Below are 57671 nucleotides of genomic sequence, written 5' to 3'. Positions count from 1 at the left end.
GGCTGTCGCAGGCAATGCTGGATACCCACGCGCGTTACCCGGCGGAAGAGCGCATCGTGTTCCTTCACTCCTGGAATGAGTGGTGTGAAGGGACTTATATGGAACCGGATGGAAAGTCTGGACGGCGCTACCTCGAGGAAACACGGGACGCTATCAGCGACGTAAAGAACGTGCTGGCGCTCGGTGGGAACACGGAGCAGGGTCGAGCACTTGCCTTACTGCAGAGGATACAGCGCGAGAAGGATGAGGGCGCGTACCGAATCTTGCAGGCAGCGCGGATGCAATCGGCTGCGTTGTGGCGTGATCGGGATGAGTTGCGTGAGAAATTCGGAGGGAGTGCGCGCGAGTCGGACGGGAGCGCACGGGCTGAGAATGTTTCGCCGGACTCAATGACAAGACTTCGACAAAAGATTCGGAGACTTGCGCGACCAGGACGCTAAACGGTCAGATCAGCGACACGGACGTTGGAGACGGCAAGACGAGTCGGCGCTAGGAAGGCGGCTGGCTCGTGAAGGCGCGTAAGGCAAGCGATCGGATATGTCCTTCGGTGCCGGTTCCAGATGATGGCGGCGGTACCAATCCTTTTGAGTCAGAGCGACTTGCTTTTGATTCCGCAGTGATTCGCAAGGAGAGCACCGACCTGACCGGTAGCAAGGGCTCCCTCCAATCAATGGAAAACGTTCGCATTTAGTCAGCCATGAAATTAGGTTTTTTGTACGCTTTCTTCGCATGCATATCTGCAGCCGCGAATTTCGGTGCTCAGGCCATAGCGGTGCGTATTTTTTCGGGCCACTATGCGATATTTATCGCCTTGGTTGTCGGTACCCTCACCGGCCTGGTTGTAAAATATCTGCTCGATAAGCAATGGATTTTCCGATGGCAGAGCGCTGAGGCGATGCACAATGCACGCACCTTCGTTCTGTATGCGCTCACCGGTGTAGCAACGACACTCATTTTTTGGGGAATCGAGTCGATATTTCAATGGAGATTCGATTCTGAGCCGATGCGATATCTCGGTGGCTCCGTCGGCCTGGCTATTGGATACGTTACGAAGTTCCGGCTTGACCGAATGTTCGTATTCGTGGGCCGTCCGGTGAGGGGAGCCACGTAAATTCGCGGCGCGGGTCTCGCCCTTTGTGTTCAAATTGGGCGAGATGTCCGAGACCACAGTGGGCTTTGTGCTGATCGCCTGTTAGCCAAATTTCGACTTCGTTTGACCGCCCGTATTTCCGCGACTTAGCTTCGTCGCCGCCACTTATACGATCCAGGATGTGCTGGTGCGCCATGGGTGGACAGTGCCTCGCCATCGGCAAGGTGCTGTCGCCCACGGCGCGTAGCCGTGTCCTGCTAGAGCAGCACGTCCTTTGGGGACGTAGGGGCCACTACCTTGAACCAGGTGAGCTCCGCCAAAAACAGTATGGCTCCAGCGAATTCGACTCCTACGCCATAGCACCATAGAAATGTGTGCTTGGGGAGCTCTGTAGACCCGTCGCCAAATACAGAGGAAGCGATCGAGTAAAGCGCTAAAAATCCCCCAGTGGCGAAGAGAAGGCTGGCGCCGTGTGCGCTTTGTCTGCAGTAAAGCGGACCGATAACACACCAGATCACCATAGGAATACACACGATCACCGAGGTTATGATAATCAGCCGGAAGAGGAGTTCAGGTAAGTGATTCAGGTACGTGCCAAGTGACGTGAATTTGGTCGCCAAAAAGCGAATCGAATCGGCTGAGGACAGGTCTTCGAAGAAATGGTAGCGGAGCCCCGGGAACGGTCTTAGTTGAGCGATAGCATCCGACAGCGGGCCGAACAGAGTTTGTGGCTGCTTGAAGAACAACGGTATCAATCTCATACGGCTTACATTGATTACTTCTGGGCAGGGATGATGCTGGTCGACACCTGGCGAGTAGAAAGACTTTCCGATCATCACACTGCATTTTTCCGGAAGACGGAGATCGCGAAGCGCGGCTTGAGGATCGGGCGCGTGACGAAGCACTTCGGTAAATACCGTGTCAGTGATGTTCACGAGCTTCAATCTCTGACCAAACCCGGATCCTGATGGATTGCCTGCCGCGAGTAATATCATTGCGACAAACCCGGCCAGGCCCATTGCGATACACGAGAGCTTTGGCGCTGCTTTTTGGAGCATGACAAGCGCGCCGATTATGCCAACGACCGCGGCCAGTGGTGCGAACTGCGGCTTAGCCAACCCTAGGCAAATAATAGAGCCATAGAGCAACCACCGTAAACCGCGCGAGGGGGCGTCTTTCGACGTAAACGCGAGCCATAGTGCGGCGGTTGCCACGAAAACGCCAAAAATTACCGTGAATTCGTTATAAAGCGTGTTCATGTACGCGATGTACCCGAACTCACCAAAAGCCAGCGCGAAGAGGCCTGCGACTACCAAACGTCTCCCGGGAGTGCGTGCGACCCAGAGAAGGCCGCAAAGTCCCAGCATAACTACGCATACTCGCAGGCCACCGATGTAGCGGAAGTCAACAAGGTCGCCCGTCTTAAAGAAACGCGTCACGATGTACGGAAAGAGGGTGTCGACAGATACGGCACACATATCCATATCGATTTTCCGATTCAGAACCAGCCGGTTTACCGGACCTGAAAGATGCGCGTCGATCGATGGATTACCATAATCCTGCCAAAGCCCCATGCAGCTCTCCACCCTTGCAAAGTCCCAGTTATCTGGGTAGGCGATGAGTGGCGAAGCGGACGTGATAGCAATCATCTTCCATGACGTGAAGACGACGAGGAATATCGTTACCCAGAGGGTAAGCGAACGTGGAAAAGCTAACTTGACGCTTGGCATCGGTGCGATGTGGACCTGTAATGAGAGTTGAGCGCCGGACGATCAGGCGATTGAATCGGCGGTAGGCCGAAGCCAACGAGGGTGAAAGTATATTACAGCGGAGTTCTCGGCAGTCCTTAGGTAGGTTCACGTGCCGGTGCTTGCCTGAGCCGAGTTGCGCGATCGACTCGAGCGAAACATAGACCACGCTGCCGTCAGCAACGCAACCGGTTACGCGCCAAGTTGGCCAGACCCCCTAGCCAACGTACGTTTCAACTTGCAAGTTAACCTAACGCCCGGTTGACGATTTATCTAGACGTTAACTGCAGGCGATGATGACTGCAACAATAAGCGGAGCGATATAAACCTCGAAAAATCACTTGCGAGCGACTAGTCCATAAAGCAGCTCCTGCAGGAGATAGGACGCGACTGGCGTACACGTCACGCGGAACTTTCGGTGGACGGAGACGCGGAACGGAGCAAGATGTATGCGATCATGGCGGCTTAAAATTTTCGCTCACATTTCTATGAATCTGGGCTTCCTCCAGCGCATATCAACGCTGCTGCCGTTCGTCGCAGCAGCTGGGCTACTTGCTATTTGGTTAGCCCATTATGGGCCGCACTGGCCGCTTCGAGATAGCTACGGATATTTCTACTATCTCGACAGGCTACATGATGGCAAGCTCAGCTTCCTCGATTTCCTGAATATGCGCGATAACGAGCACCTCGTGGCGTTTCATGTTTCTGTCGCGATGCTGTTCTTGACGGTTTTTACAGGAGCTACGTTCCCTATGGTAGTCGCGAATGCTGCGCTCCTTCTTGCGTTCGGGGCAATGATATACGCTACCTCCAGAGAATCAGTAGCAAATCTGAAAGTTCGAACGGCGCTCGCGTTTCTTATCTGTGTTGCGATACTTAACCCTTCGCAAACGAGTTATCTGCTGTGGGAATTTCAGATCTGGCTATACATCGACATGTTTTTTTTGGCGGCCAATGTATTGCTGATCGAAAGATACGGTTTTAAAGCATACCCAATAGTTGTTTTGACTTGTCTGCTCGCCTCTTTCTGTGCGGCGCCAGGTTCATTTTTGTGGCTGGCGGCTGGTGTTCACATGCTTTATGTGTCCGTGGTCGGAATCAATCGGGGACATACGAAACGTGGCGCGATTATTTTTATTTCCCATATTTGCGTGTTTCTGCTCGTGACTTGGCTATTGCTGTTGGGGAAATATGGCGTTCCACCTCATCACGCCAACAATGGTTTCTTGAGTGGAATGCTCGGGCACGTGACATACGGAGTTACGATTATTGGAGGCGGCTTCGGAATCCGGAATCCATCAATCGCCCTGGCCCTCGGCGCCTTCGCACTCGTGGCATGGCTAGTCGGTATGGCCGCATCGGCGCGCGGCGGTTTCGCGACGGCGCTGGATCGCACCGCCTTCATCACCGGTGGCGTGAGCCTTTTGTGGGCGGCTGCGTTCGTAGTAGGGCGGGAGTCTTTCGGTATCGCGTGGGCGTTCGGCGGATTTCACGCATCGGCAATGCTCATCCCTTTTTACGTCAGTATCGGCCTCTATGCGGTATCACTATGGCAGCATTCTGCGCTGTCTTTAAGAATTGCAGCGCCGGCGCTTGCTGTGATATGTGCTGCTTCGTCATTCGCAGCTGTTCCGTTCGGGCACGAACGATCTGTCGAAATAAAATTGAATTCGTTGCTAGCTGCATCCGAAGAATGTGGCAATCTGGACCTGCCCTTTGATGTAAAGCTCCGCCTCAACGGCCTTGAAGGGCCTCTGCGAAACGCTTATGGTGACCTTGCGCGCCAAAGAGTGAAGCTGTGCGCTCACCAACCGGATCTCACTGGTGCGATTGCGCTTGTTCGGTTGCCCCTGTTCTTCAACGAGCTGAGTGGCGATGACGTCAGAACGGCACACGCTTTGCGCACGCTATGGTATGTCTATCTGACGCATGGTGATCTGCAGGCCGCTTTCCCATTTGCGGATCCGGCAAATCCCCAGAAACTGTTGCGATGGGCGGCAGGCGATGCGCAGACGGGGAGCACCTATGATCAAACGGTGCTTGGCCCGTATGCAGAGGTATACAAATCCTTTGCGAAACAGGTCGAAAATGCTTATTGAAACCTATACGTCGTCGAGCTAATGCTAACCTCTCGTCACTGCAAGACTCTGCTGGATGGTGATGGGCTGTTGCAATGTTGGTGCGGACGCGGTCAGCGTCATGCGGCATCGTCAGTCGAAAAACAATGGACGACGCCGCTTCCGTCTTGGCGCAAAAGCTACCCCGAGGGGGGCTAGCAAACGCGGCACATAATCGATTTTGACCAACGTGGCAGGCACCGGACTATACTCCGCATTTGTCTGTGACCATCCAGTATGGAGTGGTATATACATGCAAACTGCGGGCGCACGAAATCGAAGTCTACGAGCCGGGCACTTCGTCGTCAATGTATTGCTCGCAATTGGCACCGTACTTGCGGCGAGCGTGGAGTCGCATACTCTAGTTTGGGAGACTAACAATCTCTTTGCGATACCATGGTACGACGACATGTTTGACCATGTTCGGATGCATAACGCGATGGGCAGTTTCAGCCGGTTTATGTCGTACGCAGTATCGCCACATAACGAGCATCGAATCTTCACGGGCCGTTTAGTGTCCTTTTTGGACGAGCGATTCTTCACTGGTAGGGAATACGGGCAGGTCATCGCAACAAACGTCTTGCAGGCGCTAGCGACCTTCATTTCTTGGGTTGCTTTCGTTAGAAGCGGTTATTTCTCGAATCGATATACGCGCCTGTCAATTTTCTTCATTATCGCGATTTTCTTCTTCAATCCGAATTTCCTTTACACCCTGATAATTCCTTTCCAGCTGCCGTTCGGGATAATTGCCTGCATATGCGCGTCCGCAGCGTTGATTATGAGCGAAGCCTCGGCACAGGAAAGCCTAAGCCATCTTGACCATATCCGCCTCATCGGCAAATTGCTGCTACTGGCGGCAGTGGCGACCCTAACGTTGGGTAACGCTCCGATTGTGCTCATCGCAGCCGCCGCGGCCGCTGTCGTTCTTCGCTGGAAGCCGTCTATCAGTGCAGCAATGATCACACTTGCGCTTATCCACGTAGCGGCCATGCTGGCGATCACGCCGGCGGCCTCGGCCAGGTCGCATGACGTTGTCGCAATCTTCAAGTTCGCGTTAATGTATTTGGGAAGCCCCTTCATTCGACTTGATCCTTGGCCGGCAAGCTTGATGACGTGGCGCGACTCACCATTTATTGCTGCGCTATGCGGGGGCGTGGTATTTGTGACAGCCGTGGTCTTTGCTGTCGCGCGCCGCATGCATCCCGGACTCGGAGGTCGACTCGCCATCTTCGGATTCGTGCTATTGACCGTCGTAATCGGTACGAGCCTCGCCGCGGGTCTCTCTCGTGCCCAGTTTGGCATACTGGAAGGAGCCAACAAGAAATATGCTTCATTCGCCGCCTTGGGATGGCTCGGTGTTTATGCGGTGTTTTCTGGCGTCCTCTTTCAGTTGCGCGAGTCTCACCGTCGTGTCGTGCCGGCATCAATGGTAATGGCTCTGGTGATCCTCCTCGCCTTCACGCTGTCTGGTTCGAGAAGGGAAGAAAGACTATGGGAAAAAGCCCGGAACAAGACTTGGGAGGCGGCGTTGGCCAGCTTCGTACAGATCAACGACAGCGACGAGTTAAAACTGTTAGATACGAGCGAACCTGAAGTCGCGGAATACATACAATATGCTGGTGCGCGGGGCATCGGAGTTTTCGCCTATTTCCCATTCCGAATGGGTGACGATGCAGCGGCCTTCCTCTCGAGCAGAAAAGAAACCACTTGCAAGGGCGAAGTTGAAAGCATCTCACCAATTGAAAGCAAGCAATCAGCCAGATATTTCGACGTAGTTGGAGCCCCCGCAACCATCTCCGGCTGGGCTTGGATGGCCGAAGAGCATAAACCGGCGACCACGGTTATCGCTGTTGACGCAACGAATCACATTGTTGGTGCAGCACGCAGCATCCGCAGGAGTGCGCGCGCTGAAGAGAGCCTTGCTCAGACCTTCGACCAGAATCTGGGATGGTTCGGATTCGGAAGAACAACCCAATGGCAACAGGTCAAGTTTTACGCGCTCTCCAATTCGGGAAAGCTCTTTTGTCCATTAGGTCCGTTGGGTAGTGTCAGGTAATATTCCGCCTAGGGCCTTCGTTTCGGAGATTCCAATGGTCGTAAACTGGTCTGTTGCTGAAATTCGAGATCCGACCTTCCGCGCCGAATTTCTTGATATTCCTCGGGTTCTTGCGGACTGGACCGCTGAATACGGCGGCCTGAGAAATCGGGACATATTGGACTTCGGCTGCGGGGAAGGCGCGAGTTCATTAGGCATCGCCCTATGCCATCAGCCGCGTCACATTGTTGCGATCGACATTAATCCAAAGATCTGGAATACGCTGCCCAATGCAAAGAAGAATATTGGGCTCGACGACGCGCCGGGCAATCTGCTTCTAAAGCAGGTCGATGCAGATACACCATTGGACGACCTTGGGATGTTCGATGTCATCTACAGTTGGTCGGTCTTTGAACATGTTCAGCACGACCTGATCGTGGACTGTCTGGCGAAGATGAAGCGAGTTCTTCGCCCTGATGGTGTAATGTTCCTCCAAACAACACCCCTCTTTTATTCGGCGTTTGGATCGCACTTCCAGCATTGGATGCCAGATCCTTGGTCGCATCTTTCTATTCAGCACGACGTGTTTTGCAATGAAATCAAAAAGCGCGTTGGGGACAGGAGCGCTGCTAATGATTTGTTGTGCATGTATGAAAACCTAAACCGGGCGACCGCTAACCAGATATTGCGAGCGGCTCGGCGAGTCGGCTTTGATGTCGTGAAAGAACACAGGACCTACGATGACTATCCGATTCCAGATGATCTTCGTGAGATTTATTCCGAAGACGTACTGAGAACCAACCAGCTCGTATTCATTGCAAAGCATGCCCACTAGAGGCCATTAGTGTCTGCTAGGTGCGTAAGCGAATCTATTTGCAGGTGACGGCAGTACCGAATAGAACAAGAAGTAGTACGTAATCGGCCCACATGCATTGGAGTTTGACCAATGGGCGCGTCCATGAACGGCGATACAGATCAGGTGCTACCCTTAAACGACCACTTCTTGTGTCCGATGTAGCTCGTGAACACGGGAATGGCCACTCCGAACAGATGAGCTAGCTCGCGTACGTGCGAAACGATGCCAAGACGAGGGAACACATAGTAGGCGAGGCCCACACTAACGAGCCAAGTTTGCGCAATCGCAACGACATTCACCATCGTAAAGAAGAAAGCGGACTTCGCTGTCGAATGCGTACTTTCGGTGAATACGAACAGCTTCGCCAGCGCGAATGCAGTGATCATCCCGGTGAAAAAAGCCAGTATGATCGCCGCGGAATACGGCACCCATAGGTTGTAGACGATTCGGCTTCCCCAGTTGACGGCAGCCGCAAATCCCCCAGTCACCAGGAAGAGCGCGAAGCGTCTCGACACCGGGATACGCTTCGCTAACATGTGCATCCGCGTCATACTAGTCCCGCCATCTTGCGACCCAAGGCGATGCTCTCCGATATACCGCGGTCCTCGGGATAGTAGTAAGACGTATCCGCAACCAGCAGTCCCTTGATTGGCAGTTCGAGCGGCGGCAGCCGGTCGAGATAGCCAGGATCGCAAACGGGCTGAGCATAGCGATACCTACTGGCGCGTACATCGATGAAGTCGTCCGGTGTCAGGGACGGATTGATCTTCATGAGATAACGCTTCACCTTATCGATGAACACTTCGTTCGGTTCCTGATACTTCGGATGCTCGCCTGGTACGTAGAACGGTACGTATACGATATGCTGGTCGAGTGGACGCAGATTCGTATACTCGACAATCCCCGGAATATCCATGTCCGGGTCGTTCGTATTGAGCCAGAAGTTAACGCTTACGGCGCGCTTTAACTTCACGATCACACAGACCACCGCAACGTAGTTCACCCGTTTGTATGCCTCGAGGATCTCCGGAGGGAGATCCGGCATCAACCGTGGCACGTACGGCAACGGAATCGTGCTGATCACCTTGTCGAAAGCAATGACCTCGCCGTTCGACTCGATGCCTTTGACGACACCACCTTCCATCACAACCTTCTGCACCGGCGTGCTCAGACGCAGATCTCCGCCGCCAGCAACTATTGCGTCGCGCATGGCATGCAGCAATGTGTCGGAGCCACCTTCGAGGTAACCTAGCTTTTCGCGAAAAATATTGTAGCGCGAGCGGCCTATACGGCGGATGCGGCTCCAGATCCAAGCGGCAGAAAGGTTGTTCGAGTAATCATAGAACTTGTAGTCGAAGAGCCGGCGCCAAAGCACTTCCCACGCTTCTTCCCCAACCCAGCGCCGAATCCATCCGCTTGCCTCCACCTTGTCAAGGGACTCATGGTTGTCACGCTTTGTCGACAAAAACGCATGCAGGCCATAGCGGAATTTTGCGCTCCAGCTGAGGCCGCGGAATTTGAGCAGAGCGATGGGATTGCCCCAAGGTTGTATTTCACCTTGGTAGTAATAACCCATTTTCGTCTCGACCCATTTCATCTCCTGCTCGATTCCCAGTTCATCCAACATCTGGAAGAACGCGTGGTCGGAAATCGCGTGAAAGTGGTAATAGCGCTCAATTGACAGACCACCGAAATCGAAGCAGGCGGCCATGCCACCAACCCGGTCGTCGGCCTCGAAGATAACCGGTTTGCGGCCATCCTTTACCAATTGATAGGCAGCGGCGAGTCCCATCGGACCCGCGCCAAGCACAGCAATTCGTTCGTCGTTCATAGCTTTAGAACGCTAGCGCGATGCGGCTATAGGTCGGATCGTTGAAGGTCTCGTCCATAGCTTTTGCGAACGGCGTCGCGCGGATATTGAAGATGCCTTCCCAGTCGATCACTTCAAATTCATCGCCGGCGGTCAGCGCTTTGAGCTGATCGGCCGTGAAGGGCGGGTTTTTGCTGAAGAGCGCGTAAACTTTCAACAGCACGTAGAAGAGTCCGTAAGGAATGCGGACGATCGCGCAGCGGGCGTTCGTTGCGCGTTTGATTTGCCGAATAATGTCGATATAGTCAACGCGCTCGAGTCCGGTAATGTTGAACGCCTGACCTTTCACGCGCGACTTGATGCAGCTAATGATCACATTGCAGAAATCGCCAACGTACAGCGGCTGGCGCATGTAGCGTCCGCTGCCTGGAACGGGGAACACAGGAACGCGATGCATGAAGCGCGACAGCCAGCCCAGATGCTTGCGGTCGAACCAGCCAAACATAAGTGTTGGCCGCAACACCACGCAATCGATGCCGGACGCGACCACAATCTCTTCCTGCTCGCGTTTGGTATCGGTATAAAAATCCTTGGCCACGGAGTTGACCACGGATGAACTGATATGAACGGTGTATGGCACGTTGTACTGCTTGATTGCTGCAAGAACGTGTCGGGTCGAATCAATATTATTGCGAATGAATGGCTCGATCGTCGGAGCACCGATTTGCGCCTGAAGCATCACCACCACCTCCGTTTCCTCGAAGTGGCTCATCCATTCACCAGGTTCTGCTAGATCCGCATACAGCGCCGTCAGCTCAGGGTGCACGCTTTTTAGCACCTCGAGGTTTGCACGATGCTTATCGAGGACAACGAGGTTTGTAAAGCCTTGAGCCTTGAGTCTGGCGACCAGGTTCTGGCCAACCAGTCCGGCGCCGCCGGGGATCAGAATGCGGGTTTTGATCATAGGGTCAACTATGGGAGTGATCCCAAGCCTGCACAAAGGTTGAATGATACCTTGCCACCACTGGCCTTTTTCATGAGACGGCTACGCCGCACGATTCGAGCGGGCAACTTGGGCTTGGGGCATTGAGCCGGTCCCGCTGCATTGGAAGCCACATCATAGGCAATCAGTCCAGAGGAGTTCGAGTAAAAACGGCTCGTGCATCGGTTAATGCGCAATAGCGGCCGTTGGAAAGCACACCGAGGGCCACCACCTGTCTGTCGGGTGGGCTTTGGAAAAATCCCACCCATCCGCCATATTCGTTGTGAATGCCGGTATGCTGCCGCAAGTCGTTGCGACTTTGACCCGTAAGGGCCTCGCCCAGCACACGTCCGTCCGCTGTTGCCAAAAGCACCGACTGAACATACTTATGTGTGTCAGGGTCGACCGCCCACCCGCGCGCTGCAAATACCCCAGCTGTCTTCGTTGGCATGACTTCGTCGATTTGGCCGTCACACTTAGCGCTAGAGTCGACATGATCGGGCAGCGGCGGGTAGTCGACGCTATCCGGTGCAAAAATTGATAACCCCGCTGCTTGCGCGCGCGGAACGATGGAACGCAAAGCCTGGGCTTCAAAGAGCCCGGACGTGTAGGTAGAGTCGTATACGTGCGAGCGAAGCGCGAGGCCACCGATTTGCTTGCGATACACCTCAACGTGTGCTGAGCGCAGAGCTAGCGGTTGGCCGATGAAGATCAGCACGGCGAGAAGCGCGATGCAGTTCTCGATGGGGGTGCGCACACTCCCTTTGGACGCGTTTAGCCATAGGAACAACACTGTGCAGGCGATCGCGAGCAAGCCTGCGGTTGTATAGCGCGACACCATCGCGGAGTCAAGTCCGAGCGAATACCGCCCGCTCGCAGTAATGAGCGCGTTGCCGACAAGAAACAGAGCCGTCGCGAGTAATGCAATTGCGCGAGGCCGCTCGTCGGTACCCACCGCCCGCCACACCCCAATTGCAACGCCGGTGATCGTCACTGCACCAAATATCCACGCTATAGAGGGCCAGCTTGGAAACGAGTAGAAGAGCGGCGCGCCGAGGTACAGCATAACGTACTCGAATACGCCGAGTGGGTGTTGGGTGATGGCTGCAGTCACCGAGACACCAGTTGGGGACGTCCAGTGATGAAAATAGGTCACCCATGTTGCCGCACAGGTCACCGCGAGAGCCGCGATGTTCGAGATCGGCAGACGCAGATAGAGTGCCATCACGATTAGCACGGGGAGCACGAGCAATCCGCTCGCCATCGACATCGCGGCCATTACGCCGCAAATGATGGCAGTTGCACACCACCATGCTGCCGCGCTCGTCTTGCTTTCCGCCGCGCGCTCAAGGGAATGGAAGGAGCACAGCGCGAAGAGGTAGATTGCGAACCATTGGCACTGAAACCCCCATGTGAAGTTCTCCCGCTGCGCCCACGAGAAAACGAGGGTTAGTGCAAGACCAGCCGTAATCGCGCGGTCTACGCGAGTGTTCGGGAGGTGCCGCGCAACGACACGGTACAGCATGACTGCCAGCAGCAATGCAAGCACGAGATTAGCCGTAAGCGAGAATACATTTCGACCTCCGAAATACCGCATGTCGGCAAAAAATATCAACTGTGGCAGGACCAGCCGATGCTCGTTGTGTTGCGCGAAGAATGCCGACAGGGGATCGGTCATTGCACGCATATAAAATTCGATAGTCCCGTCCCATTGATCCCAATAGGGAACCGGCGAGAAGTTTCGCACGACGCCGACTATCGTCGAGCATAGTGTCAACAGGCCTAGGCCGAGTAGGGCCCAAGCGCAGGCGCGGCGAGCCTGACTATTCATCATAAAAGGTACGTTATCTCGAGGAAAAGGGCTGTAGTTATAGCGACAGGCGCTTGAATACCCGACGAGGGATGGAACGGATGATCAGCATGATCCCTGCCCAGAACCATCGCGTGTACAGCACGTCCTTGCGTTTCTCGATAGCGCTCACGATATCGTTTGCCACTTGCTCGGGAGTCGCCACAAGTGGTCCCGGTAACGGCAGGCCCGCGGTCATCGGCGTGGCGACAAAGCCCGGCTTTATCGTTAGCACATGTACACCGGACTTGAACAGTCGTGCATTCAACCCTTCGCAGAAAGCGGAAAGCGCGGCCTTGGCGCTGCCATAGAGATAGTTCGACGGACGCCCGCGATCGCCCGCAACCGACGAGATCACGGCCAGGGCGCCGCGCTTTTGAGCTTCGAGCACGTTAGCAATCGGCGTTAGCAGGGCGATTACGGAAACGGCATTGGTATTGAATTCGCGCACAGCGACAGAGGGATCTGCCTGGCACGCCGCCTGGTCCGGTAAAGTGCCGGGCGCCACCAGCACGATATCGAGCGCGCCGAGTTCACTCGCACAACGCTCGAGCATGCCGGAGTGCCGGTCCAGACTGTCGATATCGAGTTGATGGCAGGCGGTGAATTGCGCTCCACGCGCGGTCAGATCGTCCGCTACTTGCTTAAGGCGTTCGCCGTTACGGGCAACGAGGAAAAAGCGTGCGCCTTCTTTGGCCCATTGGCGAGCACAGGCAATGGCGATCGCCGACGTGGCGCCGACGATAAGAATGTTTTTCATGTTCGAGTGGTCCGTTCCCAGAAGCGCGACAGCAGGGCAGGGTCGCGTAGCGCTTCGAGTTGCTGCCATTGAGGGTAGGCGGCGCGAAAGTCGGCGCCCGGCATATGGGCGTCCTTGGCCGGATAGATGCGGCCGCCCGCTTCGCGCACAATCGCATCGAGCTTGGCAAACAGCCGCGTGTTCAACGTGTCACGCTGCGGAAAATCGAGTGCCAGCGACGTGCCTTCCAGCGGAAACGACAGAAGACCCGGCGAGAGTACGTCACCGCAGCGCTTGAGTACGGCCAGAAATGAGCCGGTGCCGCTATGTGCGATAGCGTCGAGAATTGCGCGCGTTGCGTCACGCGCGGCATCCGGAGGTACGACGCACTGGTACTGTTGAAATCCCGAGCGGCCGTAGATGCGGTTCCATTCGAGCAGACTATCGAGCGGATAGAAGTATGAGTCGTAGGTGACCGTCGCGCGTACTTCGTCGCGTTGCTGCTTCTGGTAATACAGCTCGTTGAAGGCGCGCAAGGTTACGCGGTTGAACACGGGAATCGGGAGCGTAAACGGCACGGTGCGCTTCTTGCGGGTCGCGACTTCAAGCGGTCCGTCGACGGCATGATCACCGACCATGAAGATGCCGCGTCCGAGGCCAGCGCCGCGGCTCTGGCAGTCCACCCAGGCCACACTATATTCGTGCAATGGATCGAGCCGTTCCGACAGCGCGAAGAATCCGTCGAGATTGGCGAAGCGGATACTCGTTACGTCGATCAGGCTCGAGCGGATCGGCATCAACTGGATCTCAGCCCACAGGATGAGCCCGGTGAGCCCAAGTCCGCCGATTGTGGCGGAGTAAAACTCAGGATGTTCGTCCGGCGCGCATTCGAACTGGCTACCGTCGCTGCGCGCGAGCGCAAAGCGGCGTACGTGCCGGCCGAAGGTCCCGCGTACATGGTGATTCTTGCCATGGACGTCGTTGGCGATCGCGCCGCCCAAGGTTGCGTACTTAGTGCCTGGTGTTACCGGCAGCATCCAGCCGCGCGGGATGGCGACGTCAAGGATCTGTTCGAGGGTGACACCCGGCTCGGCACGCAGTACGCCGGTTTGCCAGTCTGCCGCGATCAGGCGGTCTAGCGGCAGGGTCTGCACCACATGGCCCGAGGCGGCGAGACAACTGTCGCCATAGCTGCGGCCATTGCCGAACGCGAGAGCCGTGCCGTGTTCACGGCTCGCATCCAGCCACGCGTCGCGAGCAGCGTCACGCCATGGGACAGCGTGTACCTCCTGCGGCGAGTTCGGATAACGGCCCCATGACAGCACGGTACTCATCCCTAGATCGCCGCCCAGAACACGAGCCCGACCAGGGCGACCACGGCGAGGCTGACACGATCGCGCGCAGCGAAGACGATAGGATCGTCGTGCATCAGGCCCCGGTGTGCAATGATCCAGGTGCGGCTCACCCAGTAAAGCAGCAGGGGGCAGGCCAGCCAGATGACCTGCGGATGACGGTACAAGCTGGCTGTCTTTGCATCCTGGATGTAGAGCGCGAGAACGAGAACCGCCAGATAGCCCGACGATGTACCAAGCGACGAGATGAGTGACAGGTCGCTCGCTACATAACCGCGGCCGCGTGTCTTGACCAGGCCACGGGCTTTCATTGAGTGCAATTCGGCGTAGCGCTTCACGAGCGCAAGGCTGAGGAAGATGAACATTGAGAAAGCGAGCAGCCAGAAGGTCAGGCGGCCATTGATCGCCGCGGTGCCCGCAATGATTCGGATCGTGTAGAGCATTGCCAGCACGACCACGTCAACCATTACTTGCCGTTTTAGGAACATCGAGTAGGCAAGTGTCAAGGCATAGTAACCGACCAGCACGACACAAAAGCGCCAAGGCAGGGTGAGCCACGCTGCGGCGAACGCGCCGACAAGGAGGATCGGGAACAGACCCAGTCCCCACGTCAGGGGCAATGCACCTGACGCTAACGGACGTTTGCGTTTGACGGGGTGGTGACGGTCGTCTTCGAGATCCAGCAGATCGTTCAGCAGATAGACACTTGACGCACAAAGTCCGAAGGTCAAGAACGCGAGTATGGCCGCGATGACGAGATCCGCCGACGACAGTTCGTGTGCAGCTAGCAAAGGCACGAAGATCAGCAGGTTCTTTAGCCATTGATGCAGGCGCAACGATTTGGCCCACGTTCTGGCAGTGGGCGGGCGCGACTCGATTACGCGCTCCACATTGCCGATCCTGCGGGCGGCGCGCTCCACACCGTTGGAGGGGTTGACCACGTAAGCCCGTTCGGCGGACTCCCATACGGCGATATCGTCGTGCGAGTTGCCGGCGTAGTCGAAGCCCTTTTCGCCGTATTCGGCGACGAGCTTGTCGCGCTTCTTGCGGGAAGACAGATTGACGCTGCTGTTGCTGGCAAACGTCGTGTCGAACAGGCCGAGGTGGGCGGAGATCGCCTGCGCGTAACGTTCGTGGCTGGCGGTGGCCAACACCAGGGTGCGACCGGCTTCGCGTTCTGCCGTCAGCCATTCGACGACGGAGGCGTCGTAGGGCAGGACGGTGACGTCTACATTCGTCGTGTCAGCGAGACCGGCTTTCAACCCAGCCTTGCCACCGCGCGCGAGCCATAGCAGCGGCTCATAGAAGCGGTGCGGGGCGGATTTCAAATAGGCAAACCCAGATTCGATCAGGACATCCGAGCGAATCAAGGTGCCATCCAGATCGACGACGAGAGGTCTGCTGCGCATTCGGTCTGCCCTACGGGCGGTTTGTAATAGTGACGAGCGACGGGGCGCTGCGGCTAATCTAATTGCCGCACGCATCCGGTCGAATCCGTGTGTAGGAGTTTTGCGGCGCTACTTTACTATTTCACGATATTGCACACAACCTTACACCTGAAAGTGGGTTGATTTTGCGGCACATCCTTCCAATTCGGGCAAAATATATGGGGCTTAATTAAGCGTGACGAGCAGTAACAAAAGGAAAGGCCGGTTGCCGAATCGCAGAAAATTAAGCAAACTGCGTGCTTGTTGCGGCCACACAACGAAGTGTCGTCCATAAGACACGCAGTTCTAACTCACATGAATGCTACAAGCGCGCCGCGTTCCGATATTGAAGGGTTGTCCGTTTCCGTCGTGGTCTACCGGCCGGATCTCGCGGCACTGGCGAGTACGCTGGCCAGCCTCGGCGCAGCCTGTGAAGCACTGCACATCAGGCGGCCTGGCTTGCCGGTTGCCCTTTATCTCGTCGATAACGGTGGGTTGCCGGACGTTCGTGCCTCGCTCGACGCACTGCACGCTCTTGGCGTTGCCTGCATCATCCTCTCCGGGCACGGCAACATTGGCTATGGCCGGGGCCACAATCTGGCGATCGAGCGGGCAGCGAGCCGCTACCATCTCGTGCTGAACCCGGACATTGACCTCGATCGCGACGCTCTGATTCGCGCGTTCGAATTTTTTGAAGCCCATTCCGACACTGGCCTGTTGACGCCTTGGATCGGCGACGAGCAGGGTCATCAGCAGTTCCTGTGCCGCCGCTATCCGGCCTTGCTTGACCTTTTTGTCCGCGGTTTTTTGCCAGGCGGCGTCCGCCGACTATTTGCGCGCCGCCTTGCCCGCTACGAGATGCGCGATCTGATCAATGACCGGGATATCGTTTGGGATCCGCCCATCGTCAGCGGTTGTTTCATGCTATTTCGCACGAGCGTGCTTAAAAAATTGGCGGGTTTCGACGCGCGCTATTTTCTGTACTTTGAAGACTACGATCTGAGTCTGCGGGCGCACGATGTGGCCCGCGTCGTGTATGCGCCGGCTGTGCGGGTATTGCACCACGGCGGCGGCGCCGCGCGCAAAGGTTCGGCGCATATCCGGATGTTTGCCGCGTCGGCGTATAAGTTCTTTAGCCGCTTTGGTTGGAAGTGGCTATGACTCGAATTCTCGTTACCGGCGCGAATGGCTTTGTTGGGCGGGCGTTGTGCCGTGCCTTGGTGGCTGGCGGGCACGTCGTCACGGGCCTCGTGCGGCAGACCGGAGGCTGTGAGTCAGGTGTGCAGGAATGGGCGGACGGCGGCAAGGATTTCTCCTGTCTAGCAAGTTCGTGGCCTCAAGAGTTGAGGCCCGAGTGCGTGGTGCATCTGGCGGCCCGGGTGCATGTGCTGAATGACGACACGGCTGATCCGGATGCGGCCTTCCGCGCGACTAACGTGGAGGGGGCGCTCCGGGTTGCCGAGGCTGCATTTCAAAGCGGCGCCCGCAGGTTTGTGTTCGTCAGCAGCATCAAGGCGGTAGCAGAAGGCGACTTCGGGCGCCCGTTGCGCGAGGAGGACATGCCCGCTCCCCAGGACGCCTATGGCCGCTCGAAGTATGCCGCGGAACAGGCGCTGATCCGTTACGGTCAAGACACAGGTCTGGAAGTTGTAATTGTCAGGCCCCCGCTGGTGTATGGCCCGGAGGTTCGCGCTAACTTTCTGCGTTTGATGGATGCCGTCTGGAAGGGAGTACCGTTACCACTCGGTGCGGTCAGCTCCAGGCGTAGCCTTGTGTATGTGGACAATCTGGCCGATGCGCTGATGCGTTGCGCTACCGACCCGCGTGCCGCGCACCAATGCTTCCACATTGCAGATGGCGACGACCCGACTGTGGCCGGACTGGCGCGTTCCTTGGGCAAGCATTTGCAGAAGCCAGCGCGGCTGCTGCCGTTACCGGTGAGCTGGTTGCGTGCGGCCGGCCGGCTGACGCACCGTTCGTCGCAGGTTGAGCGTCTTATAGGCAGCCTGCAGGTCGATACGAGCCGGATTCGCACCGTGCTCGGCTGGCAGCCGCCTCATTCCCTCGATGACGGTCTGGCTGCGACCGCCCGCTGGTACCGTTCGACGCACTGAGGGTATCCATGGTCATGCAAGTTTTTACGAATTCGCCTTGGGCGGCCATCGCGTTCGCTGCTGTGGGAGCCGCTTGCGTGTGCGCGGTGATCTTGCTGGTCCTGCTGAAAACCGGCTTGGCGTGGCGTCTGGCCACTGATGTCCCGAATGACCGCTCGCTCCATGTCCGTCCCACGCCGCGAGTCGGGGGCTGGGGCATTGTGCCAGTGTCGGTAGCCGCCATCTGGTTGCTCGGGCCGAACTTATGGTGCGTGGCGGCTGCAGTGGCCTTCCTGGCGGCGGTTTCGCAGATTGACGATCGCCGCGGCCTGCCGGCGCGAGTCAGGTTCGCCGCCCACTTCATCGCAGTCGTGGGCTTCGTCGTCCTGTATCCCGCTCCTGTGCAGTGGTGGATTCTCGCAGTCTTGTCATTTTTGATGCTTTGGCTGGTCAATCTTTACAATTTTATGGACGGGGCGGACGGCCTGGCGGGCGGCATGGCGCTATTTGGCTTCGGAGGATATGCTGTGGCCGCGTTGATCGCTAACCAGCCGTTGCCGGACGTGGCGTTGGCATGCGCATCGGTGGCTGGGGCGGCGTTGGGCTTCCTGTTGTTTAATTTCCACCCCGCGCGGATTTTTCTCGGGGACGCTGGCTCTATTTCGTTAGGCTTTCTTGCCGGCGCTTTCGGCTATTGGGGCTGGCTCCGCGGGGCGTGGCCCATTTGGTTTACCGTACTCGTGTTCGCACCTTTCATCACTGACGCGTCAGTTACGCTAGTGCGGCGCCTGTTGCGTGGCGAAAAATTTTGGCGCCCACACCGGGAGCACTACTATCAGCGTATGGTGCGTTCAGGTATGGGCCATGCTCGAACCGCCGCTGCATGGTATGCAGTCATGGTGGCAGGCATAACGATTGCTTTATTCATGCTTGGCCGATCTCCGGCTGTTCAATGGTGCGTAGTCGCCGTGTGGATTGTCGTGCTATGCCTGATGGGTGTGGCGGTGGATCTACGTTGGCGTCGTTTTCAATCAACACTGTCTGAACAATCATCTGGGGTATAAAGCCGATGCTAAGACATAAGGCCTCGTGGCTATCTCTCAGCGCATTCCTGTTCGACCTGTTTGCGGTCGGATCGGCTTGGATCACCGCTTACGTCATTCGCTTCAACGGTGCCGTCCCGGTTGATTTCTGGAACGGCGCGTTGCATTCGTTGATCTGGGTACTTCCCGTTTACGGCGTGATGTTTCGCATTTTCGGTCTCTACCGAGGCATGTGGGTATTCGCGAGCCTCCCGGACCTGATGCGTATTTCAAAGGCCGTGGTCGCCGGCGCGCTGGTCACGATGGTGGTCTCGGTGATGGTGCAACCCGTACCGATCGTGCCGCGTTCCGTACTGGTGGTCTCGCCGCTGCTTTTGTTCCTCGTCATGGGCGGCACCCGGGCCCTCTACCGCGCGACCAAAGAGTTCTATCTCTATGGCGGCCTCGTCGGCCAGGGCAAGCCTGTCGTTGTGCTCGGCGCGGGTTCCGCAGGCGCGAGCCTCGCCCGCGAACTGTCGCGTTCGAGCGAGTGGCGTCTGGTTGGCCTGCTGGATGACGATGTGGCCAAACACGGCCGCGAAATCTACGGCTACAAGGTGCTTGGCTCGATCAGCGAGCTGCCGCAACTGGCGGAGTCGCTCAAGACCGAATACGCGATCATCGCGATTCCCTCAGCTTCCGTGGAAGCGCAGCGCCGTGTGGCGACGCTGTGCGTGCGCGCGGGGGTTCGCGCCATGGTGTTGCCAGCCTTGACCGCGCTGACGCAAGGGCAGGCGTTCCTCTCGCAGGTCCGGCATATCGACCTCGAAGACCTGTTGGGGCGCGATCCAGTCAAGATCGATACGCCGCACGTCGAAGCCCTGCTGCGCAATCGCGTGGTGATGGTGACGGGAGCGGGCGGTTCGATCGGTTCGGAACTGTGCCGTCAGATCCTGCGCTTTGAGCCCGCCCAGCTGGTCGCGTTCGATCTGTCCGAGTATGCGATGTACAAGCTCACGGAAGAGCTGCACGACCGCTTCCCGGGCTTGCCGGTGGTCCCGGTGATCGGTGACGCCAAGGATTCGCTGCTGCTCGACGAGGTGTTGTCGCGCTATGCGCCGCACATCGTGTTTCACGCAGCGGCCTACAAGCATGTGCCGCTAATGGAAGAGCAGAACGCATGGCAGGCGGTCCGCAACAACGTGCTGGGGACCTACCGCGTCGCACGAGCAGCGATCCGCCACGAGGTGAGGCACTTCGTCCTGATTTCGACGGACAAGGCCGTCAACCCGACCAATGTGATGGGTGCGAGCAAGCGCCTCGCGGAAATGGCGTGCCAGGCCTTGCAGCAAACCAGCACGCGCACCCAGTTCGAAACGGTGCGCTTTGGCAATGTGCTGGGCAGCGCGGGCAGCGTGATTCCGAAGTTCCAGCAGCAGATCGCCAAGGGCGGCCCGGTCACGGTCACGCATCCGGAGATTACGCGCTTCTTCATGACGATTCCCGAGGCCTCGCAACTGGTTTTGCAGGCGTCTAGCATGGGACGTGGCGGCGAGATCTTCATTCTCGATATGGGCGAGCCGGTGAAGATTGTCGATCTGGCGCGCGATCTGATCCGTTTGTATGGGTTCAGCGAGGAGCACATCAGGATCGTGTTCACCGGGCTGCGGCCAGGTGAGAAGCTGTACGAGGAGTTGCTCGCCGACGACGAAACCACGTCGCGTACGCCGCATCCGAAACTGCGGATCGCTCAGGCGCGTGGTGTGCCGGATAACCTGCTGGACGAGTTGCTGCCTTGGCTGATGCAGCACCGCGTGTTGCCCGATCAGGACGTGCGGCGCGACCTGCGTCGCTGGGTGCCTGAATATCAGCCGACGCTCGCGCCGCCGCTGCAGAGCGTGCCTTCGGTGACCAACGTTCGCGTGTCGTAGTGATACTTCGGGGCGCTGCGGTGCTCAGGCCAGGCAGGTAGCAAACCCTTCGCTGCAACACGGCAGGACAAGAAAAAAGGCGCTTATGCGCCTTTTTCTATGTCCGCCGCTTCTTCCTCACCACCAGCCACCTCGGCGACTTAAACCGCACGATACTCACATACAGCCACACATAGGTCGCGGCAAACACCATCACGAAGCAGAACAGATGCAGCGTGTGCCTCCAGAACAATGTCGCAGGGACCACGGCCACCAGACACAGCAGCCACAGATACGGTGAGGTCAGCGAATTGCGCCGCGTCAGTTCGCGCGCCGTGCGCGCGCCCACGGCCCAGCGCATCAAGCGCTTGTAGACCAGCATATGCAGGTGCACGCCGTCCGGAATTCCCGGCGACATCCCGCGAATAAACTTCTTCCGGTAGATCGAGAAACACGTCTCGAAGATCGGGTACATGAACAGCAGCACCGGATACCACGCCGACACGTCGCGGTTGCGCATCACCAGCATGATGGACAGTTCCGCGAGCATGAAACCGATGAAGTACGCGCCGCCGTCGCCGAGAAAGATCAGGCCGGCCGGGAAATTCCAGATGAAAAAGCCCATCACAGCGCCCATCATGATGAGCGACGCGGACAGCACGATCGGATCCGACACCTCGAAGGCCACATACGCCAGCGACGCGAACATCATGAACGCGACCATCGACGCAAGCCCGTTGAAGCCGTCGATGATGTTGACGGCGTTCGCTAGCGCCGCAACGGCTAGCACCGTGACCGCGCAGGAAATGACCGCATAGGAAAGCAGAAAATCGAGCGGCGGCACGCTAATGCGCGTGACGGCAATATTCAACAGGAAATAGGCGAGGGCGGCGGCCGCCATCGTGCAGATGAGCCGCGCGAGCGGTGAGACCCGCTTGGTCAGGTCTTCGACCAGTCCCGAACCGAAGGCCGGCAGGCCGCACGCCACGAGGCCCAGAATCCCTCCGGACACGGCAGGATAGGTGTGATGCAACTGCAGGGCCGACACCACCAGTCCGATTAGAATGCCCGTTCCGCCAATCCGCGGCACCGGTTGCGCGTGGAATTTCTGCACGCCGACCAGATCGGTATCGGTGGAGAATTTTTCATGCAGATGCGCGTAGCGCACGATCAACAATGTGATCAGCAGTGAGACGAGAAACCCGAGCGCGAAACTAAGCATGAAGGTGAGCCTGAGCGAAGACGCCGAATTATACAAACGAAACGCACGGGCCTCGTAAAGCCGGCCGGGACGGACTACAGTTCAATTAGCGGTCAGCTTGTTCGCGCATCACCGGTAGACTCAGCAAGGCACCCGCCGCGCCACTGAAAAGAATTCGCCATTCCGTCATACTTCCAGTTCGTCGTTTCACCGAGCGTCCCCCATGTTTGGCAAGTTCACCATTGCTTTCATTCTGTTTTCTATTGCCGGCAGTGCCATGGCCGATGGCTATTCGCATCCCGTCGTGATGACCGGCGTCACGCAAATGGCCGACACGGCTGAACTACATTTCGATCCCGCTCCTAAGGCTACCGGCACGTTAGTCATTCTGGGCGATCACACGAAAACTCCTAAGCAAAGCTATCCTTTCGTCTACAGTGTGCCGGCGCGGCAGCGCGGCCAGATTGACCCGCCCGTCAACCTCGATTTCAGCGGCAAGCAAAAGTTGACCCTCTTGTGCGATCCGAGATCGGATAACTGTATGTCAACTGGTTATGTGACCCTCGGGGCAGCGACCTTTTCCATGCTGTGGAAAGTGACGCAACATTAGCCGTCCCCGCTCCCAAATAGTGACTCTGTAACACCCCCAAACCCTTGCCTGTCATGGATTCCCCCTATCTAGCGCGGGTTCCAAACGACCGTTAACCCGGATGCGGCGAGGTGCGAACGGGGAGATTTTGGTCGTGCGCCGCTCGACCAGGACGTAACGGAGAACTAATGCTAAAAAACATCACCATTCGGGGCGGGTTGACGCTGGTTATCTGCTTGTTTGTCGCGTTCTTGCTGACTGTGATCGGGGTCGGATATGGCGCACTCAAGCTTGCCAGCAATGGTCTGCAGGATGTGCAGCGCAATTCGGTCGCGTTGACGCGCCTGAACGCGAGTTCCGCGAAGCTGCTGCAGGCGCGCCTGGCGCTGGGCAGCTACGAAACCTTATTCAGCGTCGGCAAGCAAACCGACGATCTGCTGCCGGCGGCGCACAAGGTGCTGGTCGAATCGAACGACGATTTCCACGCCTACGCGGCGGGGCCTTTCAGCAACGACGACGAGCAGCGGCTCGCCCACGCTGTGGAGAATGCACGCTCGGCGTTGGTCGATCAGGCGATCGAACCGGAATTCAAGGCGCTCGGCGATAACGACTTCAATACTTTCCGCAACATCCAGGGCGAGACCGCCAACAGTTTCTACGCCAGTTATGCAAAAGCGATCGACGCGCTCGAGCAACTGGAAACCGATAACCAAAAGGTTCAGGCCGAAACGGCCGCGTCGCGTTTTCGCATCGCCACACTGCTGTTTGCGGCGATCGGCGCGATCTCGATCGTGATTGGCGTGATGGCGCGCGTTGGCCTCTCGGCGGCCGTGATCCGGCCAGTAAACCAGACCATTCGTCATTTCCAGCGTATTGCGGCGGGTGATTTAACGATCGCTGTCAAAGTGCGCTCGCGCAATGAGATGGGCCAGCTGCTCGGCGCGCTGACGCAGATGCGCGATGGGTTGATCGACACGGTATCGAAGGTGCGCGGCAGCACCGGCGCGATTACGCAGGGCGCGAATGAGATCGCCTCGGGCAACGCCGATCTGTCGCGACGTACGGAGCAACAAGCGGCGGCGCTCGAGGAGACCGCGGCCAGCATGGAAGAACTGTCGGCGACGGTGAAGCAGAACGCCGACAACGCGGAGCAGGCCAACCGGCTCGCTCATGGTGCGCTGGAGACCGTGACGCGCGGTGGCAGCGTCGTGGGCCGGGTGACCGAAACGATGGAGGGCATCACGACTTCGTCGCGCAAGGTCGCGGAGATCATCGGCATGATCGAAGGGATCGCGTTCCAGACCAACATCCTCGCTTTGAACGCCGCGGTCGAAGCGGCCCGCGCGGGCGAGCAGGGGCGTGGCTTCGCTGTGGTGGCCTCGGAAGTGCGCAGTCTTGCGCAGCGCTCCGGCACGGCGGCGAAGGAAATCAAGGAACTGATCGGCGAATCGGCGGCCAAGGTCGAGCAGGGCGCGTCGCTCGTGGCCGAAGCGGGCAAGACGATGCGCGAAGCGATGCAGTCGGTCGAGCGTGTGACCGGCATCATGGGCGAAATCGAAGCGGCGGCGCGCGAGCAGAGCGAGGGCATTGCCCAGGTCAACAAGGCGATTACCCAGATCGACGAGGTCACGCAGCACAACGCGGCGCTGGTGGAAGAGGCCGCCGCGGCGGCGAAGTCGCTTGAAGAACAGGCCTCGGTATTGAGGGAGGCGGTGTCGGTGTTTCGGCTCGAAGAGGAGCCCCACTTGAGGGAGGGTCTGGAGACGCTGCCGATCAACTCTCATGGGCATGGGAAGCAATCGGGTCCGCTTCCTCACAGAGCCTTGCCCCTCCGCGCAGTCTAGATCCCGCGTCGAAGAAGCGATCGGAACCGCGTCCCTAGCGCTTTCATGATTCCGTGCCGGGAGCCAAGCGCACTCTCGGCACGACCCAGTTGGGCGCGCAAGGCTTCTATCTCACCGTAGCGCTCTATCGCGAGTGCTTGCGCTTGGGCAAGCGCGGTGTCGGTCGCTCCAAATTGGGCGCGCAAGGCTTCTATCTCAGCGTAGCGTTCTATCGCAAGCGCTTGCGCTGTGGCAAGCGCGGTGTCAGTCGCTCCAAATCGTTCTGCTAGCGGACGCAAAATGGCGACGAAGTCTGGGGAAAACAGGTGGTCCAGTGTCGCGCGGGGCACGGTGCCGTGATCCGGCGGCGGTTCGCCGCGTAGCCCTCGCCATTCGCCAAAGGTACGCTCGGGCAGTGGCTCTTCCAGCAGCGCCGAAAGATCGAAGCGCGTCGCTACCTCGCGGTTGGATCGCGCATAGTGCTGGACAATGATGCGTCGCGTCGCGCTATCCATGCGAGTGCGTGACGGCAAGCCGGAAGCGATTAGTTCGATCACTCGCTCTTCCGATTCGCTTAGCGTCCGTTGCTGCTGAGCGCGACAGAAATTCTTCAGCGATTCGACCAGGGCGAGCGCCGTATTGACACGCTCTTCCGCGAGAGGGACGCTGGCGGGCCAACCGATTACCTTGAGAAAATCATCCACTACGCTGGATTCACGGACCGCGTCGTACGCACGTACCACTAAGTCGATTCCGTGAATGCCATCGAGCCTGCTGATCAGCTGCGCGTAATCCAGAGGGAATTCGGCAAGGTCATGTCGCAGGCGCGTGTGTGCATAAGTCAAGAAGTCAAGGCAGAAGCGGCTTTTTAACCGTTCCAGATAATTGCTCTCGAGATAGTCGGTTTGGCGGCGCAGATAGAGCACCACGACCACTTTTTGCCCGATGTCGGTCAGGCGGTCGACTAGATGCTGAAAGCCGAGCGGATTGTTCCACAGCATGTGTGAAAACTCCTCGCTCGACAGGATGACCTGCTGCCGCGACGCCGTGATCTCGTCAATCAACGAGTCGATCAGTGCGGCATGGCCGGGTGAATTCGTCTGAGCGGCCAGGCCGTGCTGGCCGGAGTCAGGTTCTAGCTGACCGGTGCGAGGGAAGAAGAAGCCTGCTTCGGCTAGTCGTTGCGGCTGAACCGCCAGCACGCGCTGGATTGTCGAGGTACCCGTCTTGTGGGTTCCAATGTGCAAATAACAACGACGCATAAGATCGGTTTGGGCCTCGGGTCATCAACAAAGAAGTTGCTCATAATGGGCGGTGAATACCGAGAACAGCGTTGAAGAGCGTTCAGCATCGTATTCACGAGCGACCCTACATTCACATTACGCGCAGTCTAACCTTTCTGTAGTATTTTCCAAGCGCGGTTTTAGGGCCCGTTCCTTTACTAACTGTTACAAAACGCATGCGCCACAGACCTGGTTGCGTCGTTCGGCCAGTCTTTAGTAGGCTACCGATGTGGAGGTGGCAGTTCTCAACCTTCATGAGGCGAAGAGGCGTCCGAATGTCGAAGTGGCAAACGCCCGCCGATTCCGACCGATACATTCGCCTTGCCGCAATATCTGCAATATTTGTCAGGGCGTTATGCGTAGTTTCCACTCGCTATTTCGCGGACCACGCATTCACAATGCCGTACGCGAAAGCGGTGAAAAGGGGTGCTACTCTTGCTCGCGTAAGTTTTCCTGATGCGTGCAAGCCAGCCCCGACTGTCAGTTTGCAACAGCATGGTGACCCAGTCCTGAGGAGTCAGGCCGGCTTCTCGGCGACCAGGAGGAACTGTCGTCCTAGAATTCTCCATGCGAGCGGAAATTTCAAATATGCGCTCACGAGTAACGGATGTTGCGGTAGAGCAGATCGAGTCGTGTACGGAAGGAATTTGTCGATATTGCGAATGACTCGAAATCCGTTTATGGAAAGCCCTTCCTCCAGCGACAAGTGTGAAAGCGGCAGATGGTGGTCGTAAAAGTCCCAGTACTCCCCAGCCAGGTAACGTATGTTTGGCCCCATGACGATGAACTTGCCTCCGGGACGAAGGACGCGCAGCACTTCAGTCAGCACGCTGTCACAGGAGTCCTTCGATTCCAGGTGCTCGAGGAAATTCGACGTGAAGGCCATGTCGATACTTTCGTCCGCAATGCCGCGCATTTCGTCGGCTCTCGTTTGATGAAACGAGACCTCTTTCCCGAGGAACTGCTCGGTATCAGGATTCAGGTCTATCGCGTGTTTTTGCCTCGCCTGGATGTTGTTTATAAACTCGCCGTAACCGCAAGCCACATCAAGGACCGTCGAATCGGGATCGACAAACTGTTGAAAGAAGTCTTTGCACAACACCTGCCAGACGCGCATCTTGCCGGGGAGGTCGGCCTCTTTAAAACGAAAACGGTATAGCGATGCAAGATTCCCCATGTTTTCACCGAAATGTTAGCTTTGTATGGGCGTAGAAGGCCAACAGGACTGCAGAAGCAACACCTGCCATATGCCCAACGGCTTCTGTGAACGTTGTCCCCTGTAGAAACAGCGATGCAAGTTTTGACACGTCGGTACTCACTGCGACATCAATGCCAGCAATATTTACCAGGGGGAAGTTAGATGTCTGCTGCGTCGGCACAGGCGTGCCTCCCAAGTCATTGAATGCGCATTGTAGCGGTAACGTCCCTGCTGAGGGTGAACGATCGGCACCCCGACGAACCGGGCTTGCTCCGTCGCTCTTGTGTGCTTGAGGACCCCGAGTTCTGATTTAGTCACGAACATGCCGTAAAGGCGTTGCCTTCGCAGCATCATTGATCTCGGGCACCAGCATCTCCTATCCGCGCGCATAATTTAGTAAGCGCTGAGCGTCCGCTTGCCACTCGATGATTGATCAGCCGGGCGCGGCGGAATCCTCAGGTGGCCGTTCTCTTCATGCATTGCTGCACCACCGACGCAAAGCAAAATGGGAACTGTGCAACTAGGCCCTCGAGGTGGGCGAAAGCGTAGCGGGGACCGCACCGTGGGAGTACATTGCCGAGTTAATTAGTTATCCTTATATGTTGCGTCTTCGGACACTCGTCGGCCAACAAGTTGACAATGTGCAGTAGCACTGGCCCTGGCACGTATATCTTCTATGTGGTTAGCTCGACGGCTGAAGCTGATGCCGCCTTTCAAAGCCAACCGCGCTATTTGGACTTGCGGATGGCGACGGAACCACAAAGATCCGGCAGAGGAATGATGCTCTCAGGCTTATCGGAAAAGAAACTGTCGATAGCCTGCTCCGCGCCGTCCCAATACAGACTGTTGTAGTCATGCATAACGATGAAACCCCCGGGTTTGGTGCGGGGATAGAAATACCGTAAGCCGGCCATCATCGGTTCACCCAGATCGCAGTCGATGTGGACGAGTGCAAACGAGGCATCCTCCGGAATGTGAGACGAAGTTTCCGGAAAGCGTCCCTTGATGAAGACTGTTTGTTCATCGCCAACCTTGGCACGAACCGCTTCCAGACTCGTATCAGCAAATGCCCCTTGCAGCCGGGATTCGTTATCGGAGAGATCCCTCCCATCGAAGCCCTCAAAGGTATCGAGCAGGTAGGTTGTTCGACCAAGTCGACGAGCAACCGACGCAAGAAACTCAGCGGAGTTGCCCTTGAATACTCCCAACTCTGCGAAATCGCCCTGCACACTGTCTTTGGCGATCTGGTCCACAATCAAGCAAAACGCAAAAAAACGCGTCTGATCATTATGCGCAAACTTTTGTATGTCGCTTTCGGGATCAAGAATCCCCCCGCGCGCCAGATACTTCGCGATGTTTTCGGTGTACTTTTGTGGTGCCCTATTAATTAACTTATCGACCCACAAATCTTTCGCCGCCACAATCTCTGCCACTGTGATACCCCCTTCCGTTCGATATTACAAAATGGAGGAAAACATCGTGTAAGCACGCGTAGGACATACTAGCAGTTCTACGGTTCACCGTACGAACGCCGCGGCACGTAGCGCTTGCAGGACGTCATATCGGCGAACCAGGCACGTGCCTGGAAGTGTCACTTCGCGTGAAGGCCGAACCGCAAGTCCTGTTCCACAGTAGTGGACAGGTGCAGGGCAGGTCATTTCTGAGCGTGGGATGTAGGTACAGGAACGCGCGACGACAACCGGATGCCGGATTTCAATGAGCGTCCTTTATACTATCGCCTCACGTTTAGCGGAGCGACAAATGTCTATTGCGGAGACGATGAAGCGGCTTCTTCATCGCGAAGAACAGCAGTCTGAGACGGCACCAACTTGGCGCGAGTTGCGTGGCTTCTCTCACCCCGAGCGATACGATAAGAACTATTCCAAGTATCGGACGCTCGGTGGTGCCGTAAGCCCCGAGGAAGATGCCGAGAAATTTGCCCGGGGCCTTGTTTCGCACAACAACGATATGGCGCGATTCTATTCGTTCTGCCTGATCGCTGACCAGATATCAAAAGACGGGATTGAGGGCGACTTTGCGGAACTCGGAGTGTGGCAGGGCAATACAGCCGAGTTACTTGCTGCCTTCGCGCGTCGCTTCGACCGCACTCTGTATCTGCTAGACACTTTTGAAGGACTGCCCGAAGTCGATTTGGGCCGAGACGAAAAGCACCTCGCAGGAGTCTTCACGGATACCAGCGTCGAAGCAGTCCGGGCACGCATCGGAGACGACCGTGTCGTATTCGTGAAAGGGTATTTCCCAGACACCGCTTCGCAGCTCCCGAGCGATGCACGCTTTGCCCTCGTGCATATCGACTGTGATCTTTATGCACCTATGCTCAGTGCCCTGGAGTATTTCTATCCGCGCATGTCACCGGGCGGGTTTATTCTCATGCATGACTACTCGAGCCTCTGTTGGGACGGGGCGGAGAAAGCCGTGGACGAATTTTTTGCCGATAAGCCTGAAGCAATAATGCCGCTACCTGACCTGGCCGGAACAGCGGTCATGCGGAAAAATCGCCGCTGACTGGCTAAGCGCGCTACGGTGCCACCCAAGGCGTGAATACGTGGCACGCCGTAGATGCCGCCACGCGTAATAAGCGCTGGTCGAAACCCCAAGCACCCTCCCGACGGTGGCCACCGGTCACCATTGGGAGAATCAGCGTTGTTTAAAAACCCACATCTTAGCCGTGGCAAAGTTGACGACCATACCTGCCAACGACCCGACGGCGACCGCGACGATGGGCAGGAACGGGAGCCCTTTCAGCGTAAGAACCGTCGCGCTGTACGCGCAATAGTTGACGACTCCTCCCACCGACATTGCTACAAGATATCGCCACCACTCAACCCAGGCCGATCCACTGGGGTTTGAGCTAAAGGTGTAACGGCGGTTGATTTGCCAGGTGGCCCAGACAGCGCAGAGGAACGAAACCGCGCGACCGGCGAAGTAGCCGAGGCCTACTGCGAGCCCCAGGTAGAGGATGCCGGCGTCCACCACAAAACCTACGACGCCGGCGATTACGAATCGAATCAGTTGCTGGCGCACGCTATTGAACACCCCAGTCGAATCCGTTCAGCTTGACCGACAGACGGGTGCACCGCCCGGCTTCAGGGCGCTCGCTGCGACCTGCTTCGAACTGCGATATTGCCAGTAGTGCCAGGGCGTTGCTCTTGGATAGCTTCACGATAGTCGGCGATATCACAGCAGGAGGGGCAACGGGCTCAATGTAAAGTCAACGTCATCTGGGCGGGATTCTAACCTCTGGCGCCACTATGCATGGGAAAATGCCCGTGCTCGGAATGTTCAGGTGACACAATGCCCAGCCTATTCTGCCGATATAATCGCCTTGCCGTAACACCCCCAGTGACCGACAGCGCACATGCCTAGTCTTTTGATCAATCTCCGGTTGCCAGGACTCGCGTTCGTGACGCTTCGCGCCTCACTATGGCGTGCAGCAACGAGACGAAGTGCGTGCCTGGCGGGCATAGGCGTCCTTTCCGCCTGTACCGCCGTGTCGAACGTCGACTCGCGGCAGGATGGCCATCTGGCTCTGACGAGCCGGGCACGCTGGAGCCTGACCTCCTGGAACCATGTGCGAACCGTTGGGATAAAGCATGCCGCCGCCTACTGCAAAGCCCAGAACATGGAGATGCATGTGGTCGCCCTGCATACGGGCAGTGTATGGGGGGTAACGGATGAGGAAATTGAAGTGGTGTTCGACTGTTATTGATCTGCAGCGGGGCAGTTAGGCGGGGGCCTGTGGTTCTTCTTCTATTGCGGCACCGAGGCTGCTGATCTCCGTGTGACTCGCCGGAAACGCGTCGCATGAGCCTCGAACAACTCAACGACGCTGCGTCCAACATTGGATAGACGTCTGCATTGATATGCAGCAAACATGCTGCACTTTCGATACCGCTTATCGAAAGTCTTCAGAATGTTACAATTATTTCCGATTGTTATCTAATTATTTCTTCTTTCGTGCCGTTAACGAAGACTGGCATTAGCGCAAAACGAGGGCTTTGCGCAGTATCGAAGATGCCAGACAAGATTCAATAACACTCAAATAGAACATTGCACATTTTTCAACGGCGTTGTCGATATCCGCCGCATTCCGCTACATGACGAATACATCTATAAGTAAGTCGAATCCAGTCATTCATCTCGTGAACGGATTCCAGAATCCGTATGGCGGAAGCGAGCAGGAAACACTCAATCTTGCCCGACTGCTGAAGACAAAGGGCGAGGTAAAACTATGGTCCTCGTCATCCCGGAGTTCACCGGAACTCATCGACCAGTTCGGAATAAAACCACTCGGCCTCGCCCCGCAGAATCGCCCGAACGGAGGCACCTACGTCTTCGTCGGCTCGCACTGGCGCAACAGAATATGGCCTTATCTCGGGCCGGTTCCGCAACGGCTGATCTATGTGTTCAACACGTTTCACCCGAAGATACTGACGTTGACTTCAACGCATCCGCGCCTGCTGCGTTGGCCAGAGACCGAGTACGTTTTCATCTCCGATTTCCAGCAACGTCAGGTTGGTGTGGATGGCGTGGTGCATCCGTCGCCTATCGATACGGCGCTGTTTAAACCGGGCGCGCCCGTGACGCGCAGCCGACCCATCGTCGGCCGCTTGAGCCGCGATACTGACGACAAACATGATGACGATGACCTGGCGCTGTATCGGGAATGGTCAGCGCAGGGAGCAGATGTTAGGCTTCAGGGCGCCACCTGCCTTGCCGGCAAGCTGGGAAACAAGTCAAACATCGAACTCCTTGCGGAAGGCGCGACGCCGCCGGCCGATTTTATGCGCTCGCTCGATGTGTTCTATTACCGGACCGGGTCGCACGTCGAAACGTTTGGCCGGGTAGTGTTCGAAGCGATGGCCTGCGCGTTGCCGGTGGTGTGCCACCGGCGCGGCGGCTATGCCGATTGGATCCGTCATGGCGAGAACGGCTTTATCTTCGACACCACTGAGCAGGCGCGCCAGATTGTGGGCAGGTTGCTGGCCGATCCTGCGCTGCGTGCGTCGGTGGGACAGCGTGCCCGGGAAACCGTCGAGTCAATGTATTCGAGAGCAGCGCTGGACCTGCGTGCCAACTTCTTCACCGGGCAGGAAAGTAGCGCAAGCCGGCCTTACCGGAATCAGAGCAAAGGGGCGTTGGTGATGGAACGTCTGGAAGCGAAGACTTCCGAATCCTGAAGTTCAAATAGTGAAAAGGTTTCATGATGGTCGCACCGCATATCACCAGTGAAGTTTCGCAACTGAGCGCCAGCGCTGCGCCGGCGGTCAATGGTGACGCGCTAAAGCATAGGTACTCCACGAATCTGGGCCAAGGCTGGCGGTCCACATCCGAGTCATATGCGCTGTTCCTCGCGAGAGCGTTCGCGCTTGTCACCTTATGCGCGGTCCCAATCTCCACGGCAGGGGTGAATCTCGGATCCGGGCTGGTGTTGCTGTTCGCGTTGCTGTCCCCCGAGGCGTGGAGGGCATGCAAAAAGATCGCCGCTTCGCCGGTGAATGTGGCCGCGCTCGTTCTGTTTGTCGTGCTCGCCCTGAGCATGACCTACAGTTCGGCGAGCCATGACGAGGCCCTCGGCTTCCTGTTGAAGTACCGAAAGCTGCTGATGTTGCCGGTGCTTTTCGTGGTGTTCTACGGCAGCGACCGGGCGAAGTGGCAGTCCGCGGCGATATGGGGGTTGTTCTCCACGCTGACGTTGGCCATGGTGCTCACGTATACGAACTTCCTTGGCTGGACGTCGGTTGGGCCCATGCACGGCAGCGACCCGATGACCAAACCGTGGGTCTTCAAGGATCACATTTCCGCCGGTCTGATGATGGCGTTTCTGGGCTATCTGGCAATGGCGCTCGCCACGGCGGTGCGCAAAGGCATCGGGCGGTGGCTGCTTTATCTGGTCGCTGTGCTCGCGATGGTGAACGTCCTGTTCGTGCTTCAGGGACGCACTGGGCAGGTCGTGGCGATCGCCTACATGGCGGTCCTCGTCGCAGTTCAGCTCATGAAGTCACGGGACAAAGACACGCGCACGCGCTGGATCACGACAGTTGCGAGCGTTGTGGTGTGCCTGTGCGTCGTGGGTTGGTCTTTCACAGCGAAGCACTCACGGCTTGCCGAGACCGGACAAGAGGTTAAGGAGTTTGAGGTCTATAACCAGAATACGTCGATGGGGGTTCGGCTCGAATTCTATCAACGCAGTCTGGAGTTGATCCGGCAACGACCGATTTTCGGCTATGGCGTGGGCAGCGTTCGAACCGAATTCGAAAAGCTTGCGAAGAACAGCACGGGTGGGCGCGCGGCAATGGCCGGCAATCCACACAACGAGTTCTTTCTGATGGGCGTGCAGCTCGGGCTGCTTGGAATCGCGCTGTTTGTCTGGTTTCTGGTCGAGATTGCACGGGCATGCAGGCGGCTCGACAAACTGGCGGGGATGGTTGTCGGCGGCTATCTGCTCGCCTTCGTGCTAGGGTGTTTTGCGAACTCGTTGCTGCTCAATTTCACGGAAGGGAATCTGTTTATTCTCCTCACGGGTATCCTGATCTTTGGCGGAAGTGAGAGCGGGAAGCCGGATGCGGGTGCGCCAGGCTGAACAGAACGCCGATGGCGGTGGCCTTGGGAGAACTGGATGGGCCAAACTTATACCGCAGCTCACGATTTCCTCATCCGGACCATGACGCCCAGCGAGGTCGAACTGTCGCTCGAATGGGCTGCATCGGAGGGGTGGAATCCCGGCAAGCACGATGCGCGTTGTTTTCGCGCGGCAGATCCCAATGGCTTTTTTATCGGCGCGCTGCAAGGCGAGCCCATAGGATGCATCTCGGCTGTCGCCTATGACGATCGATTCGGCTTCATCGGCCTCTACCTCGTCAAACCCCAGTTCCGCGGCATGGGCTTTGGCATGCGCATCTGGCAACACGGCATGGCCTACTTGGGAAATCGCAACGTGGGCCTCGACGGTGTCGTCGCCCAACAGGCGAACTACAGGAAGTCGGGTTTTCAGCTTGCCTATCGCAACATCCGTTTTCAGGGCGTCGTGGAAGGGGTGGTCAGCGCACGCGTTTCAAGCGTCTCGGAGCTGCCATTCGATCAACTGGTCGATTACGACCAGCGCTTCTTCCCCGCCCGTCGTCCACGATTCCTGGGGGAGTGGCTTAGCCAGGCGGACTCCGTCGCACTGGCGGTGGTCCAGGTTGCGCGCATCACCGGCTACGGTGTGCTGCGAGCATGCTTGGCTGGCTACAAGATCGGTCCTCTTTTCGCGGACAACGATCAGATCGCCGAGGAGTTGCTCGGAGCGTTAGCCGCCCATGTCCCGGGCCAGTTGCTCACGCTCGACGTCCCGGAGTCCAATCCGGCCGCGGTTGCTCTGGTTGAGCGGCGCGATATGACAAGCGTCTTCGAAACCGCCAGGATGTACACCAAGGAATCTCCCGCGCTCACGGCCAAGCATGTGTTTGGCGTCACCTCCTTCGAGCTAGGCTGAGTTCTTACGCCCGCCCCGGCGGTGCCTGGCGTCTCCGCCCGACCAGTTCACCTGGCTGTAACCCCACACACGTCCTCGGAAGCGTCGAGGCAAGGCACGCGACTTTTTCGCTTACGGATTCTTCCATTTCGTATAGCGAAACGCAGGACGAATCCTGTTGCCACGCCGATACGCCTCGGGCGCCGGCCCTCCAGGTTCCATCGCATGCCTTTTGTCGATCGCCACCGCGAATAGTCCCCAGATTGAAGACGGGCATAAACATAACATGCACCCGCCTCGCAGTCAGACGTCCCACCGGTCACACGCTTACTGCCTGAGGTCGATGCCAGCCGAGCAGTTTCGCTGCATCCGCTGGTTCGGCATAACGCGACGCCACATCGCACGGCCGCCGAGCCACGATCTCATACGGTTCGGGCCGGAATGAGGTTTTTTCGAGCGTGCACTTCACGTCGACCGTGATCGTCACGTTGCCGGGGGCAGTTGCATTCGTCGGGATCTGCGGCAGACTGGTCTTGCGATAATTCGCCGGACGTCTCCGGACGAGGCAATTACCGCAACTACCACTACTCCAATCCAATTTTTCATGAACTGTCTATGCAGACCTGCTGGGGTATATCCGTGCGCCCGAAAAGTGAAACCATGAGTTCGCAGCGCTGGTTGTTGCGACGTTACACGCGAGCGGTGACGTTGTGGAGCTCGTTCTACCTAGCGCGTATCCCGGTAAGCGGCTCGGCTGGGCCGTGTCCTCACGCGCGCGCGAGTGAGGCATGATGGTGATGGCGTGTCGGAGTCCGTGTAGATAAAGGTAGATCGTGTCCACGATCGGCGATCGTGGGCACGATCCATCCAAATCTATCCAGATCTACCCGGTTGAGAATGTGTGCGGGGTGAGGGGTTTCAGTTTGTCAGCCACATTCCAAGGCAGCAATTCGTCGATGCGAGAGATCTTGTGATCAGCGATGTGGATCAGGATGTATTCCAGGTAGGCACGCGGGTTGATTCCGTTGAGCTTGCACGACCCGATCAAGCTATACATCGCGGCGGCCCGCTCGCCCCCGCTGTCGGAGCCGACGAACAGATAATTTTTTCGTCCGAGCGCGACACAGCGCAAGGCGTTTTCGGCAAGCACATTGCTTATCTCGGCCCGACCGTCTTCACAGTAGAACGTGAGGGCTGCCCAGTGGTTCAGCGAGTAGTTGATCGCCTTGGCGAGCGCCGACTTCGTCGATAGCGTCGTGAGTTTTGCGCTGATCGTCGTTTCGAACTTCACGAGCAACGGCTTGCTTTTCTCCCGCCTCACGCGCAGACGCTCGTCTGGTGCCTTGCCGCGGATGTCGGCTTCTATGCTGTAGAGCTCGCCGATCATCTCTAGCAACTGCTGGGTATCCGCAGTCGGCGTGCGCGCGTGAACATCGTAGATGTACCTCCTCGCATGATCCCAGCATGCCGCTTCGTGGATCTCGCCGCTTGCGTACAGTTGATCGAACCCCGAGTAAGCATCGGCCTGCACGATGCCGTGGAATGCGGCGAGCCGGTTTTGAGGGTGGACGCCTTTGCGATCCGAGGAGAAGTCGAACCACACCGCAGCAGGCTCAGCCGAACCCGAGCGACGATCGTCGCGCACGTAGACCCAGAAGCGGCCGGTCACCGTCTTACCGTTGCCTGGCGCGAGCACCGCGACCGGCGTGTCGTCAACGTGTACCTTTCCGGGAACCAGTGCGTAGCGCTGGATCGCTTCAACGAGCGGCACACAGAGCTGGGCAATCTGCCCGAGCCAGCGGCCCATGCTGCCGCGATCCAGCGTCACTCCGTCGCGTGCAGCAATCTCCGATTGGCGATACAGCGGCTGATGATCCGCGAACTTCGACACCGCAATATCGGCCAGCAAGCTCGGATGCGCGATGCTGTGCCCGATCGGCAGGCTAGGCATCGCGGGCTGTTCGATGTGGCCGCAATCAGGGCAACACAACTTGTGGCGGATCGTGCGGGTCACTTTGAACGCGGCCGCCACGCGAGCGAGTTGTTCAGAGACATCCTCGCCGAGCCACTGCATTGCAGTCGCGCATATGGGGCAAGCCGAATCAGGTGTGAGTTCGATCTCGTCGCGCGGCAAGTGCGGCGGCAGTGGTTCTCGCGTGGGCCCTCGATTGGATGGTCCCTTCGATGCCTTGTCTCGTTGTCCTCGCGCCTCTGCCGCCCCTTGGCCGGCCGTCAGGTCTTCCAGCTGCGTTTCGAGCTTATCGATCTGCCGGGCCAGTTTCTCGGACTTGCTCCCGAAGTACATTCGCCTGAGCTTGTCGATCTGTGCCTTCAGTCGTTCGATCTCGTCGTCGCGGGCGGCGATCTCCCGCACCATGTTCGCGAGCGATGCTTGCTGCTCGAGCACCAGAGCCTGGAGCTCAGCGACGGTGGCGGGAAGCGGCGCATGTTGGGACATGCGTCGCAGTTTACGAGTCTTCTTCGCGGTTTACAACATCGACAGCGCGGCGGTGCGTCGCGGCTGCCGCCAGTCGATGCCCTCGAGCAGCATCGACAGCTGTGCGCTCGTCAGATGGATCTTTCCGCCATCGGCCTGGGGCCAGATAAAACGGCCTCGCTCCAATCGTTTTGCGAGCAACCAGAGTCCGTCATCAGTTGCCCAAAGCAGCTTCACGAGATCACCGCGACGCCCGCGGAAGATGAACAGGTGGCCGCCCAGCGGATTCTCTTCGAGTGCTGTCTGCACCTTCGCGGCCAGCCCCTGGAACCCGCATCGCATGTCGGTCACGCCGGCCGCTAGCCAGATACGCGTACCTGCGGGCAGCGCAATCACTTCAGACATTCCTGCAGGAATGCTTCAGTGCGCTCGGCAGACAGGCCGCGAATCTTCACGCGCCGCTTGCCGATCTCCACCTCGATCTCGCACACGGGCGCCGGCATCGGTACGCTGCTCATCGCTTCTGACATCACTGTCGGCTCCGGCGCCCGAAGTACCAATGCCGAGTCGATCACGTCGACGCTCAGCAGTTCCGTGCATGGCATGCTCGGCGCAACGTCGAGTGCAGGGACGACCAGCTTGCCTTCACGATATTGCTTGCGCCATCCGAACACCACATTCGCGTTGATGTCGTGCCGGCGCGCAACAATCGACACCGACATGCCGGGCTCCAACGTCTCTCTGATCACCTGCTGCTTGAATTCTCGCGCGTACGTGCGACGGGGATGGGCTCCGCCCCCTGCGTTCGACATGGCTGACTGGCTCCGTTAATCTAAACGCGCTCATCATGCTTTGGAAAAGTCAGCATCGGGAAACGGTCGGGCCGAGCCGCTTACGTATCCCGCGTCCATTGCCGTCCTGCGCGCACCAGGCGCGTCGGACTCGTCTCGGTTGATAGGAGGGACAGGTGCGCAGTTAGCGCTTTGTTGCGTGGCCGCCTCGTCAATACAAACGGGAAACTGGATGATGATGGTCCCCTCTTGGGCCGCCTTGTGCCCCACGTGTGGCGCAAAATCGTGATGAACACCACGAATCTCATACAACGCAGGGAAGACGCGAAGATCATGAAATCTCTGGTTTTACGGACTGCCAGCTTCGACGCGGCATACAAGATTATTGACTACGTTGATGACCGGCAACATCCCAGTCGAACGTTCATCTACGCCGAAAATCCACATGGGGCGACCAAGGCTGAATCAGCGGAGAGGACTGAGATTCTCCAGCTGCTGTGTATTAAAGAGCGACCGCAGAAGGGCGAGAGGGCATCGCGTCGCTCGAGTAACGGGAGGTTGGCCGGATGGTATCCGCAAGCGCAACCTTGGTCGGAAATCGCTGACCCAGAGCGCGATGCCCAAGAACTGATCTTCTTCTCCAAGATCCAAAGCAATCGCCAATACCCTGGCTCAGAGAATATCGCGGAGCAGTCTTGAGCACAGACCTATCCGAAGTTATCTTTGATTTACCCGGCTCAGGTACCGTGCGGATCACCCGTCTTGAGTATCAGTCGGTTCAGGACGACGGCCGGCTGCCATCGGGCGGTTTTGTCGAAGTTGATGGTTGCTTCCGGGTTAGCGCGCCCAATGGCGGTAACGGAATCGACGGGATCATGCGTGGCGATGACCACTGGGCAGTCTGTCTATTTCCACGCGATGCACACGGCAACGTCGCTGGGTGGTTCATGTCCTTTGATACCCGCGAAGCGCTTGTTGATTCGCTGGGAGACGGCATCTGGGGCATGGTTGCCATCTTGTTGCAATGAGGTATTCGTTCCCGCTATACGTAGTACGGACGCGCGCTTCGTGGCCCGCCTCGTCCATCGGCTCGGTGCCGGCTACCGTAGCCTGCTATACATGGGTGTCACTGCATTTCAGCTGAGTGTCGCGTGAATCCGGCGACCTCTGTTCGCTAGTTGCTCCGCGCCCGGTGACGATCGCTTTCACCTGGCCGAGTGGGCGCGGCATATAGCGCCCGCAATTCCGGTGCGGTGGCAATTGTATGCGTCGGCCACGCATCTCGATACGCGCACGTACTTCATCGAAAACGCGGAAATTAAACTGCTGCGTGCTCTGACGCTCGCGAAGCGGTCCTTCTCGATGCCCGCACGGTTCGAGCGCGTCAAACTCCTACTCGAGCAAGCAGGTATTCGCAGCGGCAAACCAATGTGTCGGCGAATGCGACGAGGTCACAGTATCCGTCAAGACATTTCCGCTCACTCGACATTTACCGTTATCGAATTTGCCTACGTGATGGCATAAACGCGCAGGCAATGTCATCGGGCTTCAGGATAGAGCCAGCTGAAGGATTAGCCATTTTTACACGGCAGCTACTACCTGGTATCGGGGTGTTTCGCGTTGAGTCGGAGCATTGCGGTGGTCCGCAGTCGTCTCCGCATTTTTCTCGCCTGCCCGGAAGCACGCGCACGCTCTTGCGTTTAGCGCGATGGGAGGGACACTGGTTTGCGACCAATACGGAAAAGAAGTCACCGTAACGGCCGTATCTGAAATGTAAATAAATTGGAGTCCTTATGAAAAAACTGGGTAAATTCACTGGATATTTCTTTCCACAAGGTAACAGCGCTGTTCCGATTGCGTTGCTCGGCCTTGCGGCCGCTGCGTCCAGTTGCAGTGTCGTGGCGGTTTGCCTATGGGCTGCGCATTCGCCGCCGGCACATTCGCCAGTGGACGCGACGCGACGTGACTGTCTCGAACACTGCGACACGGTGTGTGGTGGAACAGCCACTTGGCAGAAGCCACAACCATCTATCAGATAACTTTTGCGAGGATATTTACCATGGGAAACTTTCGAACTTACTGGTGCGTTTTCTGGACGGAATGCGTAGCGTTGCTACTTGATTACCTCCGGCCGCTAGCCGTTCTTGCACGCTGGTTGCTCGGCAAGAAGTAGCGAGTAGTCGGTCGAATCCGCTCGCCCGCACTGTAACCGGTGCGGGCGAAACGTCTTTCAGCCCCCCTCTGCCTTTCTTCCTCGCAGTTCCCCCGCTTTGCATCATTTGCCGCGTCTCTTCCGATTGTCGCACTACCTAGCCAACTCCCATTTCGGCGCATCTCTTCCTTAGAGTCCCTCTGGACTGCTTCGGCGTGTCTCATTGCGTCGACTTGCATTGGCGCTTTCGTGGGTGACGATGGGTCTGTGTTCGTTACATCTGAACGAACCACTCTGCCCACTCATCAAGGAGAGACGTTATGTCGAGCGATCGCAATCAACCACGCTGGATTTTCATTGACCCCGCCTACGTAGCAAGCCCGCAGATTATTCACTGGGTGGTGAACACCTTGGGTGTGGTCAGCCTGGCGGGACCGTACCTTACGATATTGATTCCATGGTTTGCTGCTGTTTGGGGAACTAACCAGTTACAGGTATTTTTTGGACTGGCCGCTTACGGCACGATCTCGACCCTTATGTCGATGATCAAGATCGGTGCAACGATTCTCTCCATCGAGATGCTGTTCACGACGTATCACATGCGGCAGGAGTGGGAGGAGGTCGTGCGACGGATCATCCACGAAGCGTGTGGAGAGTTTCTCCAAGCGTGGCGGCGTTGACTGTGTGCGCTCTGTCCAACTTGTATTCCAACCCTCAGCAGGCGCAATCATGAAACTCCTCGTCCGTTCCGTAACCGCACTTCTACTGCAATTCCTGCTCGCGTCCGCGCTGTACAGTTGGGCGCATTCGATCCTGCACGCGTTCGCGTCTGGAGGGCTGATGCACCCCGGATTTCGCTCCCTGATGCTGGGCGTTGCCGTCGCACTCTTTACCCTGTTTTGGCTTCTGTACCGGAAATCTCATTTCGTTCGATGTGTAGCGCTCTTTATGCTCGGACTGATTGCGCTTCACTTTCTCGTCCAGCTGGATCGACCCTGGCTGGGAGCGGCCGCCGGCTGTCTCACGCTCGCGCTGATGGCGCGCGTCTGGTTTCGGCGAACGCATCCAATCGCAAGGTCACCTCGTAAGGGGAATGCATCCGAAAGTTGGCGCGACCGCTACTTTCAGAGTGTGTATCCCGGCGCGGCTTCTCCCGTGCACCCACCGCAGCCAGCATCGCCGGTGTCGGCGTCTGATCCGCTGCGTGCCGCTGAACCGGCTTATAGTTTCGATGATCTTGTGAGGAATCCGACAATCAATTTTTCGAACATCATCGGTATGACGGACACGAAGGCGAGGTTGCTGCGTGCTGCACGCGAGATTATCGAGAGCCCGAATCGTGCACGAAATGGCATTCTATTATTCGGAGAGCCAGGCAATGGAAAAACGATGTTCGCCGAGGCGCTTGCAGGTGAACTAGGGGTGCCGTTTTTCACACTTGACTACGGTTCGGTCGCGAGCAAGTGGATCAATGAGACGCCCGCGAAGGTCAAGGCTGCGTTCGCACAGGCAGTGAGGCTCGGTCAGGGAGTCTTCTTTGTGGACGAACTAGATAGTTATGTAAAGCCGCGCGGCGAAGGACATCCGATGGATCGGGACCTCACCAACGTCATGCTCACCGAGATTGTAAAACTTCGCAGTACTTACATTGTGTTAGTTGGGGCGACCAATAGCATCGCCGCGCTGGACCCTGCATCGATCCGAGAAGGCCGGTTTGACTTCAAGGTCGAAGCGCCTCCGCCGTGTCTGGAGGCCCGCAAGGCGATCCTGCGCAGCTCGATAGGTGAAGCGATGGGCTTTCATGCGATTGCCGCCCCCATACTGGCCAACCTGGCCGCCCGCTGGGAGGGATTTAGCGCTGCACGCATCGCCTCGGTAGGGCGTGAGCTTGCCGACATGCGTCGCGAGGGCCTCATTGGCGAAGGCAGCCTGAGCTTCGATACCGCAATGCGTGCAATGCGACGCATCCAGGGGTCGAAGGGGGCCGTTCCTGAAAAATCAAAATCGATTTCGGAGATGATTTTGACGGAAGAATCCCACGGGCACCTGCATGACCTCGTCTTCAGGCTGCAGCATGCGTACAGCCTCGAGCGGATTGGCGCAAGTCTGCCACGCGGAGTGCTTTTGTACGGGCCGCCGGGTACCGGTAAGACACAGGCAGCCATAGCACTTGCAAAGGACAGCGGGTGGGCGTTCCTGAAGACGACGGGCGCCGAGCTGCTGTCCGACCCCTCGTTGTGGGACAGCATCATCAGGAATGCAAAGGACATTCGACCGGCGATCGTTTTCATTGACGAAGCCGAAGACGTACTTGCGTTGCGTCGCATGCCAGGCGTTGCTCCGGTCACGAACAAGCTGTTGTCGACCCTGGATGGTGCAGGCGGGAAGATCTCCGATGTGCTGTTCCTGTGTGCAACGAACCACGCCGACTTGCTCGACCCTGCTGCACTGCGTGGCGGTCGACTTGAAGAAAAAATTGCTTTCTCGGTTCCTGCTCCTGAGACTCTCGCGTCTTACGTCCGCATGCGTTTCAGGGTGATGGCTGGCGAGGTATTCGCCGTCTCGCGCCACACGATGGAGGGCGCTGTGGCTGGCCTGAAAGGGCATTCGATTGCGGATGTTGAGGCTGTCTTGCAACGGATCATCGATGGGGCAGCGGTGCGGCATCTGCGCGAAGGAACAGCGGTGATTACCGCGGAGGATGTCCGCTCCGCACTCTCGGTACATCGCGGTTCAGCTTCATCTTATTGACGTCCACTTGTATCGATAACTTCGTTGGTTACCCTGGATGTGGGCGCAACGAGTGTGTCCACACAAACCTAAAAAAGAGGAACGTTCCATGAGAGTACTCACTATTGATGTCTGCAGCGACGCCCAATGGGAGAGCCGCACAGCACCCTTCTTCACGGATGCTGATCCTTTCAAAACTTACATCTCCTACTCACAGGCAAACAGAGTCCTAAGGCTCATGAGCCTGAGCCGCTTTCAGATTGTGCAGTTTCTGATCAGGCGGGGAGCGCATTGCGCTGCCGCCATCGCAGCAGGGCTCGGACGCAACAGGCTCATGGTCGAGCGTGATCTTCAAATTCTTCTCGAGAGCGAAGTAATCGACCGTGACCGGGAACATCAATATTATTTCGCATTCGATGCCATTCGCGTTGCGTTGCAATTTCCGCTTCCAGGCGACGATGATCCGTCGTGCAATCGGAGGACTGGCAGGTCTCGCCGGACACAGTACCGTACCAAGTCGTCCCGGCGAGTCCGCTAAAAGAACGCATCGGTGATAGCAGGACGGTCCCGAGGGTTCGTTCCGCTAGAGCCATGCCTGCATGTTGCTCGAAGGGGGCAGGAGTTTCTATGGATATGCTGCCATGGTCACACTGCCCCCTTGCACAGACTGTTCAACAGGACTGACGCATATGGCGCCGACCCATTTCGGATTGAGGTGCGCAGTCGCGTCGCAGGCTAGGCGCGTCTGTAAAGCCTCCCGTAAGGTCGGAACTTCGACAACGGTCGCTCCGTTCGGCTCCACAGGGCACCGTGTGTAACGTACTTTCCAGAAGACGCCCGGCGCCGCGATCTCATGGACGAGATCGCGGGCGCTCACGTAGAGTGGTGACGGATGGCGCCACTGTCGTGCGGGCGGAAAGCCCGTTGTTGGGCAACCCTTCTCAATGAGGACAGAGCCCAGCGCCGTCAGGCAGTCTTGATATCAGGGGCCGACCGGACATGCGGGGAAAACTCACATGCGCGGCGGACGGGAATGTTCAGCGCGCGGTATGCGGCGTCGATATGCCCGGCGACGTCCCGCACGTCCATTTGAAGGCTGTGACGACAGACCAGTTCGTCGAGTACATCGCGATCTGCGTTGCCAGCTCGGGCTTTCGCGAGTTCCGCGCCGTAGTCAGTGGCATCGAACAATGTCTCGCACACGGAGTAGGGAAAGCGATGTGGGGCAAATGCTGGCGCGTCAGGCAATACACAGTGTCCCGAGACGTTTGTGTATTGGGGGTTCGCAGTCAGGTATTTCGGGATCAGCGGAAAGGCGTGATCAACATCTTCGGCGGTCTGGACTTTGTTGAATACGATGCGCATGCGTGCGGGATCAACCTTCATTGAACGAAACCATTCAAGTGTACGGATGGTTGCGCTTTCGTTCGCTGTTCCTCGAGTAACAGGAACGACGATGCAATCGAACATTTCGATCGCCTTCGCGTGATCGGCACAATATCGTTGAAACATCGGAAAAATTGCGCTGCCGATGTCCACGACCGGCCGTTCGCGGGTGGTCTTCAGAAGCTGCATCTGTCCGTTGAGAGCATGGGCGCCGTGGCAAGCGGTCCACACGTTAAAGCCACTCGCGCCGACGCGATGCGGATCGACGGACACTATCGGCGAACAAAGGTTGGGGTAAAGCATATTCGCCGAGATCGCGCTTTTTCCAACGCCTTCGGCCTCGTTTGCGACGAGTACGCACACTTCCTGCGCACCTGCAGCCGCGAATCGGGCGAACGACAGGTGAAATGCGGCATAGGTGCTGCGTTTTCCGAATGCCGGTTCGTGATAGACGCGCGAAGCGTCGCCTTTGGGTTTTCCGTCGCGCTTGGCGAAGCCTTCAACTTCGGCGTTGTTAGTGGGTAAGGGCTGCTCTTTGTGAGTAAGGGGCGGTGTCGCAGAACCCCATAGATTAGCGAAAAGCTTACCGATAAAGGTTTTCGTTTCGGCCTGGTGGACGAGTTTCTGCTTGCTGGTCATACCTCGTAAACTCCATGTCTGTGGTAGTGCAGAAGTCCTGTGCTACCAAATTAAAAATGGTTTTCCCGCCTAACTACGGCGTCGCGCGTCACCCATCGCGCCCCCGACCATTGCTGATGCAAAGCTTCGGCGCGCCAACGAGGGTTACCGGACATCAGTCAGATAGTGATGGCTGGGCTGCACGACTGGATCAAGCATACGATGCGAGCGTAGGGTTATCTGGCGCGAAAACAGCCTTAAATCCCCTAACATTTAAGTTGGTGGAAACGGATGCGGATACGGGGAGCTCGGTCTGGTTATCACGAGGTACGGGATGTTTTTATGAGGGGGGGGCCTGTCCCGATGCATTGGGGGCCCGGGGGAACTTTCTAAGTAAGGTAACCGCGCAAGTTCCTGACGGATGCCTCGTATTTCGCGACTAGCGCGCTCGCTGACTCGCCTATCGACGTCTCGCCGGCTTGGGTTAAACCTCGTGCTCCCGCGCGTGCTTCTCCTGGTGAACAGCCAAATCGCCCCCACAATGCCCTGTTGAAAATCGGCTCGCTTGAGAATTCGACCAAAAAAACGATCTCCCCAATCCGATGTCTGGCATAACCCGGATCGGCAAGCCGGCACATCGCATCGTTCCGCCGACGGGAGCGGATGTAGCGGGCAACCCCTCCAGAATCTCCGAAAAGCCCGCGCAAAGCCGCCCGCGAGAATTTCAGGACACCGCACTGTAGATCCGCGCCCAAGTCAGCGTCAGCGAGGCGTTGCTCGATAAATGCAGCCGCATGTGCCCTTATCGTCATTACTCAATCCCGGTGTTGCTTGAAGAATCAATGAATATTGCGACGGCGCGACAGGGAGTCATGCGGGGCAATGCGGATCACCCGCGGCGCCGAGAACTCATTGACCGGATGTCGCGGTCGGTCGGCTGCGCTCGCTCGCACCATAGGCCGTTCGCGACACTTAACATGGGAGTATCACCACCGGCTGTTCAAAAATCCTGAATCGCCGCACCGGCGAGAATCAGGGTAGACACGGCACTGCTCAGGACATGACCTAACCTGAACCTGGAATCTCGCTGACCGGATGGAGGATCTTTTCGCATCTCAGGGGTTCCAGTCTCAAGCTGAGACGGTTTTTAGGGCAGGAGGCCTTGATCTGAAAAGGAAAAATCGTGCGGCGCGTGCGCAAGTCCGCTGGTTAGCTGCGCAAGCGCCGCTCATTTTCATACGCGTTTTCGTGCGGAAGCTCGCATGCCGTTTTATGAAAAACAGGAGAATTCAATGACCATATTGCAGGATATCTTCCGGAAGGAGGGCTAACGGGAAATCGAGCAAACGCCCGCCCGTTAGCACCGCGTGTTTTCAGCGAACCGCAGATTGGCGTTTGCAATTCCCGAACCGTTGGTGCTGGCTGTGCTGATGGCACTCGATGGTGTCGAGACGTATACGGCAAGTGTGGCGCTTTGGCCGGTTGATGACCCTGATGACGAGGGGGTTGCCGTCTGGACGTTGGAGGTTGGCGGCATCATGATCGTAACGTATGGCGACGAATTGCCCAACTTCAGGATCGCACTTGAAGTGGCTCTTTTGGCGCCCGGTCCTGCGTACCTGACGGGAAATACGTGATACCGGTCGGCCCTGGGTTTGAAGCCGAAATTTCTTCGCGTAATCGGGTGCGCCTCAACAGCGCGAGGAGGGGCGGGATCAATTTGGGGAACAAGACTCGACCTGCTCCATTCTCGGGCAAAGCGATCGGCCCTCATGTTTGCGACACGATGACCTGCCCGGCGACACCCGACCCGGTTTCATCATGTCAGCATTGGCGACCTGTCATTCCGGCAGCCGGATATCATCGTCCCCTCCTGATGCGAATACGCTTTGCACTCGCCCGGCCGAATTGAGAAGACCGGCAGACCCGACACCGCTCTCCCGAAGGTGTTCGCGAGGCAACCGGGCACTGACTTCCTCGGGCTGCGGTTCAATCACCCCTGACGGAAGTCTGAAGGCGGCTGATGATGTGCTGCGACCCCGCCCTATGGCACGGCGTCGATTGGAGCAGAAAACTTCACCCGCGATGGGCTCGGCGCGTGCGATCATCCAGATTTACCGCAGTGGCCGGCCGGCATTTATAAATCTCATCTGTAGCTAGACTCACGACTGGCTACACCCGGCTACTACGCACAAGATTGTTCAACTGTCAGAAGAAATTCATTGTCGCGGCTTTGCCGGGATGTCGCCAGTGCTGATGACCGGCACTGCGACGCGCCATCAGCCCATGCCTGCCAGTGCTGACGTGTCAAATACCGGATCAAGTATGGACGTCGCTCGCCATCGACGCCCGGGACGCGTCACGGGAATCTCCTGGGCCTTCCCCCATGCACGTTGCATTAACATCGCCGCCATGGGGACAAGCGAGAGCAGTTCGGCGCGCGCGCACTCGGCGTGCATTGTTACCCATGTGGGATCAGCAAGTGCCTCCTCGAAGCGATTTTCGAACTCGCTGTTTTTTGCTTTTTCGTTCTCCATCGATTGCAACTTGAAGTCACCCGGATTGATGTACGCGCCCACGCCCAGGCCATAACGGGGTGCCCAGTGTGCCTGTATGCACGGCTCGTTCCAATGGCACTGTAGTAGCAGCGGGCTGACGACCGTCTGATCGCGCTCGGGGAAAACGGCGATACCGCGCTGCTCCGCGCTGAGTCGCAGCACCACAGTCTGATCAAGCGCTTCAACGGTGTTTGTAATCGCGGTGGCGAAGTAGTCGAAGTTAACTATCATGCTTTACTCTCCTAGGGATCACACATCAAAGACATAAATAAATTTTGGTCCGGAAGCGCTCTACGCTCCCGGGTATGCGTACTATTGGCGAACGCGCCTGTGCGCTAGTAAGAGAACGGCTCGCTTCCCGACTCGCTGGTTTGTGCATACAGGTTTTCGTGTTCCAATGTGGGCACCTGCTCCGTCGCCGCGGGGACAGACTCCTCGGGCGAGCTCAACGGGATGCACGTTGATGTGCCCGGCATGCGCAAGGCTTCAAGAGCCTGGTCAATTTCCGCCTTGCAGCCGATCAGTGCGCGTTGAGCTAGCAATTTGCGCGCGAGTTCATGCAGGAGGTGATCGGGCTCACCGGCCTGCCGCGCCTGCTCGAGCGAGATCCCGAAATCGACCTCGCCGCGCAGCATGGCGCCGATGGGCAACTGCAGGTCACGGGCCCGCTCAAACACCTTTGATTGATAGAGGACGGCCTCGTAGCTGATAGCGGGGAAACGGCCACTCGCGATATGGGCCGCCAGTTGTGCGAACGCCTCCTGCACTGATATTGCGCGCGGCGCCTGCGTGAAGACAACTGCCAGGTTTTGAGGGGCCGCACCCATGCTGGAGAGGCGGGTGAGCGTATCGGCTACCGTTTGCTGTGATGCTGGGTCTGGCGTCACGGTGCAAACGATAGACGCGAAGTCACCGACGGTGCCGGTGTGCTCCTCAAGGAAATCGAGCATCGCCGGTACTGCCTGTGCCGAGACGACTGCCGTGCAGGGATCGTGCGCAGCCGCCCGTGTGCAGTAAAAATGCGCAAGCTGGGTGGTCCGCACCCGGAAAACATCGGGCTCTGGCTGCGCGGGGGTTTTGCGTGGCTTATCCACTCGGGCGAGCGATCCGCCGGCGTCTGAGTGCACGATCTCGCCAACAGCATTTTCCTGTGCGTCGCTGCCGCTCACGAGGATGAGGCGTGTTTGTTTCATGGGTTTTCTCCTGTTCGTAAAGGTTGGTGGCTCAGGGGTAGGATGAGCCGGGTGAGTCTGGTGAATCTGTCCAACCGGAAATGCGGACAAATGGCACTTCCTTCGCTGGCTTATGCTTTATTGGTGGCGTTCGCCGCCACTTGGTCTGAGGGAGCTGGCTCTACGAGTCGGCGCTTGATCACGTATTTGCCGTTAGGGCTGTTGGCAACGCGCGAGCGCACGGCAGGCGCCGTTAGGGCGGCCACGCTCGGCCAGTGAAGTCCCGCGTGTACGAGCAGTTGGCGCAGCATTCCAAACATTGTGTGGAGCGCGTCCACGTCCGTGGCCGTTGAGCGGCAGTGCGCGCTGAACTGGGCCAGCTCCTGTGGGCCGATCTGCTCGAGCCGCTCGGGCAGCGTGCCGCTCTGTGCGAGGAACGCACCCAGATTTCCCCAGGCGTCAAGCAGGAGTGCCGAGGTGTGCTGATTGCAGCCAATGCCGGCAATGACGGTCCCGAGTTGGGTGTACAACGGGGATGGTTCTGGCAGTGGGGAGGAGTCGGTGGGGCTGGCATTGCCAGACGACGCGCCGCAGCGCGCGAGCGGGACGGGATACCCGGGAGCTGCCTGGATCTCATTGCGCGTGATGGTCGCGGTTCCGGCATTGTCTGATGGCCCGCTTTGCGTGGAGCTTGACATGGCGGTTGGCGTGGTGAGACGCCGTGCTATAGCGTTGCGGTTCATGAATATATCGGTGTCCTGTAGATATGGGGGTGAGGGTAGAGAGCAGATCGATCAGCTGACCTGTACGTCGCCGCTTATGTCGCTAACCACGCATTGCGCGGAAGTGTGTGCATGATGGCGGACGCGTTTAGCACCGTTGCTCCTTCGAGGATCGCCCGCAGGAGCAACGGGCAATGAAGTGGTGGGCAGCTCCATGCGACCGATAGGGAAGCCGCTAAGGCGCGCATGTCTGAGCTTGTCTTCACGCCGCGCGGCTGCACGGGGCAACGTCTTCGCTGGATGCCGGCGGTGCACCTCGCTCTTGCGCAGCTTCATGCAGTCCTTGAAACGCTCGGCGATCGGCTGGCAGTAATAGCCTTTACACATCAAAACGCGTGACTCACCATGTCCCAAGGATAGGCTCAGGCGTACGAGCGTTTCGTAGGGCGGCACGCCGCTATCCAGAAGTTGTTTTGCCAGTGCGAGGGCAAATGAATAGCGAAGGCTATGGAAAGAGAGTTCTCCTACCATTCCTGCCTGACGCAGCTGAGCGGTGAATTTGTTGATCGCGGACTTTAACGTCTTGCGTCGCGCGGTGACGAATTGATAGTCATGCGTGACAGCGTACTCCAGCGCGGCCTCAATGGCCGCGAGTGTGTCCGCCCGACGCCCCTCGAGCACCTCGACTTCACGGTGGCGAAGATTTTTCGCCCCTCTCATCACGTGGAGCGTGGTTTTTCCGCTTTTCAATGCATCGAGCCACATCTGCAGGTCGCGGCCGCACATGAGGGCTTCGCGCCGGCGCAGTCCGAGGTGGCGCGCAAGCGCGATCATGTGGAAGAGGCCCTGATTGATGCGGGCGGCGCGCTTGAGCAGCGCTTCAATCTCTTCGTCCGTCTGGGCGCGGCGCGCGCCTTTGCGCACACGATATGGCAGGCCAAGCTGACGGTTGCTGCAACTTTTCTGAAGGTCATTCCCCATCACTGCAAGAACAACGCGGATGCTCGAAAAGACGTTTTCGAGATGTCCGGGAGACATTCCTGCAGCGATGCACCGTGCTGCGTACATGTGTACCACCCAGGGCTCGATGTCCGCGAGCGAACGGGTAAGTGTTTTGAGTTCGCGCGCGAAACGCAAAAGCGGTGTGACGAGATGACGGCGGTTTTCCTGATGTTTCAGGCTGCCGCCCAACAGGCGGTTCGCCTCTGCAATCTGGTGTACGGCATCGGCCAGCATGGCCATATGAATCTCCTCGTGGTAGCCGCCGCATGCTGAATGGCGGTATGCGCAACACACTCCCCCTGTGGACGCGAGGGTGCCCCGCCAGATCGCTGGCGGCTCGCAGGCTGTGTTGATTCGCGCGCTGACCGGAGGGGAGAGTCAGCTGCGATGCCCGAGGGCGTTGCAGATTAATAAGAGAGCGAAAACGAAGACGCGCGCGAAGCGGGTTGAATTCGAAGATCCGGTGATCTGGATAAGGAGCGGTCTACTGTTTTGGAGAGTGAAGCCCGCGTGGTGCCGCCATGCATGCGATTGCGTGCGCAAAAACGCATGTGACGAGACGGCGGCGCGCATTGAGCGCGCAAGGGGCTATTGAAATGCCGAGAAAATGGCAGGACTGGTCAACTGCGGGGGGAGCTGATAGGTGGGTCGCGCCACGAATGGCGCGGCAGACCGCTTCGATCCTCGAGCGCCACCCCGAGGTGGCTCAACAACTACTCGAAAGGACAGGCAGTATCCCGCCTGTCTTGCGGATCGACGCCAGCGGCTAACGGCCGGTGGGCGTAACAGCGATTGCTTTTGATGTCCCTGGAAATCAGGGGGTGTGTAATGCCGCATTGGCGGCGAGTGCGAAGCGAATACCGTACTGCAGGGGGATAGTACCCTGGAAAATTCCTCGGGCGCAAGCTGCGCGAACATTTTTTTGTCCCCTTCGAAAGGAGCAAAGCTTATGGGTGTTCGCACGAACCGGAGAGTGTTGCGCCATGTGCGCAGGAGCTGCGTGGCAGGCAGCCGGCTGGATGCCGGATGGCGCACGCCCATATGGTCGGATGCCCCGTGGCCCGGTCCGTGCGCGCAACTGGCGGCGGGCGGAAGGTTAGGGCTGGCTACAGGATCGGTCCTCTTTTCACGGATAACGATCAGATCGTCGAGGAATTGCTCGGAGCGCTAGCCGGCCATGTCCCGGGCCAGTCACGCTCGATGTCCCGGAGTCCAATCCGGCCGCGGTTGCTCTGCCTGAGCGGCACGGTATGAAAGCGTCTTCGAAACCGCCCGGATGTACACACAGGAGCCTCCTGCGCTTTCGATCGGGCGTGCCTTCGGCGTGACCTCTTTCGAGCTCGGTTGATGGCGACAGGCTGTCGCCTGCCGGCTGCTCGCGATTACGCCTCACTACCAGGAGGTTCACGCAGCGCCACTCATCTGAGTACCGCGATCGCGATGAGCCCGATGGTCGTTCTGGTCAAGCAGAACATTGAACTGCGCGAGCTGGATAAGGCGCGCGTCGTCCCACTCAGCAACCTCCCGTGTCGCGTGACGGTAACTCCAGCCGAGGGCGATTGTCCAAACCAGCGCAATACTCGCGCACACCGGCGTAGCCGATTCCCCGAACCGTCTTGATCAGGTCAGCGCCGAGTTTCTTCCGCAGGTTCGAGATGTGCACTTCGATCGCGATGCTCTCAACTTCCTCGTGCCATCCGTACAGGCTCTCTTCGAGGCGGGCTCTCGACTGGGGAATCCCCTGATGGGTCAGTAACTGAAGTAGCACCGCCCACTCGCGGGCGGTCAGCGGAACGCGTACATCGTCGCGCAATACGGTCTGTGCCGCTGGATCGACAACGAGAGAGCGATGCCGGAGGATTTCGACGCTACGTCCCTGCGAACGACGCAAAGGCGCGCGACAACGCGCGATGAGTTCGGTCAGATCAAAAGGCTTGCCGAGATAGTCGTCCGCACCTGCCTCCAGGCCTCCCACCTTGTCCGCAGTCGTGTCTTTCGCCGTGAGGATGAGGAGCGGACCAGCGTGGCCTGTCAGTCTCGGCGCATGCACCGGAACCCGTGAAAGTGCACGGCGACGTCGACCTGCTGTTCGGTGTGATCGAAAACCTGGTCGATAACGCGCTTGAATTTACGCCTAGCGGCGGCACGATTACGCTCGAAGCGCGTATCGACGCCGGGCAACCTGTTTTGCATGTTGCGGACTCGGGCCCAGGTATCGAACCCGGCGAACGCGAAGCGGTACTGTGTCCGTTCTATCGCAGTCCGAGCCAGTACGCGCATGCAACCGCCGGGCATGGCCTTGGCTTGAGTCTCGTTGCAGCCATTGCGCGCGTCCACGACGCGGACATCGAAATTCACGACAACCAGCCGGGATGCAAAATGGTGCTGCGTTTCAGGGGGCGTATGCTCGCGCGGTGATCCGTTCGCATGAACCTAACTTGGCTACAGCGGCTGAGACAGACTGCCGCTGCGACATATTGCCTCTATTGAAAATCAGTAATTCAATTACCGCCCTTTGTGCATCCGGTCACGAAGAATAGGATGTGTATCCTTGATTTCAATTGAAATAATCTCGGTTGACTGACTCTCAGCATTCCCGTGCAAAAATGGGATCAGGTCGCCGATTTTGGCGACTACGATGAAAAGATATTTTTTTGCAGCCGTAATCACGGGCATGTTTGCGACTGCGGCGCACGCGCAAAGCAGCGTAACGTTGTATGGCCTCATCGATGCGGGGCTAACGTATATGTCGAACCAGAAGGAAACGGGGTCGACCGCGGGACACAGTAAATTCGGGATGACCGATGCCAGCATCAATCCGGACCGCTTCGGTTTGCGTGGATCGGAGAATCTGGGCGGCGGCCTCAAGGCTATCTTCACTCTGGAGAATGGCTTCACCCTTAGCAACGGCGCGCTTGGTCAGCACGGCTTGCTGTTTGGCCGGCAGGCATTCGCCGGTCTGTCGAGCGACCAGGCCGGTACCGTGACGCTCGGCCGTCAATATGATGCGATGGTCGACTACCTGGCGCCCCTGGCCGGCGCTGGCGCCGCTAAGGGCGGCGTGTTCTTCGGGCATCCGTACGATAACGACAATCTGCAGAACACGATGCGGATTAACAATGCAGTCAAGTACGCGAGTCCGAATTACGATGGCTGGCAGTTTGGCAGCCTGTATGGCTTCTCGAACGCGGCCGGCGGCTTTTCCAATAACCGGGCCTATAGCTTCGGTACTTCGTATCATAACGGTCCATTGCGCTTCGCTGCGTCGTACCTGCAGTTGAACAACGGCGGAACCAACACCAATCTGACTGGCGCGACGGACTCTGTGGTGAATACGGCCGGCGAGGTGACCGGCAGCGACTCGACGTTTAGCGCCGGTCAGCAACGTACGTTCGGGGCCGGTCTGGACTACTCGGTGGGTCCGGCGACGGTCGGCTTTGTGTTTACGGAAACAAAACTTGAAAACGCGACGGGGATCAATAACACCAGCTCATCACCGATCTCCCTCGGTAATGCTTCGAGCCTGCGTTTCGACAACTACGAAGTCAACGCAATCTACAGGATGACGCCCGAATTCACGGTCACAGGTTCGTACACTTTCACGGACGGCAGTTCCAGCCTCCCAGGCGTGTTGAGCCCGAAGTGGAACCAGGCCAACCTGCTGCTGGACTACTCGCTGTCCAACCGGACTGACGTCTACGTTGAAGGCCAGTTCCAGCACGTAAGCGGCGGCGGCACCGTGTTTACCGCCGACATCAACGGTTTGTCACCATCGGCCACCAGTAGTCAGATCGCCGTCACCGCAGGCTTGCGTACCCGCTTCTGAGCTTCATCGAACTGGGGGTGCAAAAAATGCACCGTTTGCTTGCCAGCCGTAAGGCCGGCGATCCCAAACAGGAGCGGGTTGACTCAGCGACGAGAGCAGCGTCAGCGCAAAGGGTGGTGACCAAGGTCGAGCGCGCTGCAGTCAGCCAGAAGAGGTTCGTCGAATAGTGCTGCAACCGCAGTCAATAGAGATGGGCGGAATGACCCATTGCTTTTACGACGACGTGGTGGGGCGGACGGGCCGTTCTATCAACGCCGGCGCGAGCGCCCGGAGGAGCGTCATTCGCTGCGGGAACCCTAGCGGTTGCGAATCAAACTCATCAGGCCAATGCGTTCACACGTGGCGAGCCCCGTACTCACAGCGAAGGCACGCTTGCTGCCCTGATACGGAAATACCCGCCATCTACGTGTAGGCCTGGAGGTGGTTACGCCAAAGGGACTTGTATGGCTGATGTGCTCTAACCGTGGGTCGGGGGCACGCGCTTGGCCGCCCGGATAAATCCGCTCACTGACACGGTCAGGCCTCCCGCATCAACGTTGTTACGCAATGAGAGGGAAAGTTGTTGTCTCTGCGCAATGCGGGAGGCAATGGCGAGCCCCAGTCCGCTGCCCGTCCCCTTGGTATGCTCGCCACGATAGAAGCGGTCGAGTACCCGCTCGAGCTCTTCTTCGGGAATGCCCGGTCCGTTGTCCACCACTTCGAAGCCGAGGCGGTCTGCCGTACGGGTGAGCACAACGTCGACCTTGCCTCCTTGCGGCGTGTAGCGGATCGCATTGTCGATCAAATTATTCAGCAGCACGCCCAATCCATGTGGATCCGCCAGCACATTGCACGCTTCCTCTTGCATGACCGGCTGCCGGAACTCAAGGCCCAGGTCAATCTGCTTCTCATCGGCGAGCAGCGAGAAGTCGCTGACTGCCTGCTCGCCGATTCTACGCAAACTGACGGATGTGCCTTCGCTGGCAGGCTGCGCATCCTCGCGTGCGAGGGTCAGGAGTTGCTGCACGAGCCGGATGACACGGTTGAGTCGCGTATCGATACGTTCAAGCATCTGACCATCGTCCTTCAACGTGCCGTTCTTCGTAGCCGCCTGCAACTGCAGTTTCAGCGCTGCAAGCGGCGAGCGAAGCTCGTGGGCCGCATCGGCGATAAATGTTCGGTGTCCCTGTGACGCGATGTTTAGACGTGCGAGGAGATCGTTCAGCGCCTCGACAAGCGGCCGAACTTCGACGGGCACTTTGCCGTCGAGACGCAGCGGTTCGAGCGAATCAAGCGAACGCGTTGCGAGCAAACGCGACAATCCGCCGATTGGCGCGAGGCCTCGTGCCACGACGAGCAGGACTAGCACGATCGTCACGGGCATGAACACGCCCAGCGGCCACAATGTGTGCAGCGCCAGGCGCAAAGCCAGTGCTTCCCGCACAGAGACCGGTTGCGCGACCTGGACGAAGCGATCCGGCTGTTGCACGCCGAATACTCGCCAATGACCTTCGCCCCGCTCGATGGTGCGAATACCGGCCGGCAGACGTGTCAGTACAGGCGACTGCCGCGAGTGATAGGCGAGCGTACCCGCCGTGTCCCATATCTCGATGAGAATCCGGTCGTCCGAAATGCCTCCGGCCTGTGCGTCTCCCCGCTCGACCGTTTCCGCCGCTTCAACATTCGAAGGCAGCGACAGGGCGACAGTACGCAGTTCATAGTCGAACAGTTCGCCGGCCTCTTCGCGGGCCGTATGAAAAATCCCGAATGCGGCAATACCAGAGGCGGCAGCAAGACCGCAGATGAGCCAGCCAAGCAGCCAGCGACGGATTGACCTCATTCGCGTCTCTTCAAGCGATAGCCGACGCCACGCACCGTCACGACCTGTTCCGCGCCGATCTTGCGACGCAGGCTGTGCACATGGACTTCGATCGTGTTGCTGCCCACTTCTTCGCCCCATCCATATAACTTGTCCTCGAGTTCTGCCCGGGTGAAGACGCGTGCAGGTTCTTCGATCAGCGCCTGCAGCAACGCAAACTCACGCGGCACGAGTGCCAACGGTACGCCGCCTTTCGTCACTTCATGTGCCGCGGGATCGAGGGTCAGTTCGCCATGCGTATAGACCGGGTGCTTCTGGCCGGTTCGCCGCCGAAGCAACGCACGTGCTCTGGCCGCCAGTTCATCAAGATCGAACGGCTTGATCAGGTAGTCGTCTGCACCTGCGTCGAGACCGCGAATCCGATCATTCACCGCGTCGCGTGCGGTCAGGATGATGACCGGAGCCTCACCGCCCTGCCTGCGATAGCCTTTGAGTAAATCGAAGCCGTCTTTCCTGGGCAGGCCAAGGTCCAGCAGCACGAGGTCATATACGCCATTGCCGAGCGATAGCTCAGCTGCTCGTCCGTCCTGTGCCCAGTCGATTGCATAGCCCTCGCGCCGCATGGATTCGAGCACGGTCTCGGCAATCATTTCATCGTCTTCTACCAGAAGCAGACGCATCGCGCCCCCTGCGTTGTCACCCTATCTGATTGTCGCGCATCCGGACTTAACGCTCCCTTAAGCGTTAGTTAAGCGTTCGTTCAATATGATTCGGTCCTGTGCGAACAGGAGCGCGATATGGAACGAAGCACTGCAAGCTTTGCTACGCAGGTTGTCAGCAAGGTCCCCGAAGTGACGTTAGGCTTCTGGGTGATCAAGGTAGCGGCCACGACGCTGGGTGAAACCGGCGGCGACTGGGTGTCGATGTCGCTGAACCTTGGGTACCTGATCGGTTCGGAAATCTTCCTCATACTGTTCATTGGCCTCGTTTATGCACAGGTGAAGGCACGAGAATTTCATCGCTACCTGTACTGGGCGACCATTGTCGCCACAACCACGCTTGGCACGACCATGGCGGACTTCGCCGATAGATCGCTGGGCGTCGGCTACCCTGGAGGCGCCTCCATCGTCGTTGCATTGTTGATCGCCAGTCTGGCGATATGGTATCGATCGGAGGGAACGGTCTCGGTCGGGAGCATCGTCCCCGGCAAAGCGGAGTGGTTCTACTGGATCACGATCCTGTTCTCGCAGACACTCGGAACGGCACTCGGAGACTGGGTAGCGGGCGAGGACCGTGGCGGTCTCGGTATCGGCTACGAATACGGTGCAATGCTCTTCGGAGCAGGCCTCGTGATCGTGGCCGCGCTATATTTCTGGACGCGCATCTCCCGCACAGTCCTGTTCTGGTTTGCGTTCATTTTGACGCGGCCGCTAGGCGCGACCCTGGGTGATTTCCTCGATAAGCCGGTGGCGCAGGGCGGACTGCACATTAGCCGATTATATGCGTCCGGAATCCTGCTGGCTTTCATCGTCGCTTGCATCGTGCTGACACCGCAGCAATCCGCACGGAGAGAACCCGCAGCATGATCATGCCCGAGCGCGAAAGCGGATTCATCGACTCAGTGCAAAGTCGCCTCGGAAATACCTGCCAGCGCACAGAGCACGACGACTGCGAGGGGGGGAATCTTCCAGCGTGCCAGCAGAAAAAAGGCTCTTTTAAAAGCGCAGTGGCTAATGCGGCTCACGAGGCATGCGGATTGAGTGCTGAGAAGTCGAGCTTGCCCGCGATGAGGAAGAGCACGGTACGCATGGTTTTGAAGCTGGCGTATCCCCGTGCCTTACGCTTGGCGGCCTGAAACAGGCCGTTGATGGCCTCAAT

47 protein-coding genes and 2 pseudogenes (1 of these 49 running past the window's edge) are annotated in these 57671 nt (G+C 58.0%); 24 read left to right on the top strand and 25 right to left on the bottom strand.

Going from position 1 to position 57671, the window contains the following annotated elements; translation table 11 throughout:
* Together P3T40_RS40235 and P3T40_RS40230 are read left to right on the top strand one after the other, a co-directional pair.
* A protein-coding gene (locus tag P3T40_RS40235) for a glycoside hydrolase family 99-like domain-containing protein (protein ID WP_429273252.1) crosses the window boundary here: on the top strand, nucleotides 1–440 show its 3' portion. Its footprint begins 2293 nt before the window's first position; 440 of the gene's 2733 nt are visible here — the last part of the coding sequence; the start codon falls outside the window, past its left edge; it ends in the stop codon at nucleotides 438–440.
* Nucleotides 441–697: 257 nt separating this feature from the next.
* Nucleotides 698–1111 carry a GtrA family protein gene (locus tag P3T40_RS40230; protein WP_429273251.1) on the top strand — a complete coding sequence of 138 codons (414 nt, stop codon included), beginning with the start codon at nucleotides 698–700 and terminating at the stop codon, nucleotides 1109–1111.
* A gap of 236 nt (nucleotides 1112–1347) precedes the next feature.
* Here P3T40_RS40230 and P3T40_RS40225 read toward each other — a convergent pair whose 3' ends face one another.
* Nucleotides 1348–2820 (bottom strand): hypothetical protein, encoded by a 1473-nt coding sequence (locus tag P3T40_RS40225; protein WP_429273250.1) that lies wholly within the window; start codon nucleotides 2818–2820, stop codon nucleotides 1348–1350.
* 506 nt (nucleotides 2821–3326) lie between these two features.
* Here P3T40_RS40225 and P3T40_RS40220 point away from each other — a divergent pair.
* From P3T40_RS40220 to P3T40_RS40210, 3 genes are all read left to right on the top strand, one after another.
* Nucleotides 3327–4937 carry a hypothetical protein gene (locus P3T40_RS40220; protein WP_429273249.1) on the top strand — a complete coding sequence of 537 codons (1611 nt, stop codon included), beginning with the start codon at nucleotides 3327–3329 and terminating at the stop codon, nucleotides 4935–4937.
* A gap of 427 nt (nucleotides 4938–5364) precedes the next feature.
* A complete protein-coding gene (locus P3T40_RS40215) occupies nucleotides 5365–7011 on the top strand; it encodes a hypothetical protein (RefSeq protein WP_429273248.1) in 1647 nt (548 codons plus the stop codon).
* 34 nt (nucleotides 7012–7045) lie between these two features.
* Entirely contained in the window at nucleotides 7046–7825 is a 780-nt protein-coding gene (locus P3T40_RS40210) for a class I SAM-dependent methyltransferase (RefSeq protein WP_429273247.1), read from the top strand.
* Nucleotides 7826–7965: 140 nt separating this feature from the next.
* On the opposite strand, the gene P3T40_RS40205 is transcribed toward P3T40_RS40210, so the two are convergent.
* The 7 genes from P3T40_RS40205 to P3T40_RS40175 form a co-directional block, all read right to left on the bottom strand.
* On the bottom strand, nucleotides 7966–8397 hold the full coding sequence (locus P3T40_RS40205) for a GtrA family protein (RefSeq protein ID WP_429273246.1): 432 nt from the start codon (nucleotides 8395–8397) through the stop codon (nucleotides 7966–7968).
* Nucleotides 8394–9677 carry an NAD(P)/FAD-dependent oxidoreductase gene (locus P3T40_RS40200; RefSeq protein ID WP_429273245.1) on the bottom strand — a complete coding sequence of 428 codons (1284 nt, stop codon included), beginning with the start codon at nucleotides 9675–9677 and terminating at the stop codon, nucleotides 8394–8396. The genes P3T40_RS40205 and P3T40_RS40200 overlap by 4 nt, the downstream gene beginning before the upstream one ends.
* A 4-nt stretch (nucleotides 9678–9681) precedes the next feature.
* Entirely contained in the window at nucleotides 9682–10620 is a 939-nt protein-coding gene (locus P3T40_RS40195) for an NAD-dependent epimerase/dehydratase family protein (protein WP_429273244.1), read from the bottom strand.
* A 163-nt stretch (nucleotides 10621–10783) separates the two neighbouring features.
* Nucleotides 10784–11917, bottom strand: coding sequence for a hypothetical protein (locus tag P3T40_RS40190; protein WP_429273243.1), 1134 nt, complete (start codon nucleotides 11915–11917; stop codon nucleotides 10784–10786).
* Nucleotides 11918–12506: 589 nt separating this feature from the next.
* Complete coding sequence (locus tag P3T40_RS40185) at nucleotides 12507–13247, bottom strand: SDR family oxidoreductase (RefSeq protein ID WP_429273242.1); 741 nt, start codon at nucleotides 13245–13247, stop codon at nucleotides 12507–12509.
* Nucleotides 13244–14560: an FAD-binding oxidoreductase gene (locus tag P3T40_RS40180; RefSeq protein WP_429273241.1), complete on the bottom strand. Its 1317-nt coding sequence runs from the start codon at nucleotides 14558–14560 to the stop codon at nucleotides 13244–13246. The genes P3T40_RS40185 and P3T40_RS40180 overlap by 4 nt, the downstream gene beginning before the upstream one ends.
* Nucleotides 14561–14562: 2 nt before the next feature.
* Entirely contained in the window at nucleotides 14563–15987 is a 1425-nt protein-coding gene (locus P3T40_RS40175; RefSeq protein ID WP_429273240.1) for a UbiA family prenyltransferase, read from the bottom strand.
* A gap of 333 nt (nucleotides 15988–16320) precedes the next feature.
* On the opposite strand from P3T40_RS40175, the gene P3T40_RS40170 reads away from it, so the two are divergent.
* From P3T40_RS40170 to P3T40_RS40155, 4 genes are read left to right on the top strand one after another with little or no spacing between them, the layout of a single operon-like run.
* Nucleotides 16321–17166 (top strand): glycosyltransferase, encoded by an 846-nt coding sequence (locus P3T40_RS40170; protein ID WP_429273239.1) that lies wholly within the window; start codon nucleotides 16321–16323, stop codon nucleotides 17164–17166.
* Nucleotides 17163–18119, top strand: a complete 957-nt coding sequence (locus tag P3T40_RS40165; protein WP_429273238.1) for a UDP-glucose 4-epimerase family protein — start codon at nucleotides 17163–17165, stop codon at nucleotides 18117–18119. Before P3T40_RS40170 ends, P3T40_RS40165 begins: the two co-directional genes overlap by 4 nt.
* Before the next feature lie 8 nt (nucleotides 18120–18127).
* Entirely contained in the window at nucleotides 18128–19162 is a 1035-nt protein-coding gene (locus tag P3T40_RS40160; protein ID WP_429273237.1) for an MraY family glycosyltransferase, read from the top strand.
* A gap of 5 nt (nucleotides 19163–19167) precedes the next feature.
* Nucleotides 19168–21051 (top strand): polysaccharide biosynthesis protein, encoded by a 1884-nt coding sequence (locus P3T40_RS40155; RefSeq protein ID WP_429273236.1) that lies wholly within the window; start codon nucleotides 19168–19170, stop codon nucleotides 21049–21051.
* A gap of 97 nt (nucleotides 21052–21148) precedes the next feature.
* On the opposite strand, the gene P3T40_RS40150 is transcribed toward P3T40_RS40155, so the two are convergent.
* A complete protein-coding gene (locus P3T40_RS40150; protein ID WP_429273235.1) occupies nucleotides 21149–22252 on the bottom strand; it encodes an MraY family glycosyltransferase in 1104 nt (367 codons plus the stop codon).
* A 202-nt stretch (nucleotides 22253–22454) separates the two neighbouring features.
* On the opposite strand from P3T40_RS40150, the gene P3T40_RS40145 reads away from it, so the two are divergent.
* Nucleotides 22455–22841: a hypothetical protein gene (locus P3T40_RS40145; protein WP_429273234.1), complete on the top strand. Its 387-nt coding sequence runs from the start codon at nucleotides 22455–22457 to the stop codon at nucleotides 22839–22841.
* Between the two features lie 167 nt (nucleotides 22842–23008).
* Nucleotides 23009–24664: a methyl-accepting chemotaxis protein gene (locus P3T40_RS40140; protein ID WP_429273233.1), complete on the top strand. Its 1656-nt coding sequence runs from the start codon at nucleotides 23009–23011 to the stop codon at nucleotides 24662–24664.
* On the opposite strand, the gene P3T40_RS40135 is transcribed toward P3T40_RS40140, so the two are convergent.
* The 3 genes from P3T40_RS40135 to P3T40_RS40125 form a co-directional block, all read right to left on the bottom strand.
* Nucleotides 24661–25890, bottom strand: coding sequence for a hypothetical protein (locus P3T40_RS40135; protein WP_429273232.1), 1230 nt, complete (start codon nucleotides 25888–25890; stop codon nucleotides 24661–24663). The genes P3T40_RS40140 and P3T40_RS40135 overlap by 4 nt on opposite strands.
* A 553-nt stretch (nucleotides 25891–26443) precedes the next feature.
* Nucleotides 26444–27103 carry a class I SAM-dependent methyltransferase gene (locus tag P3T40_RS40130; protein ID WP_429273231.1) on the bottom strand — a complete coding sequence of 220 codons (660 nt, stop codon included), beginning with the start codon at nucleotides 27101–27103 and terminating at the stop codon, nucleotides 26444–26446.
* A gap of 749 nt (nucleotides 27104–27852) precedes the next feature.
* A complete protein-coding gene (locus P3T40_RS40125; RefSeq protein ID WP_429273230.1) occupies nucleotides 27853–28557 on the bottom strand; it encodes a TylF/MycF/NovP-related O-methyltransferase in 705 nt (234 codons plus the stop codon).
* 328 nt (nucleotides 28558–28885) lie between these two features.
* Between P3T40_RS40125 and P3T40_RS40120 the strand changes: the two genes are divergently transcribed.
* Complete coding sequence (locus P3T40_RS40120) at nucleotides 28886–29650, top strand: TylF/MycF/NovP-related O-methyltransferase (protein WP_429273229.1); 765 nt, start codon at nucleotides 28886–28888, stop codon at nucleotides 29648–29650.
* A gap of 132 nt (nucleotides 29651–29782) precedes the next feature.
* Here the strand turns inward: P3T40_RS40120 and P3T40_RS40115 are convergent, their stop codons facing one another.
* Nucleotides 29783–30181 (bottom strand): GtrA family protein, encoded by a 399-nt coding sequence (locus P3T40_RS40115; RefSeq protein ID WP_429273228.1) that lies wholly within the window; start codon nucleotides 30179–30181, stop codon nucleotides 29783–29785.
* Between the two features lie 322 nt (nucleotides 30182–30503).
* On the opposite strand from P3T40_RS40115, the gene P3T40_RS40110 reads away from it, so the two are divergent.
* From P3T40_RS40110 to P3T40_RS40095, 4 genes are all read left to right on the top strand, one after another.
* Nucleotides 30504–30854, top strand: coding sequence for a hypothetical protein (locus tag P3T40_RS40110; protein WP_429273227.1), 351 nt, complete (start codon nucleotides 30504–30506; stop codon nucleotides 30852–30854).
* 388 nt (nucleotides 30855–31242) lie between these two features.
* Complete coding sequence (locus tag P3T40_RS40105; RefSeq protein ID WP_429273226.1) at nucleotides 31243–32325, top strand: glycosyltransferase family 4 protein; 1083 nt, start codon at nucleotides 31243–31245, stop codon at nucleotides 32323–32325.
* Nucleotides 32326–32348: 23 nt separating this feature from the next.
* Nucleotides 32349–33728 carry an O-antigen ligase family protein gene (locus P3T40_RS40100; RefSeq protein ID WP_429273225.1) on the top strand — a complete coding sequence of 460 codons (1380 nt, stop codon included), beginning with the start codon at nucleotides 32349–32351 and terminating at the stop codon, nucleotides 33726–33728.
* A gap of 36 nt (nucleotides 33729–33764) precedes the next feature.
* Nucleotides 33765–34622 (top strand): GNAT family N-acetyltransferase, encoded by an 858-nt coding sequence (locus P3T40_RS40095; RefSeq protein ID WP_429273224.1) that lies wholly within the window; start codon nucleotides 33765–33767, stop codon nucleotides 34620–34622.
* A gap of 862 nt (nucleotides 34623–35484) precedes the next feature.
* On the opposite strand, the gene tnpC is transcribed toward P3T40_RS40095, so the two are convergent.
* From tnpC to P3T40_RS40080, 3 genes are read right to left on the bottom strand one after another with little or no spacing between them, the layout of a single operon-like run.
* Nucleotides 35485–37059: an IS66 family transposase gene (gene tnpC, locus P3T40_RS40090; protein ID WP_429273223.1), complete on the bottom strand. Its 1575-nt coding sequence runs from the start codon at nucleotides 37057–37059 to the stop codon at nucleotides 35485–35487.
* A gap of 30 nt (nucleotides 37060–37089) precedes the next feature.
* Nucleotides 37090–37434 (bottom strand): IS66 family insertion sequence element accessory protein TnpB, encoded by a 345-nt coding sequence (gene tnpB, locus P3T40_RS40085; protein WP_075358736.1) that lies wholly within the window; start codon nucleotides 37432–37434, stop codon nucleotides 37090–37092.
* Nucleotides 37431–37850: a transposase gene (locus P3T40_RS40080; RefSeq protein WP_429273222.1), complete on the bottom strand. Its 420-nt coding sequence runs from the start codon at nucleotides 37848–37850 to the stop codon at nucleotides 37431–37433. The genes tnpB and P3T40_RS40080 overlap by 4 nt, the downstream gene beginning before the upstream one ends.
* Nucleotides 37851–38117: 267 nt before the next feature.
* On the opposite strand from P3T40_RS40080, the gene P3T40_RS40075 reads away from it, so the two are divergent.
* From P3T40_RS40075 to P3T40_RS40060, 4 genes are all read left to right on the top strand, one after another.
* On the top strand, nucleotides 38118–38528 hold the full coding sequence (locus tag P3T40_RS40075) for a hypothetical protein (RefSeq protein WP_429273221.1): 411 nt from the start codon (nucleotides 38118–38120) through the stop codon (nucleotides 38526–38528).
* Nucleotides 38525–38857, top strand: a complete 333-nt coding sequence (locus P3T40_RS40070; protein ID WP_429273220.1) for a hypothetical protein — start codon at nucleotides 38525–38527, stop codon at nucleotides 38855–38857. Before P3T40_RS40075 ends, P3T40_RS40070 begins: the two co-directional genes overlap by 4 nt.
* A 1444-nt stretch (nucleotides 38858–40301) precedes the next feature.
* Nucleotides 40302–40661: a hypothetical protein gene (locus tag P3T40_RS40065; protein ID WP_429273219.1), complete on the top strand. Its 360-nt coding sequence runs from the start codon at nucleotides 40302–40304 to the stop codon at nucleotides 40659–40661.
* Between the two features lie 49 nt (nucleotides 40662–40710).
* Complete coding sequence (locus P3T40_RS40060) at nucleotides 40711–42732, top strand: AAA family ATPase (RefSeq protein WP_429273218.1); 2022 nt, start codon at nucleotides 40711–40713, stop codon at nucleotides 42730–42732.
* A 945-nt stretch (nucleotides 42733–43677) separates the two neighbouring features.
* Here P3T40_RS40060 and P3T40_RS40055 read toward each other — a convergent pair.
* Complete coding sequence (locus P3T40_RS40055; protein ID WP_429273217.1) at nucleotides 43678–44736, bottom strand: hypothetical protein; 1059 nt, start codon at nucleotides 44734–44736, stop codon at nucleotides 43678–43680.
* A 1367-nt stretch (nucleotides 44737–46103) separates the two neighbouring features.
* On the opposite strand from P3T40_RS40055, the gene P3T40_RS40050 reads away from it, so the two are divergent.
* On the top strand, nucleotides 46104–46352 hold the full coding sequence (locus P3T40_RS40050; protein ID WP_429273216.1) for a hypothetical protein: 249 nt from the start codon (nucleotides 46104–46106) through the stop codon (nucleotides 46350–46352).
* 642 nt (nucleotides 46353–46994) lie between these two features.
* On the opposite strand, the gene P3T40_RS40045 is transcribed toward P3T40_RS40050, so the two are convergent.
* The 5 genes and pseudogenes from P3T40_RS40045 to P3T40_RS40025 all read right to left on the bottom strand — a co-directional run.
* Complete coding sequence (locus P3T40_RS40045) at nucleotides 46995–47504, bottom strand: hypothetical protein (RefSeq protein WP_429273215.1); 510 nt, start codon at nucleotides 47502–47504, stop codon at nucleotides 46995–46997.
* A gap of 104 nt (nucleotides 47505–47608) precedes the next feature.
* The gene (locus P3T40_RS40040; RefSeq protein WP_429273214.1) at nucleotides 47609–48466 is read right to left on the bottom strand and encodes a hypothetical protein; all 858 of its coding nucleotides are present in this window, start codon (nucleotides 48464–48466) and stop codon (nucleotides 47609–47611) included.
* A gap of 110 nt (nucleotides 48467–48576) precedes the next feature.
* Entirely contained in the window at nucleotides 48577–48975 is a 399-nt protein-coding gene (locus P3T40_RS40035) for a hypothetical protein (RefSeq protein ID WP_429273213.1), read from the bottom strand.
* A gap of 264 nt (nucleotides 48976–49239) precedes the next feature.
* Nucleotides 49240–50409, bottom strand: a complete 1170-nt coding sequence (locus P3T40_RS40030; RefSeq protein WP_429273212.1) for an integrase domain-containing protein — start codon at nucleotides 50407–50409, stop codon at nucleotides 49240–49242.
* A 1339-nt stretch (nucleotides 50410–51748) separates the two neighbouring features.
* Nucleotides 51749–52186: pseudogene (locus P3T40_RS40025) on the bottom strand (winged helix-turn-helix domain-containing protein); the annotation flags it as partial.
* Nucleotides 52187–52227: 41 nt separating this feature from the next.
* On the opposite strand from P3T40_RS40025, the gene P3T40_RS40020 reads away from it, so the two are divergent.
* Nucleotides 52228–52587 (top strand): sensor histidine kinase, encoded by a 360-nt coding sequence (locus P3T40_RS40020; RefSeq protein ID WP_429273211.1) that lies wholly within the window; start codon nucleotides 52228–52230, stop codon nucleotides 52585–52587.
* 220 nt (nucleotides 52588–52807) lie between these two features.
* Complete coding sequence (locus tag P3T40_RS40015) at nucleotides 52808–53995, top strand: porin (protein ID WP_429273210.1); 1188 nt, start codon at nucleotides 52808–52810, stop codon at nucleotides 53993–53995.
* Between the two features lie 457 nt (nucleotides 53996–54452).
* On the opposite strand, the gene P3T40_RS40010 is transcribed toward P3T40_RS40015, so the two are convergent.
* Nucleotides 54453–55814 carry an ATP-binding protein gene (locus tag P3T40_RS40010; RefSeq protein ID WP_429273209.1) on the bottom strand — a complete coding sequence of 454 codons (1362 nt, stop codon included), beginning with the start codon at nucleotides 55812–55814 and terminating at the stop codon, nucleotides 54453–54455.
* Nucleotides 55811–56473: a response regulator gene (locus tag P3T40_RS40005; protein WP_429273208.1), complete on the bottom strand. Its 663-nt coding sequence runs from the start codon at nucleotides 56471–56473 to the stop codon at nucleotides 55811–55813. The genes P3T40_RS40010 and P3T40_RS40005 overlap by 4 nt, the downstream gene beginning before the upstream one ends.
* A gap of 117 nt (nucleotides 56474–56590) precedes the next feature.
* On the opposite strand from P3T40_RS40005, the gene P3T40_RS40000 reads away from it, so the two are divergent.
* On the top strand, nucleotides 56591–57379 hold the full coding sequence (locus tag P3T40_RS40000) for a COG4705 family protein (RefSeq protein WP_429273207.1): 789 nt from the start codon (nucleotides 56591–56593) through the stop codon (nucleotides 57377–57379).
* Nucleotides 57380–57533: 154 nt separating this feature from the next.
* Here the strand turns inward: P3T40_RS40000 and P3T40_RS39995 are convergent.
* Nucleotides 57534–57671 (bottom strand): annotated as a pseudogene (locus tag P3T40_RS39995) (ISL3 family transposase); the annotation flags it as partial.

This window comes from Paraburkholderia sp. EB58 (genome assembly GCF_050436665.1).
Classification (GTDB): Bacteria; Pseudomonadota; Gammaproteobacteria; order Burkholderiales; family Burkholderiaceae; genus Paraburkholderia.
Note: the sequence above shows the minus strand (reverse complement) of the source record. Positions and strands in the feature narration are given on the sequence as shown.

Bases quoted from the DNA above. Each gene is read 5' to 3' on its own strand.
- P3T40_RS40075 (WP_429273221.1), top strand. From the start codon at position 38,118: ATGAACACCACGAATCTCATACAACGCAGGGAAGACGCGAAGATCATG.
- P3T40_RS40200 (WP_429273245.1), bottom strand. From the start codon at position 9,677: ATGAACGACGAACGAATTGCTGTGCTTGGCGCGGGTCCGATGGGACTC.
- P3T40_RS40130 (WP_429273231.1), bottom strand. From the start codon at position 27,103: ATGGGGAATCTTGCATCGCTATACCGTTTTCGTTTTAAAGAGGCCGAC.
- P3T40_RS40045 (WP_429273215.1), bottom strand. From the start codon at position 47,504: ATGATAGTTAACTTCGACTACTTCGCCACCGCGATTACAAACACCGTT.
- P3T40_RS40065 (WP_429273219.1), top strand. From the start codon at position 40,302: ATGTCGAGCGATCGCAATCAACCACGCTGGATTTTCATTGACCCCGCC.
- P3T40_RS40230 (WP_429273251.1), top strand. From the start codon at position 698: ATGAAATTAGGTTTTTTGTACGCTTTCTTCGCATGCATATCTGCAGCC.
- P3T40_RS40195 (WP_429273244.1), bottom strand. From the start codon at position 10,620: ATGATCAAAACCCGCATTCTGATCCCCGGCGGCGCCGGACTGGTTGGC.
- P3T40_RS40215 (WP_429273248.1), top strand. From the start codon at position 5,365: ATGTTTGACCATGTTCGGATGCATAACGCGATGGGCAGTTTCAGCCGG.
- P3T40_RS40220 (WP_429273249.1), top strand. From the start codon at position 3,327: ATGAATCTGGGCTTCCTCCAGCGCATATCAACGCTGCTGCCGTTCGTC.
- P3T40_RS40000 (WP_429273207.1), top strand. From the start codon at position 56,591: ATGGAACGAAGCACTGCAAGCTTTGCTACGCAGGTTGTCAGCAAGGTC.
- P3T40_RS40175 (WP_429273240.1), bottom strand. From the start codon at position 15,987: ATGCGCAGCAGACCTCTCGTCGTCGATCTGGATGGCACCTTGATTCGC.
- P3T40_RS40060 (WP_429273218.1), top strand. From the start codon at position 40,711: ATGAAACTCCTCGTCCGTTCCGTAACCGCACTTCTACTGCAATTCCTG.
- P3T40_RS40100 (WP_429273225.1), top strand. From the start codon at position 32,349: ATGATGGTCGCACCGCATATCACCAGTGAAGTTTCGCAACTGAGCGCC.
- P3T40_RS40120 (WP_429273229.1), top strand. From the start codon at position 28,886: ATGTCTATTGCGGAGACGATGAAGCGGCTTCTTCATCGCGAAGAACAG.
- P3T40_RS40095 (WP_429273224.1), top strand. From the start codon at position 33,765: ATGGGCCAAACTTATACCGCAGCTCACGATTTCCTCATCCGGACCATG.
- P3T40_RS40185 (WP_429273242.1), bottom strand. From the start codon at position 13,247: ATGAAAAACATTCTTATCGTCGGCGCCACGTCGGCGATCGCCATTGCC.
- P3T40_RS40110 (WP_429273227.1), top strand. From the start codon at position 30,504: ATGCCTAGTCTTTTGATCAATCTCCGGTTGCCAGGACTCGCGTTCGTG.
- P3T40_RS40080 (WP_429273222.1), bottom strand. From the start codon at position 37,850: ATGTCGAACGCAGGGGGCGGAGCCCATCCCCGTCGCACGTACGCGCGA.
- P3T40_RS40225 (WP_429273250.1), bottom strand. From the start codon at position 2,820: ATGCCAAGCGTCAAGTTAGCTTTTCCACGTTCGCTTACCCTCTGGGTA.
- P3T40_RS40160 (WP_429273237.1), top strand. From the start codon at position 18,128: ATGGTCATGCAAGTTTTTACGAATTCGCCTTGGGCGGCCATCGCGTTC.
- P3T40_RS40140 (WP_429273233.1), top strand. From the start codon at position 23,009: ATGCTAAAAAACATCACCATTCGGGGCGGGTTGACGCTGGTTATCTGC.
- P3T40_RS40055 (WP_429273217.1), bottom strand. From the start codon at position 44,736: ATGACCAGCAAGCAGAAACTCGTCCACCAGGCCGAAACGAAAACCTTT.
- tnpC (WP_429273223.1), bottom strand. From the start codon at position 37,059: ATGTCCCAACATGCGCCGCTTCCCGCCACCGTCGCTGAGCTCCAGGCT.
- P3T40_RS40210 (WP_429273247.1), top strand. From the start codon at position 7,046: ATGGTCGTAAACTGGTCTGTTGCTGAAATTCGAGATCCGACCTTCCGC.
- P3T40_RS40155 (WP_429273236.1), top strand. From the start codon at position 19,168: ATGCTAAGACATAAGGCCTCGTGGCTATCTCTCAGCGCATTCCTGTTC.
- P3T40_RS40105 (WP_429273226.1), top strand. From the start codon at position 31,243: ATGACGAATACATCTATAAGTAAGTCGAATCCAGTCATTCATCTCGTG.
- P3T40_RS40180 (WP_429273241.1), bottom strand. From the start codon at position 14,560: ATGAGTACCGTGCTGTCATGGGGCCGTTATCCGAACTCGCCGCAGGAG.
- P3T40_RS40150 (WP_429273235.1), bottom strand. From the start codon at position 22,252: ATGCTTAGTTTCGCGCTCGGGTTTCTCGTCTCACTGCTGATCACATTG.
- P3T40_RS40205 (WP_429273246.1), bottom strand. From the start codon at position 8,397: ATGACGCGGATGCACATGTTAGCGAAGCGTATCCCGGTGTCGAGACGC.
- P3T40_RS40145 (WP_429273234.1), top strand. From the start codon at position 22,455: ATGTTTGGCAAGTTCACCATTGCTTTCATTCTGTTTTCTATTGCCGGC.
- P3T40_RS40040 (WP_429273214.1), bottom strand. From the start codon at position 48,466: ATGAAACAAACACGCCTCATCCTCGTGAGCGGCAGCGACGCACAGGAA.
- P3T40_RS40030 (WP_429273212.1), bottom strand. From the start codon at position 50,409: ATGGCCATGCTGGCCGATGCCGTACACCAGATTGCAGAGGCGAACCGC.
- P3T40_RS40165 (WP_429273238.1), top strand. From the start codon at position 17,163: ATGACTCGAATTCTCGTTACCGGCGCGAATGGCTTTGTTGGGCGGGCG.
- P3T40_RS40010 (WP_429273209.1), bottom strand. From the start codon at position 55,814: ATGAGGTCAATCCGTCGCTGGCTGCTTGGCTGGCTCATCTGCGGTCTT.
- P3T40_RS40015 (WP_429273210.1), top strand. From the start codon at position 52,808: ATGAAAAGATATTTTTTTGCAGCCGTAATCACGGGCATGTTTGCGACT.
- P3T40_RS40190 (WP_429273243.1), bottom strand. From the start codon at position 11,917: ATGGCCGCGATGTCGATGGCGAGCGGATTGCTCGTGCTCCCCGTGCTA.
- P3T40_RS40170 (WP_429273239.1), top strand. From the start codon at position 16,321: ATGAATGCTACAAGCGCGCCGCGTTCCGATATTGAAGGGTTGTCCGTT.
- P3T40_RS40005 (WP_429273208.1), bottom strand. From the start codon at position 56,473: ATGCGTCTGCTTCTGGTAGAAGACGATGAAATGATTGCCGAGACCGTG.